53 protein-coding genes (2 of these 53 running past the window's edge) are annotated in these 56,709 nt (G+C 64.4%); 23 read left to right on the forward strand and 30 right to left on the reverse strand.

Annotated elements, in window-relative coordinates; translation table 11 throughout:
* Together F3H41_RS06790 and F3H41_RS06795 are read right to left on the reverse strand one after the other, a co-directional pair.
* Nucleotides 1-126 carry the start of a tetratricopeptide repeat protein gene (locus F3H41_RS06790; protein ID WP_149737808.1) on the reverse strand. The gene continues 546 nt to the left of window position 1, outside the view, so only the first 126 of its 672 coding nucleotides appear in the window; the start codon lies at nt 124-126; its stop codon lies off the left edge, out of view.
* 100 nt (nt 127-226) lie between these two features.
* Nucleotides 227-814, reverse strand: a complete 588-nt coding sequence (locus F3H41_RS06795; protein ID WP_149737809.1) for an NnrU family protein — start codon at nt 812-814, stop codon at nt 227-229.
* Between the two features lie 130 nt (nt 815-944).
* Between F3H41_RS06795 and F3H41_RS06800 the strand changes: the two genes are divergently transcribed.
* Nucleotides 945-1,949: a polysaccharide deacetylase gene (locus F3H41_RS06800; protein ID WP_149737810.1), complete on the forward strand. Its 1,005-nt coding sequence runs from the start codon at nt 945-947 to the stop codon at nt 1,947-1,949.
* A gap of 38 nt (nt 1,950-1,987) precedes the next feature.
* Here the strand turns inward: F3H41_RS06800 and sbmA are convergent, their stop codons facing one another.
* The 7 genes from sbmA to glpK form a co-directional block, all read right to left on the reverse strand.
* Nucleotides 1,988-3,238, reverse strand: coding sequence for a peptide antibiotic transporter SbmA (sbmA, locus tag F3H41_RS06805; RefSeq protein WP_149737811.1), 1,251 nt, complete (start codon nt 3,236-3,238; stop codon nt 1,988-1,990).
* 157 nt (nt 3,239-3,395) lie between these two features.
* A complete protein-coding gene (locus F3H41_RS06810; RefSeq protein WP_244616089.1) occupies nt 3,396-4,613 on the reverse strand; it encodes a YbfB/YjiJ family MFS transporter in 1,218 nt (405 codons plus the stop codon).
* Nucleotides 4,614-4,705: 92 nt separating this feature from the next.
* Nucleotides 4,706-5,458, reverse strand: a complete 753-nt coding sequence (gene map / locus F3H41_RS06815) for a type I methionyl aminopeptidase (RefSeq protein WP_149737812.1) — start codon at nt 5,456-5,458, stop codon at nt 4,706-4,708.
* Between the two features lie 88 nt (nt 5,459-5,546).
* Nucleotides 5,547-6,596, reverse strand: coding sequence for an LLM class flavin-dependent oxidoreductase (locus tag F3H41_RS06820; RefSeq protein ID WP_149737813.1), 1,050 nt, complete (start codon nt 6,594-6,596; stop codon nt 5,547-5,549).
* A gap of 77 nt (nt 6,597-6,673) precedes the next feature.
* Nucleotides 6,674-7,105 carry a type II toxin-antitoxin system VapC family toxin gene (locus F3H41_RS06825; RefSeq protein WP_149737814.1) on the reverse strand — a complete coding sequence of 144 codons (432 nt, stop codon included), beginning with the start codon at nt 7,103-7,105 and terminating at the stop codon, nt 6,674-6,676.
* Nucleotides 7,105-7,404, reverse strand: coding sequence for a type II toxin-antitoxin system prevent-host-death family antitoxin (locus F3H41_RS06830; protein WP_149737815.1), 300 nt, complete (start codon nt 7,402-7,404; stop codon nt 7,105-7,107). The genes F3H41_RS06825 and F3H41_RS06830 overlap by 1 nt, the downstream gene beginning before the upstream one ends.
* 73 nt (nt 7,405-7,477) lie before the next feature.
* A complete protein-coding gene (gene glpK, locus F3H41_RS06835) occupies nt 7,478-8,977 on the reverse strand; it encodes a glycerol kinase GlpK (RefSeq protein WP_149737816.1) in 1,500 nt (499 codons plus the stop codon).
* Nucleotides 8,978-9,208: 231 nt separating this feature from the next.
* On the opposite strand from glpK, the gene F3H41_RS06840 reads away from it, so the two are divergent.
* From F3H41_RS06840 to F3H41_RS06875, 8 genes are all read left to right on the forward strand, one after another.
* Nucleotides 9,209-9,985 (forward strand): 3-hydroxybutyrate dehydrogenase, encoded by a 777-nt coding sequence (locus tag F3H41_RS06840; RefSeq protein WP_149737817.1) that lies wholly within the window; start codon nt 9,209-9,211, stop codon nt 9,983-9,985.
* Between the two features lie 88 nt (nt 9,986-10,073).
* Nucleotides 10,074-11,549: a xanthine dehydrogenase small subunit gene (gene xdhA, locus F3H41_RS06845; protein ID WP_149737818.1), complete on the forward strand. Its 1,476-nt coding sequence runs from the start codon at nt 10,074-10,076 to the stop codon at nt 11,547-11,549.
* Nucleotides 11,549-13,888 carry a xanthine dehydrogenase molybdopterin binding subunit gene (xdhB, locus tag F3H41_RS06850; protein ID WP_149737819.1) on the forward strand — a complete coding sequence of 780 codons (2,340 nt, stop codon included), beginning with the start codon at nt 11,549-11,551 and terminating at the stop codon, nt 13,886-13,888. The genes xdhA and xdhB overlap by 1 nt, the downstream gene beginning before the upstream one ends.
* On the forward strand, nt 13,885-14,370 hold the full coding sequence (locus F3H41_RS06855; RefSeq protein WP_188129359.1) for a DUF559 domain-containing protein: 486 nt from the start codon (nt 13,885-13,887) through the stop codon (nt 14,368-14,370). Before xdhB ends, F3H41_RS06855 begins: the two co-directional genes overlap by 4 nt.
* A 286-nt stretch (nt 14,371-14,656) precedes the next feature.
* A complete protein-coding gene (xdhC, locus tag F3H41_RS06860) occupies nt 14,657-15,487 on the forward strand; it encodes a xanthine dehydrogenase accessory protein XdhC (protein ID WP_149737821.1) in 831 nt (276 codons plus the stop codon).
* Between the two features lie 107 nt (nt 15,488-15,594).
* Complete coding sequence (gene puuD / locus F3H41_RS06865) at nt 15,595-16,839, forward strand: urate hydroxylase PuuD (protein WP_149737822.1); 1,245 nt, start codon at nt 15,595-15,597, stop codon at nt 16,837-16,839.
* The gene (guaD, locus tag F3H41_RS06870) at nt 16,836-18,143 is read left to right on the forward strand and encodes a guanine deaminase (protein WP_149737823.1); all 1,308 of its coding nucleotides are present in this window, start codon (nt 16,836-16,838) and stop codon (nt 18,141-18,143) included. Before puuD ends, guaD begins: the two co-directional genes overlap by 4 nt.
* A gap of 108 nt (nt 18,144-18,251) precedes the next feature.
* Nucleotides 18,252-19,391: an alpha-hydroxy acid oxidase gene (locus F3H41_RS06875; protein WP_149737824.1), complete on the forward strand. Its 1,140-nt coding sequence runs from the start codon at nt 18,252-18,254 to the stop codon at nt 19,389-19,391.
* A gap of 93 nt (nt 19,392-19,484) precedes the next feature.
* On the opposite strand, the gene uraH is transcribed toward F3H41_RS06875, so the two are convergent.
* From uraH to F3H41_RS06905, 6 genes are all read right to left on the reverse strand, one after another.
* Nucleotides 19,485-19,862: a hydroxyisourate hydrolase gene (uraH, locus tag F3H41_RS06880; RefSeq protein WP_149737825.1), complete on the reverse strand. Its 378-nt coding sequence runs from the start codon at nt 19,860-19,862 to the stop codon at nt 19,485-19,487.
* A gap of 11 nt (nt 19,863-19,873) precedes the next feature.
* A complete protein-coding gene (locus F3H41_RS06885) occupies nt 19,874-20,461 on the reverse strand; it encodes an ureidoglycolate lyase (RefSeq protein WP_149737826.1) in 588 nt (195 codons plus the stop codon).
* On the reverse strand, nt 20,458-20,964 hold the full coding sequence (uraD, locus tag F3H41_RS06890) for a 2-oxo-4-hydroxy-4-carboxy-5-ureidoimidazoline decarboxylase (RefSeq protein WP_149737827.1): 507 nt from the start codon (nt 20,962-20,964) through the stop codon (nt 20,458-20,460). Before uraD ends, F3H41_RS06885 begins: the two co-directional genes overlap by 4 nt.
* Nucleotides 20,965-21,066: 102 nt before the next feature.
* A complete protein-coding gene (locus F3H41_RS06895; RefSeq protein WP_149737828.1) occupies nt 21,067-21,789 on the reverse strand; it encodes a L,D-transpeptidase in 723 nt (240 codons plus the stop codon).
* 294 nt (nt 21,790-22,083) lie between these two features.
* Nucleotides 22,084-23,004 (reverse strand): allantoinase PuuE, encoded by a 921-nt coding sequence (gene puuE / locus F3H41_RS06900; RefSeq protein WP_149737829.1) that lies wholly within the window; start codon nt 23,002-23,004, stop codon nt 22,084-22,086.
* Nucleotides 23,005-23,103: 99 nt separating this feature from the next.
* Complete coding sequence (locus F3H41_RS06905) at nt 23,104-23,820, reverse strand: DUF1045 domain-containing protein (RefSeq protein WP_149737830.1); 717 nt, start codon at nt 23,818-23,820, stop codon at nt 23,104-23,106.
* A 173-nt stretch (nt 23,821-23,993) separates the two neighbouring features.
* On the opposite strand from F3H41_RS06905, the gene F3H41_RS06910 reads away from it, so the two are divergent.
* Nucleotides 23,994-24,395 (forward strand): PRC-barrel domain-containing protein, encoded by a 402-nt coding sequence (locus F3H41_RS06910; RefSeq protein ID WP_149737831.1) that lies wholly within the window; start codon nt 23,994-23,996, stop codon nt 24,393-24,395.
* Between the two features lie 59 nt (nt 24,396-24,454).
* Here F3H41_RS06910 and F3H41_RS06915 read toward each other — a convergent pair whose 3' ends face one another.
* Nucleotides 24,455-25,597: an FAD-binding oxidoreductase gene (locus F3H41_RS06915; protein ID WP_149737832.1), complete on the reverse strand. Its 1,143-nt coding sequence runs from the start codon at nt 25,595-25,597 to the stop codon at nt 24,455-24,457.
* Between the two features lie 100 nt (nt 25,598-25,697).
* Between F3H41_RS06915 and mnmD the strand changes: the two genes are divergently transcribed.
* Together mnmD and F3H41_RS06925 are read left to right on the forward strand one after the other, a co-directional pair.
* Nucleotides 25,698-26,447, forward strand: coding sequence for a tRNA (5-methylaminomethyl-2-thiouridine)(34)-methyltransferase MnmD (gene mnmD, locus F3H41_RS06920; RefSeq protein ID WP_149737833.1), 750 nt, complete (start codon nt 25,698-25,700; stop codon nt 26,445-26,447).
* A 127-nt stretch (nt 26,448-26,574) separates the two neighbouring features.
* Nucleotides 26,575-28,155 (forward strand): trimethylamine methyltransferase family protein, encoded by a 1,581-nt coding sequence (locus tag F3H41_RS06925; protein ID WP_149737834.1) that lies wholly within the window; start codon nt 26,575-26,577, stop codon nt 28,153-28,155.
* A 262-nt stretch (nt 28,156-28,417) separates the two neighbouring features.
* Here the strand turns inward: F3H41_RS06925 and F3H41_RS06930 are convergent, their stop codons facing one another.
* Nucleotides 28,418-28,864 (reverse strand): host attachment protein, encoded by a 447-nt coding sequence (locus F3H41_RS06930; protein WP_149738250.1) that lies wholly within the window; start codon nt 28,862-28,864, stop codon nt 28,418-28,420.
* A 264-nt stretch (nt 28,865-29,128) separates the two neighbouring features.
* Between F3H41_RS06930 and F3H41_RS06935 the strand changes: the two genes are divergently transcribed.
* Complete coding sequence (locus F3H41_RS06935; RefSeq protein WP_149737835.1) at nt 29,129-30,232, forward strand: DNA alkylation repair protein; 1,104 nt, start codon at nt 29,129-29,131, stop codon at nt 30,230-30,232.
* 334 nt (nt 30,233-30,566) lie between these two features.
* Entirely contained in the window at nt 30,567-31,886 is a 1,320-nt protein-coding gene (locus F3H41_RS06940; RefSeq protein ID WP_244616129.1) for a DEAD/DEAH box helicase, read from the forward strand.
* A 99-nt stretch (nt 31,887-31,985) separates the two neighbouring features.
* Here the strand turns inward: F3H41_RS06940 and F3H41_RS06945 are convergent, their stop codons facing one another.
* Nucleotides 31,986-32,897: a DMT family transporter gene (locus F3H41_RS06945; protein ID WP_149737837.1), complete on the reverse strand. Its 912-nt coding sequence runs from the start codon at nt 32,895-32,897 to the stop codon at nt 31,986-31,988.
* Nucleotides 32,898-33,308: 411 nt separating this feature from the next.
* Between F3H41_RS06945 and F3H41_RS06950 the strand changes: the two genes are divergently transcribed.
* From F3H41_RS06950 to F3H41_RS06960, 3 genes are read left to right on the forward strand one after another with little or no spacing between them, the layout of a single operon-like run.
* Complete coding sequence (locus F3H41_RS06950) at nt 33,309-34,703, forward strand: circularly permuted type 2 ATP-grasp protein (protein WP_188129390.1); 1,395 nt, start codon at nt 33,309-33,311, stop codon at nt 34,701-34,703.
* Between the two features lie 3 nt (nt 34,704-34,706).
* Nucleotides 34,707-35,648, forward strand: coding sequence for an alpha-E domain-containing protein (locus F3H41_RS06955; protein ID WP_149737839.1), 942 nt, complete (start codon nt 34,707-34,709; stop codon nt 35,646-35,648).
* 12 nt (nt 35,649-35,660) lie between these two features.
* Nucleotides 35,661-36,485: a transglutaminase family protein gene (locus F3H41_RS06960; RefSeq protein WP_149737840.1), complete on the forward strand. Its 825-nt coding sequence runs from the start codon at nt 35,661-35,663 to the stop codon at nt 36,483-36,485.
* A 77-nt stretch (nt 36,486-36,562) separates the two neighbouring features.
* Here the strand turns inward: F3H41_RS06960 and F3H41_RS06965 are convergent, their stop codons facing one another.
* The 7 genes from F3H41_RS06965 to chvE all read right to left on the reverse strand — a co-directional run bounded on the left by F3H41_RS06965 (nt 36,563) and on the right by chvE (nt 44,189).
* Nucleotides 36,563-36,976: a type II toxin-antitoxin system VapC family toxin gene (locus F3H41_RS06965; RefSeq protein WP_149737841.1), complete on the reverse strand. Its 414-nt coding sequence runs from the start codon at nt 36,974-36,976 to the stop codon at nt 36,563-36,565.
* Nucleotides 36,973-37,215, reverse strand: a complete 243-nt coding sequence (locus F3H41_RS06970) for a type II toxin-antitoxin system Phd/YefM family antitoxin (RefSeq protein ID WP_149737842.1) — start codon at nt 37,213-37,215, stop codon at nt 36,973-36,975. The genes F3H41_RS06965 and F3H41_RS06970 overlap by 4 nt, the downstream gene beginning before the upstream one ends.
* Before the next feature lie 118 nt (nt 37,216-37,333).
* Nucleotides 37,334-39,073: an L-arabinonate dehydratase gene (gene araD / locus F3H41_RS06975; protein ID WP_149737843.1), complete on the reverse strand. Its 1,740-nt coding sequence runs from the start codon at nt 39,071-39,073 to the stop codon at nt 37,334-37,336.
* A gap of 72 nt (nt 39,074-39,145) precedes the next feature.
* Nucleotides 39,146-40,141, reverse strand: a complete 996-nt coding sequence (gene araD1, locus F3H41_RS06980) for an AraD1 family protein (protein ID WP_149737844.1) — start codon at nt 40,139-40,141, stop codon at nt 39,146-39,148.
* A 125-nt stretch (nt 40,142-40,266) separates the two neighbouring features.
* The gene (gene mmsB, locus F3H41_RS06985) at nt 40,267-41,472 is read right to left on the reverse strand and encodes a multiple monosaccharide ABC transporter permease (protein ID WP_149737845.1); all 1,206 of its coding nucleotides are present in this window, start codon (nt 41,470-41,472) and stop codon (nt 40,267-40,269) included.
* Nucleotides 41,472-43,007 carry a multiple monosaccharide ABC transporter ATP-binding protein gene (gene mmsA, locus F3H41_RS06990; protein ID WP_149737846.1) on the reverse strand — a complete coding sequence of 512 codons (1,536 nt, stop codon included), beginning with the start codon at nt 43,005-43,007 and terminating at the stop codon, nt 41,472-41,474. The genes mmsB and mmsA overlap by 1 nt, the downstream gene beginning before the upstream one ends.
* 111 nt (nt 43,008-43,118) lie before the next feature.
* Nucleotides 43,119-44,189, reverse strand: coding sequence for a multiple monosaccharide ABC transporter substrate-binding protein (gene chvE / locus F3H41_RS06995; protein ID WP_149737847.1), 1,071 nt, complete (start codon nt 44,187-44,189; stop codon nt 43,119-43,121).
* Nucleotides 44,190-44,490: 301 nt separating this feature from the next.
* Here chvE and F3H41_RS07000 point away from each other — a divergent pair, with 301 nt between their 5' ends.
* The gene (locus tag F3H41_RS07000) at nt 44,491-45,483 is read left to right on the forward strand and encodes a LysR family transcriptional regulator (RefSeq protein WP_149737848.1); all 993 of its coding nucleotides are present in this window, start codon (nt 44,491-44,493) and stop codon (nt 45,481-45,483) included.
* Nucleotides 45,484-45,522: 39 nt separating this feature from the next.
* Nucleotides 45,523-46,008, forward strand: coding sequence for a hypothetical protein (locus F3H41_RS07005; protein ID WP_149737849.1), 486 nt, complete (start codon nt 45,523-45,525; stop codon nt 46,006-46,008).
* A gap of 6 nt (nt 46,009-46,014) precedes the next feature.
* On the opposite strand, the gene F3H41_RS21485 is transcribed toward F3H41_RS07005, so the two are convergent.
* Nucleotides 46,015-46,308: a hypothetical protein gene (locus F3H41_RS21485; RefSeq protein ID WP_244616130.1), complete on the reverse strand. Its 294-nt coding sequence runs from the start codon at nt 46,306-46,308 to the stop codon at nt 46,015-46,017.
* 347 nt (nt 46,309-46,655) lie between these two features.
* On the opposite strand from F3H41_RS21485, the gene iolG reads away from it, so the two are divergent.
* Nucleotides 46,656-47,648, forward strand: coding sequence for an inositol 2-dehydrogenase (iolG, locus tag F3H41_RS07015; protein WP_149737850.1), 993 nt, complete (start codon nt 46,656-46,658; stop codon nt 47,646-47,648).
* Nucleotides 47,649-47,726: 78 nt separating this feature from the next.
* Here the strand turns inward: iolG and F3H41_RS07020 are convergent, their stop codons facing one another.
* Nucleotides 47,727-49,577 carry a HAMP domain-containing methyl-accepting chemotaxis protein gene (locus tag F3H41_RS07020; RefSeq protein WP_149737851.1) on the reverse strand — a complete coding sequence of 617 codons (1,851 nt, stop codon included), beginning with the start codon at nt 49,575-49,577 and terminating at the stop codon, nt 47,727-47,729.
* Between the two features lie 541 nt (nt 49,578-50,118).
* The gene (locus F3H41_RS07025; RefSeq protein ID WP_149737852.1) at nt 50,119-51,351 is read right to left on the reverse strand and encodes an ROK family protein; all 1,233 of its coding nucleotides are present in this window, start codon (nt 51,349-51,351) and stop codon (nt 50,119-50,121) included.
* A 246-nt stretch (nt 51,352-51,597) separates the two neighbouring features.
* Here F3H41_RS07025 and xylF point away from each other — a divergent pair, with 246 nt between their 5' ends.
* The 3 genes from xylF (at nt 51,598) to F3H41_RS07040 (ending at nt 54,979) form a co-directional block, all read left to right on the forward strand.
* Complete coding sequence (gene xylF / locus F3H41_RS07030; protein WP_149737853.1) at nt 51,598-52,638, forward strand: D-xylose ABC transporter substrate-binding protein; 1,041 nt, start codon at nt 51,598-51,600, stop codon at nt 52,636-52,638.
* Nucleotides 52,639-52,865: 227 nt separating this feature from the next.
* On the forward strand, nt 52,866-54,179 hold the full coding sequence (locus tag F3H41_RS07035; protein ID WP_149737854.1) for a sugar ABC transporter permease: 1,314 nt from the start codon (nt 52,866-52,868) through the stop codon (nt 54,177-54,179).
* A gap of 14 nt (nt 54,180-54,193) precedes the next feature.
* A complete protein-coding gene (locus tag F3H41_RS07040; RefSeq protein WP_149737855.1) occupies nt 54,194-54,979 on the forward strand; it encodes an ATP-binding cassette domain-containing protein in 786 nt (261 codons plus the stop codon).
* Between the two features lie 35 nt (nt 54,980-55,014).
* Here the strand turns inward: F3H41_RS07040 and F3H41_RS07045 are convergent, their stop codons facing one another.
* Together F3H41_RS07045 and F3H41_RS07050 are read right to left on the reverse strand one after the other, a co-directional pair.
* Nucleotides 55,015-56,568 (reverse strand): cryptochrome/photolyase family protein, encoded by a 1,554-nt coding sequence (locus tag F3H41_RS07045; RefSeq protein ID WP_149737856.1) that lies wholly within the window; start codon nt 56,566-56,568, stop codon nt 55,015-55,017.
* A protein-coding gene (locus F3H41_RS07050; RefSeq protein ID WP_149737857.1) for an SDR family NAD(P)-dependent oxidoreductase crosses the window boundary here: on the reverse strand, nt 56,565-56,709 show its final stretch. 551 nt of this gene lie beyond the right edge of the window; the window shows 145 of its 696 coding nt (coding positions 552-696); its start codon lies beyond the right edge, outside the window; its stop codon occupies nt 56,565-56,567. Before F3H41_RS07050 ends, F3H41_RS07045 begins: the two co-directional genes overlap by 4 nt.

Here is a 56,709-nt window from a genome sequence, read left to right on the forward strand (position 1 = left end):
GCCGAGCACGATGAGCACGGCAATGCCGATGATGACGCCGCGAAACCGCGACCAGACCAGTTTCGCCTGATCGGAGCGGAGCTCGTCATTGACCTCGCGGATGAAGCTGTCGTCCTGCTGTACCATTGCCTGCCCGGATGTCCGGCCCTTTTGCATATTGCCCGAAGTGGCGCCTTCTAGCCGATTTCTCGCCGATTGTAAGGAAAAAAGCGAAAGAGCCGCCCGCTCATCCCATCACAACGGGGGAAACGCCGATCAGCCACAGATGCAGCCGCCAGACGAAAAGCCCGTAAAGCGCCGCGCCGCCGATCAGCGCCAGAAGATCGAAGCGGTAGGAGACGAAGGGCGGATAGGTGATGAGGCCGGCCCGCGCCTGCCGCTTCCTGCGGATGCGCACGATGACCGCCCAGGCGAGGAAGGTGGCAAAGAGCAGCACCGAATTCGTCTCGCCATTCGCCAGAAGATGCGAGAAGGCCCAGATCTTGATGGCGACGAGACCCGGATGCTTGAGGACGGAGCGGATCTTGCCCGGCGGCAGGAAGGCCGCCACGAGACAGATGCAGGCGATCAGCATCAGCGTCAGCGTGATATGCGACAGGAACATCGGCGGCGTGTAGAGCATGCCTGTCGTTGCGCGCGACTGGTCGAAACCATAGGCGATCAGCAGCACGCCGAGTACCGAACCGGCGCCATGCAGCCCATACCAGACGCCCTTGCCCTGATTGGCGATCACGCGGTCGCGCAACCCCGGCCCAAAGGCTGGCACGAGATGCGTGAGGAGAAAGATGACGATGCCGAGAATGAGAAGGGCCATGGGTGCTTCGCTCCGAAAACTGTGCCTGACGCAATAGCCTTTGCCGCGTGCGAATGCCAGTCGCATCACATCCGCGCCGCATTCCTGCGGCAACCCGTCCCGCCCTGCGATCTTTCCGGAAGTCCTGCCAATGCTGCGTCCCCTGCTTGCCGCCACCCTGTGCACCCTGCCGCTTACGGCGGCGGCTGAAGAGACGGCAAAGCCGCGCCAGCTCGTCATCGTCTCCTTCGACGGCGCCCACGACAACCGGCTGTGGGTCAAAAGTCTCGACATGGCAAAGCGTACGGGCGCGCATTTCACCTACTTCCTCTCCTGCACCTTCCTGATGACCAAGGCCGGTGACGGCAGGCAGTACAAGGCCCCCGGCAAGGCGGCCGGCCGCTCCAATGTCGGCTTCGCGCAGAGCGAAGAGGAGATTGCCGAGCGTGCCGGCCACATCTGGCAGGCCCATCTGGATGGCCACGACATCGGCAGCCATGCCTGCGGCCATTTCGATGGCAGCGGCTGGTCGAAGGCGGACTGGCAGGGCGAGTTTTCCGTCTTCCGCACCGCGCTCGAAAATGCGTGGAAGACGGGCAAGGTCGCGGACAAGGAACCCGCCGGCTGGCAGGATTTCGTGAAGACCGACATTCTCGGCTTCCGCGCACCCTATCTCGCCACCAGTCCGGGCCTTGTGCCGGCGTTGAAGGCGGCGGGCTTCACCTATGATGCCAGCCTCGTCTCCAAGGGCCCGGCCGAGCCCGACGGGCGCGACGGCCTGCCGCGCTTTGCCCTGCCGCTGGTGCCGGAGGGGCCGACCGGGCGGCCGGTGATCGCCATGGACTACAACCTCTTCGTCCGCCACTCCATGGGCGTCGAAAACCGCCGCGACAGCGCCGCCTTCGAAGACCGTGCCCTCACCGCCTACCGGCAGGCCTTCGAGGCCCAATATGGCGGCCAGCGCATCCCCCTCGAACTCGGCTTCCACTTCGTGGAGATGAACGGCGGCGCCTACTGGCGCGCGCTCGATCGCTTCCTCACCGAGACCTGCAAACGCCCGGACGTCGCCTGCGTCAGCTATGCCGAAGCGCTGCAGATGCCGGAGTTGCAGCGGAAAGAGCTGAAACAGAAGAAGGCGGCCGGAGCCGCCCTCTGAAGTCTCGTCTTGAGACGAACGCGGCAGACGCCGCGCCCTCAGTCTTCCGTCTGCCGCGCCAGATAGCGCTGGTCGATTTCCGGCAGGGGCTCGTCCTCGATCGCCGCTTCGAAGGCCCGAAGACGCTTGTAGATCGACAGGAGTTCGACGATCGTCGGCCAGGACGAGACGAGGTACTGGAAGGACGACGTCACCTGCCCGAAGGCACCGGAGATCTGGTTGAGAGCACCCAGCGTGATCTTGCCGGCGATGATGGACGGCGCAAGGATCACCAGCGAAAAGATGTTGTTGATCTGCAAATAGAAAATGCGGGCAACGTTGAAATAGAGATAGTGGAAATAAAGGCGGAAGTAGTTGCTGCGCACGTCCGCGAAGAGATCGGCGACCGTCGGCGGCTGGGCGCGGGCGGCATCGTCTTCGCCATAGACCAGTTCCTTACGATAGGCAGCCTCCACACGCTGGTTGCGGAACTCCAGACCCGGCAGCTTGATCCCGACGAGCGCCAGAAACACCGTACCGAACAGCGACCACAGCACTGCAGCGACGACCAGCGGGTAGGGAATGGCACCGACGATCGGCAGTTCCGTGACATTGGCCGACAGGCGGATCAGCACGGGCGTAAAGGCGATCAGCGTCATGACGCTGTCGATCAGGCTGACGCCGAGGCCCTCTACCGTCGTCGAAAAGCGCATCGTGTCTTCCTGCACGCGCTGCGAGGCACCTTCGATGTGCCGGAGCTTCGGCCAGTGATGCATGTAATATTCGTTCATCGCCGTGCGCCAGCGGAAGATGTAGTGGCTGACGAAGAAGCGCGTCATGACCGCGACAGTCACCGCAACGAGTGCTATGCCGAGGAATACGGCGATCTGTCCGTAGAACTGTTCCGCCGTCACGACCTGCGACTTCGAGACGGCCGCCTGGATCAGATCCCAGAACGGGCCGTACCAATTGTTGATCGCCACGCTCACCTGCACCTGGAAATAGGTGACGAACAGGATGAGCGCGGAGCCGAGGATCGACCAGTTCTGCCAGCGGTGCGGCGAAAACCAGTACCAGAAACCGGCGAACAGAAAGACCGTGATGCCGAAATAGATGTAGAACCACAAAAATGCCGGCGACCAGAAAGTGGACACGCCGACAACCGGCGGGGCGTCGCTCGAAACGGGCGGCATGCCGAAATAGGCTCCGGCCTGTTCACCGAAAGCGTACCAGATCGCAATGGAGACGAGCGACCAGAGAACGACCGACGAGAAGAACAGTTTGGGATGTGGGAAGAAGGACTTGAACACGGGTGGGGCACTCGCTTTCTTCTGGGCGCGCAATCAATCTGTTCGACGGCCCGGCTGAAGCGGGAACCTAGGACAAATTGCGCGCCGCAACAATCGCGGTCCACTGACCTTACGGAGATTTAACGCTTTTCCGCTCCGGGCTGTTTTCGCCTGGCCCTCACACGCCCGCCGCCAGCCGGATGGCGCGGGCATTCAGCATCGTCACAACGGCAGCGATCACCAGCACGCCGGCAGCAATCAGCGTCGGAAGACCATAGCCCCCGGTTTCCGCGGCCAGCGTGCCGCCGACGGCCGGGCCGACGATCTGGCCGACGCCGAAGGCGGCCGTCAGGGAGGCGAGCGCCCGTCGCGGGCTTTCCGGCGCCAGCTTGCGGCCGATCTCCAGCCCGAAGGCGGTGATCATGATGAAGGTGGCTCCGAGCAACAGGCCGCCGATAATGGGAGCGATCCCGCCACTGAGCACCACGGCGAGCACGAGACCCACGGCCTCGACCAGCATGCCGGCCGCATAGGCGCCAACGAGACCGATCCGCGGCACGGCCGCGCGCCAGACATGCACGGAGAGCGCGGCGGCGATGCCCGTGACGAACCAGGTGAGGAATTCCACGCCCGGACCATTGCCGCCATCGCGCGCCATGGCGACGATAAAGGTGGCCGAAACGACATAGCCGAAGCCGAAGAGACCATAGGTGAGCGTCATGACCGTCAGGGGCCGGCTCCACAGGAGCCTCGGTTCCGGCGGCTTTGCCTGCCCCTGCCCGGCGGACGCCTTCGGCAAAAGACGGGCGACGAGGAGCGTCGCCAGCACGGCAAAGACACCGCCGGCAAACCAGTCCGCGCGCCAGCCCGCGCCCGTCAAGGCGAGGACATAGACTATCAGCGACGAGAGCGCGATGCCGAGACCGACCCCGCCGAAATGGAAGGACGCGACACGATGGCTTCCATGGCGAAGGCCGACGCCAAGCACGATGCCGGACATGAAGATCATCGCAAAGGCGCTGGAAAGCCCCGCCAGGAAGCGGATCACGGAGAAGACCAGCACGCCGGAAGCCCCGCCCGTCCCCAGCCCCATTGCGATGAGCAGGGCCGCCGTTGCGGCAAGGGCGAGAAGAGCAAGCCTGCGCTCGCGCCCTTCCGCCCAGCCGAGCGAGGCGAGAACGGCGCCGGCGAGGTAGCCCGCGAAATTCGCCGCCGCGATCACGCCCGCTTCCGCCGGGGTCAGGCCGAGGTCGGCCATCATGCCCGGCAGAATCGGCGTGAAGGAAAACCGGCCAAAGCCCATGGCCGTCGCCATGCCGATACCACCGGCAACGGAGGCCGCGATGACCGCGGCACGGCCGGAGGGGGCGGGCGTATGAGGTGGGGACTGTCGCATGGCGCACTCTCTTGACTGCGCGCGTTATCGCACCGCTTTTGCACCGCAACAAATGCATTGCTGTGATGCATCGATCACCCGCGGACCAGCGGTCAGTCCGGAAGCGTGACGATCAGCGGCCCGTTGCGCGTGACGACCAGCGTGTGCTCGAACTGTACGGTCGGCGCGCGGGGCTCGCTGTAGAGCGTCCAGTCATCCTCTTCCCCGCTTTCGGCCCAGTGGGCGCCGGTGGAGAGGAACGGCTCGATGGTGAAGACCATGCCGTCCCTCATGACGCGCCGCTCGGACGGATCCGGCCAGGTCGCGATCTCGCCGGGCTCCTCGTGCAGGGAGTAGCCGACGCCGTGGCTGGCGAGGTTGGTGATCAGCGTATAGCGGTTCTTGCGGGCGAATTCGCCGATCGCATTGCCGATGGCGGCCAGCGACTGGCCGGGCTTGACCGTCTTCACGCCGACGAAGAGTGCCCGGCGCCCGTCCCGCACCAGTCGCTCGATATCGGGCCGGACCGGCGGTACCGCAAAGGAGGCACCCGTATCGGCAAACAGCCCCGCCTTTTCGGCGGAGACGTCGATATTGACGAGATCGCCGGCCTTGATGACGCGCCCGCCCGGGATGCCGTGCGCCACTTCCTCGTTGACGCTGATGCAGGTGGCGCCCGGAAAGCGGTAGCAGAGCTCCGGCGCCGATTGCGCCCCATGCTCCTCCAGATACCGCCGCCCGATCGCATCGAGCTCGCCCGTGGTGATGCCCGGTTCCAGCGAGGCGCCCATCAGCCTGAGGGCACGCGCACAGATCCGGCCGATCTCTTTCAGCTTTTCGAGGTCGCCCTCGTCCTTGAGTGTCATATCCGTCTCGCTTTCGCCGGGTGATCTAGCGTGATCGGGGCCATGAATCGAGACAGGAAGGCACGAAATCTGTGCCCAATTACCTATGTCAGGCCTCGACGGGCGCATCCGCCGCCAGCATCTCGCGCACCATCGGCGCGACCTTGGTACCGTAAAGCTCGATGCCGCGCAGGATGGCATCGTGCGGCATCAGGCCGATCGCCATCTGCAGCAGGAAGCGGTCGTTCCTGAAGAGCTTCTGATGGCGCGCGATCTTTTCCGCCACCAGTTCCGGGCTGCCAACAAAGAGATTGCCGTCGGGCCCGCGCGCCTGATCGAAATGCGCCCGGCTCGTCGGCCCCCAGCCACGCTCGCGGCCGATGCGGTTCATCACCTCGGCCTGCGGGCCATAGAAGATGTCGGCGGCGCGCTCGGTCGTCGTGTCGATGAAGCCGTGCACATTGATGCTGGTCTTCAGCCGCGTCGCCAACTGCCCCGCCCGGCGCGCCGCCTCCCGGTAAAGATCGAAGAGCGGGGCAAACCGGCGCGGCTCGCCGCCGATGATGGCGAGTGCCATGGGAAGCCCGAGCGCACCGGCCCGCGCCACCGACTGCGGCGTGCCGCCAACGGCGATCCACAACGGCAGTTCCTGTTGCAGCGGCCGCGGATAGACGCCGCGCCCCTGGATCGGCGGGCGCATTGTGCCGGACCATGTCACCTTCTCCTGATGGCGCAGCGCCATCAGGAGATCCAGCTTCTCGGAGAAGAGATCGCCGTAATCGTCAAGCGACTGACCGAAGAGCGGGAAGGATTCGATGAAGGACCCCCGCCCCGCCATCACCTCGGCCCGCCCGCCGGAAATGAGGTCCAGCGTCGCATATTGCTGGAAGACCCGCACCGGATCTTCCGAGGAGAGCACGGTCACGGCGCTCGACAACTTGATGCGCGCTGTCCTTGCCGCCGCTGCCGCCAGGACGACGGCAGGCGCCGAAACGGCGTAGTCGGGGCGGTGATGCTCGCCAAGACCGAAGACATCGAGCCCGACCCTGTCCGCCAGTTCGATTTCCTCCAGCAGGTTCTTCAGCCGCCGCTCGCCTTCGCGGCCCTTGTCGGCAGCGTTCGGATCGACATCGGCAAAGGTATAGAGCCCGAATTCCATGGCAGCATCTCCCATATCTGCCCCACACATAAGCGCGACGGGCACGCCTGCCTACGCGAAAAGCGCGAACGCACTGTTCAATCGGAAGAGGGCGTCTCAAAGGGGTCGAGAAGCGAAACGCCGGTGCTGCGGAAATCGCGGGTATTGCGAGTGACGAGCGTCAGGCCGTGGACGAGGGCGGTTGCGGCGATGAGGGCGTCAAGCAGGGGACGCGGGTCCGGGACGTGAAGTTCCGCGGCCTTGAGGGCCGCTTCTTCATTGAGGCCGACGATACGGCCCTCGAAGGCCGGTCGAACCCAATCGATTAGCCAGATCTGGATCTGCCGCGCCTGTACGGCGTCCCGGCGAGCCTTCAACAGCATGCCTTTTTGAATTTCGAAGAGCGTCAGCACGGAGATGTGGAGATCGACTTCGGAGACCATCGAGAACCAGGAAACGACCCGTGGATCGGCTCGCCCGGATTCGATCTTTCGCGCCTCCGAGAGGACATTCGTATCGAGCAGATACATCAGTCCCCCGCGAACGGATTGGGGCGGCCCTCCTCATGGAGGCGCGGCGGGATATCGAGCTCGATGTCCTCGATTCCGGGCATGGCAAGACGACTTGCAAAGCTCTTCGGCGGTTCGGCCTCAGGCGCTTCACCCTCCTCCCCCTTCAGCCGCCGGTATTCCGCCATAGGCATCATCACATAGGCGGGCGCGCCTGCCTCGGTGATGATCACAGGGCCGCCATCGGCCGCTTTCAGCGCGCGGCCGCCCTCCGCATCGAAGCGGGTCGAGGGAATGGTAACGGGCTTGTTGAAGGTCATGATGGCGGCACCTCCGGTGTGCCGCCAGCCTACACCATGCGCAGCGCCGGCTCAAACACCGGCCACCGGCTGCTCATCCCAAGGTGCGCTCCACGGCCTTGTGCCAGCCCTTGAGTTTCGCCTTGCGGGTCTTCTCGTCCATGGAGGGTTCGAAACAGCGGTCGCGCTTCCAGGTGGCGGCAAAGCCCTTGCGGTCCGGCCAGACACCGGCACGGCTGCCGGCAAGCCAGGCGACGCCGAGCGCGGTCGTCTCCAGGATAACGGGCCGGTCGACCGGCGCATCGAGAAGGTCGGCAAGCCGCTGCATCGTCCAGTCGGAGGCCACCATCCCGCCATCGACGCGCAGCACCGTTTCCTTCTCGCCCTTCCCGCCCTTCTTCTTCCAGTCCTTGTGCATGGCGTCCAGGAGGTCCCGGGTCTGGTAACAGACGGCCTCGAGCGCCGCGCGGGCGAATTCCGCCGGCCCGGTATTGCGCGTCATGCCATAGACGGCGCCGCGCGCCTCGGGATCCCAGTGCGGTGCACCAAGGCCGGTAAAGGCGGGCACCAGATAGACCTCCTGCGTCGGATCGGCCTTTTCGGCGAGCGCACCCGTTTCGGAGGCGGACTTGATGATCCCCAGCCCGTCGCGCAGCCATTGAACGGCCGCGCCGGCGATGAAGATCGAGCCCTCCAGCGCATAGGTGGTCTTGCCGTCAAGACGGTAGGCGATGGTGGTCAGAAGCCGGTTCTTGGACGGCACCATGTCGGCACCCGTGTTCAGAATGGCGAAGCAGCCCGTGCCATAGGTCGATTTCATCATGCCCGGCTCGAAACAGGCCTGGCCGATGGTCGCCGCCTGCTGGTCGCCGGCAACGCCCAGGATCGGGATCTCGGCGCCGAACAGCGCAGGGTCGGTCACGCCGAAATCGGCGGCGCAATCCAGCACCTCCGGCAGGATCTCGGCGGGCACGTCGAGGATCATCATCAGATCCTCGTCCCATTTGTTCTTGGCGATATTGTAAAGCAGCGTGCGCGAAGCGTTGGTGGCGTCGGTCACGAAGGACTTGCCGCCGGTCAGCCGCCAGATCAGGAAGGTATCGATGGTGCCGAAGCAGAGTTCGCCCTTCTCCGCCCGCTTGCGCGCCCCCTTCACATTGTCGAGCAGCCAGGCGATCTTGGTGCCGGAAAAATAAGGGTCGAGCAAAAGACCGGTCTTCTTGGTGAAGGTCGCTTCGAGATCGGCCTTCTTCAGCTTGTCGCAATGGCCAGCAGTGCGGCGGTCCTGCCAGACGATGGCGCGGTGCACGGGCTCGCCGGTCGCGCGATCCCACAACACGACCGTTTCGCGCTGATTGGTGATGCCGATGGCGGAAATGTCCGAGGCCGAGAGCTTCGCCTTCTCCAGCGCCTGCTTCACGGTCGTCACCACCGTGTCCCAGATCTCTTCGGGATCATGCTCCACCCAGCCGGATTTCGGATAATGCTGGGTGAATTCCTTCTGCCCGACGCCCACCACCTTCTGATCCGCATCGAAGATGATGGCGCGGCTCGATGTGGTGCCCTGGTCGATGGCGAGAACGTAGCCTGCCATGGTCTTCTCCTCCCGTGGGCAGGCCCTCCCCGGCGCGCCCGATGATTTCGCTGGATTTCAATACAAGCCAAAAACGAATGTCAAACGAAAACAAACGCGCCCTTCGAACGCCTGCCATCGGTTGAAAACCGGCATGGACAGTCACCCCGGTTTGGGCATAGTCTGGTCTCTGTTGCGATGCAAAAACAAGATCAAATCCGCAATCCGCATCGCTTCCGGGAGAGAGACGAAATGACGAGAACAGCGGTTGTCACGGGGTCCACGAGCGGTATCGGCCTTGCGGTGGCGCTGGGCTTTGCCGCGGAAGGCGCAAATGTCGTGCTGAACGGCTTTGGCTCGACCGACGAGATCGCCGCCTGCATCGACAAGGTGAAGGCCGCCGGTGCGGCACAGGTTGTCCACAACCCCGCCGATATGACGAAGCCGGCCGAGATTGCCGCGATGATCGAGGAGGCTGCCAGCCGCTTCGGCAGCGTCGATGTGCTCGTCAACAATGCCGGCATTCAATATGTCGAGAAGATCGAGGATTTCCCGATCGAGAAGTGGGATGCGATCATCGCGATCAACCTCTCCTCGGCCTTCCACACGATTCGCGCCGCCGTGCCGCACATGAAGAAGGCCGGCACCGGCCGCATCATCAACATCGCCTCGGCCCACGGCCTCGTCGCCTCGCCCTTCAAGTCCGCTTACGTCGCTGCCAAGCACGGCATTCTCGGCCTGACGAAGACGGTCGCGCTGGAAGTTGCCGAGGCCGGCATCACCGTCAACGCCATCTGCCCCGGCTATGTGCTGACGCCGCTCGTTCAGCGCCAGATCCCCGATCAGGCCAAGACGCGCGGCATCACAGAAGAGCAGGTCATCAACGACGTGATGCTGAAGGCGCAGCCGACCAAGGCATTCGTGACGGTCGAGCAGGTGGCGGCGCTGGCGACCTTCCTCGCCTCCGATGCCGCCGCCCAGATCACCGGCACGCACCAGTCCATCGACGGCGGCTGGACAGCGCAGTAGACTCTGCCGAGCCGGCCGCGGGAGAACGGCCGGCGACGCGCTGAAGACGAGATGCCGGATCAACCGGCCAGTGTGACGAAGGGGTTCGATGAGCGAGACCGCCAACACCATCCGCTTTCTGCTGAACGACACCGAAGTGGCGCTGTCGGAGGTGCATCCGACCGAAACGTTGCTGGATTATCTGAGGCTGAACCGACGGCTGACCGGCACCAAGGAAGGCTGCGCTGAGGGCGATTGCGGCGCCTGCACGGTGCTCGTCGGCCGCATCGTGGATGGCGCGCTCGCCTACGAAGGCGTCAATGCCTGCATCCGCTTCGTCGGCTCGCTCAACGCCACCCATGTGGTCACGGTCGAGCATCTCGCCGGCAAGGATGGCGCGCTGCATCCGGTGCAGCAGGCGATGGTCGATTATCACGGCTCGCAATGCGGCTTCTGCACGCCGGGTTTCGTCATGTCACTCTACGGCCTGTGGCTTTCCAACGACAACCCGTCGCGCGCCGCGATCGAAAAAGCCCTGCAAGGCAATCTCTGTCGCTGCACGGGCTACGAGCCGATCGTCAAGGCGGCGGAAGCGGCGGCAAAAGCGCGGCCCGCCGACGTCTTCGACCCCATTGAAAAGACACGCGAAATGGTGCGCAAGCGTCTCGCCGAAATGAAGGGCGACCAGACCATCGTCACCGGCAAGGGCGACCAGCGCCTCATGGTGCCGCAGACCCCGGCAGCGCTCGCCGACATTCTCTCCGAGCACCACACCGCCACCATCGTTGCCGGCTCCACCGATGTCGGCCTCTGGGTGACGAAGCAGATGCGGGCGCTGAACCCCGTCGTCTTCATCACCGGCATCGATGCGCTTCAGACGATCACTGAAACGCCGGACGGCATCACCATCGGCGCGGGCGTCAGCTATTCACGCGCCTTCGCGGCCCTTTCCAGTCTGCACCCCGCGCTCGGCCGGCTCATTGACCGCATCGGCGGCGATCAGGTGCGCAACATGGGCACGATCGGCGGCAACATCGCAAACGGTTCCCCGATCGGCGATACGCCGCCTGCCCTCATCGCCCTCGGCGCATCCGTCAAACTGACGGCCCGTACCGGCAGCCGGGCACTGGCGCTCGAAGATTTCTTCATCGAATACGGCCGGCAGGATCGCCGCAAGGACGAGTTCGTGGAAAGTGTCTTCGTGCCCGCGCCGAAGCGGGGCGAACATTACGCCGTCTACAAAATCTCCAAGCGTCGCGACGAGGATATCTCGGCACTCTGCGGCGCCTTCCGCATTGCCCTTGCCGGCGACGGCACTGTCACATCCGCCACCATCGCTTTCGGGGGCATGGCCGGCACGCCGAAGCGGGCAAAGGCGGTCGAAGCCGCCCTGATCGGCAAGCGCTGGACGGAAGAGACGGTCAGTGCCGCCCGCGCCGGCTTCGAAGCCGATTACCAGCCGCTGACCGACTGGCGCGCGACAGCTGCCTACCGCCTGCTGACGGCGAAAAACCTGGTGACGCGCTTCTACCTGGAAACGACGGGCGAGCGCGCCGAACTCGTCCGCTATGAGGGAGTGGCCTGATGGACGGATCGACCTTCGAGGACCGCAAGGCCGTCAACGGCCGCATGCACACCAAGCTGCGCCACGACAGCGCCCACAAGCATGTGGCCGGCACCGCCGACTACATCGACGACATCCCGGAACCCGCAGGCACGCTGCATGGCGCGCTCGGCATGACCGACCGGGCCCATGCCGAAATCGTCGCCATGGATCTTTCCGCCGTCATCGCGACGCCGGGCGTCGTTGCCGTGCTCACGGCCCGCGACATGCCGCATTCCAACGACATCTCGCCGAGCCACCTGCATGACGAACCCGTGCTGGCCGATGGCCTCGTCCAGTTCCACGGCCAGCCTGCCTTTGCCGTCATCGCCGAGACGCGCGACATCGCGCGGCGCGCCGCCCGCAAGGCGAAGATCGAATACACCGATCTGCCGCACGCCACCGACATCCTCGACGCCCGCGCCGCTGGCGGCACGCTGGTCACCAAGCCGCTGACGCTGCGCCGCGGCGAGGCCGATGCGGAACTGGAAAACGCCGCGCTGCGCCTTCAGGGCAGCATGCGCATTGGTGGGCAGGAGCATTTCTACCTCGAAAGCCACATCGCCTTCGCCATTCCCGGCGAGGATGACGAGGTGACAGTCTGGTCCTCCACCCAGCACCCGAGCGAGGTGCAGCACATGGTGGCCCATGTGCTCGGCGTGCCCTCCAATGCCGTCACCGTGCAGGTGCGCCGCATGGGCGGCGGCTTCGGCGGCAAGGAAACGCAGGGCAACCAGTTTGCCGTGCTCGCCGCCGTCGCGGCCAAGAAGCTGAAGCGCCCGGTAAAATTCCGCCCCGACCGCGACGAGGACATGAGCGCCACCGGCAAGCGCCACGATTTCCTCGTCGAATACGATGTCGGCTTCGATACCGAGGGCCGCATTCAGGCCGTTAAGGCGAACTACGCGGCCCGCTGCGGCTATTCCTCGGACCTTTCCGGCCCGGTCACCGACCGCGCTCTCTTCCACGCCGACAATGCCTACTTCTATCCGCATGTCACGCTGACCTCGGAGCCCTTAAAGACGAACACCGTCTCCAACACCGCCTATCGCGGTTTCGGCGGCCCCCAGGGCATGGTCGGCGGCGAGCGCATCATAGAAGAGATCGCCTACAGGCTCGGCGTCGATCCGCTCGAGATCCGCAAGCGCAATTTCTACGGCGAGGTCGGATCCGGCCGGGACCTGACGCCCTACCACCAGACGGTGGAGGACAATATCGCCCCGCGCATCGTCGCGGAACTGGAAGAGACGAGCCACTACCAGGCCCGCCGCGCCGCGATCCTCGCCTTCAACAGGACAAGCCGCGTCATCCGCAAGGGCATCGCGCTGACGCCGGTGAAATTCGGCATCTCCTTCACCATGACCGCCTTCAACCAGGCGGGCGCGCTGGTGCATGTCTATCAGGATGGATCGATCCACCTGAACCATGGCGGCACGGAAATGGGCCAGGGCCTCTACACCAAGGTCGCGCAGGTGCTGGCCGATGCCTTCCAGGTCGATATCGACCGGGTCAAGATCACCGCCACGACCACCGGCAAGGTGCCGAACACCTCCGCCACCGCCGCCTCCTCCGGCTCCGACCTCAACGGCATGGCCGCCTTCGATGCGGCCCGGCAGATCAAGGAGCGGCTCGTGGCCTTCGCCGCCGAGCGCTTTGAGGTCGCGCCGGAGCAGATCCGCTTCGTGCCCAACCACCTGAAGGTCGGCGACGAGCTGATCCCCTTCCCGGATTTGATCAAGCTTGCCTATTTCGCCCGCGTGCAGCTTTCGGCCGCCGGCTTCTACAAGACGCCGAAGATCCACTGGGACCGCACCACGGGACGCGGCACGCCCTTCTATTACTACGCCTATGGCGCTTCCGTCTCCGAAGTCTCGATCGACACGCTGACCGGTGAATATATGGTGGACCGGGTGGACGTGCTGCATGATGTCGGCAAGTCGCTGAACCCGGCCATCGATATCGGCCAGATCGAAGGCGCCTTCGTGCAGGGCATGGGCTGGCTGACGACGGAGGAACTGTGGTGGGACGGCAAGGGCCGGCTGCGCACCCACGCGCCCTCCACCTACAAGATCCCGCTCGCCTCCGATCGCCCCAAGGTCTTCAACGTCAAGCTCGCCGACTGGTCGGAAAATGCCGAGCCGACCATCGGCCGCTCCAAGGCGGTCGGCGAGCCGCCCTTCATGCTGCCGATCTCGGTGCTGGAAGCGCTCTCCATGGCGGTGGCGAGTGTCGCCGATTACCGACAATGCCCGCGGCTCGACGCCCCAGCGACGCCCGAGCGCGTGCTGATGGCCGTCGAACGGCTGAAGGCCGGCGCATGATCGGTCGCGGCGGCCCCGGCGATCGCAGCGGCCGGCGCCCGGGCGCCGGCGGTCCATCCGGTGCTGGTTCGGGAACCGGTTCGGGCATGGGCATTGCCGGCTCCCGCGAAAGCCGCGAAACGGAGGAGAAGCTGCGCCTCTGGCATGACCTGCGCGACGGCCAGCTAGAGGGTCACCGCTTCGTGCGCCAGGCCCCTTTCGGCCCCTATGTGATCGACTATCTCTGCCGCGAGGCCAAGCTCGCGGTGCAGATCGACAGCCTGCGCCAGACCCGCGACCCGCGCGACCGCCAGCTCGACAACTGGCTCGCCATGCAGGGCTTTGGCGTGCTGCGCTTCTGGGCGCAGGACATCGGCGCCAACCGCCGGGATATCCTCGCCATCATCCTCGACGCCCTCGAAGGCCGCCTCGACCCCGTCGCCCATCCGGGCCTGCGCTACCAGCCGCCCCGCCCGCCCGTGGGTGACGGCGAAGGCTGCTGAGGTGCCGGTGTGACGGACATGGGGCGAATGATGATCGCGGGACCGAACGTCTGTCATGGAAAGGAGCCGCCCCCTCATCCGACCCTTCGGGCCACCTTCTCTCCGCCGGGGAGAAGGGCATGCGGCACCGTTACCGCTCCTCTCTCTGGCCGTGATCTTCTTTGGCCGCCCTTCCTCCAAGTCCTCGAACCAGGGGCAAGCGCTATCGCCCAGCGCCCTTCTCCCCACCGGGGAGAAGGTGCCGGCAGGCGGATGAGGGGGGCGAAGCCAAACAGCCCATGTCGTCATGCCTGACCCCGTGACCCCGCTCGCCACCTTCCTCGCCACCCACACCGCCCTCGTGCACGTGACCATCGCCGTCGCGAAAGGCTCCACGCCGCGCGAGGCCGGCGCCTTCATGCTCGTCTCCAAGACCGCCACTTTCGGCACGATCGGCGGCGGGCAGCTCGAATTCATGGCCATCGACCACGCCCGCCGGATGCTCTCCGGCGAGATCCTTGCCGATCGGCTTGACATTCCCCTTGGCCCCGAGATCGGCCAATGCTGCGGGGGGCGGACCGAGCTCGCCTTCACCGACTGCGACAGCGCCCTGCGCGAAACGCTCGTGATGCAAGAAAGCGAGGAGCGCGCCGTCTGCCCGCAAGCGTGGCTCTTCGGCGCAGGCCATGTCGGCAAGGCGCTCGCCGCAGCCCTTGCGCCCCTGCCCCTCTCCGTCATGGTCGTCGAAACCCGGCCGGAGGAACTGAAAGACCTTCCGCCGGGGACAACCGCCATCGCCACCCCGCTGCCGGAAGCTGAGATCGACCGCGCCGCACCGGGCGCGGCCATCGTCATCCTCACCCACGATCACGCGCTTGATTTCATGATCGCCACCCGCGCGCTGTCCCGCACCGACCTCGCCTATGTCGGCATGATCGGCTCCAAGTCGAAACGCGCCACCTTCGCCCACGCCTTCACCGCCGAGGGCGGCGATCCAGCGGCCTTTCAGCGCCTGACGCTGCCGATCGGCGGCACCGTCGTGCGCGACAAGCGCCCTGCCGTCATTGCCGCGCTCACGGCAGCGGAAATCCTGACGGCGTTTGCCGCTTACCCGCGCGGCACATTGTCCGGCCGATAGTCTTCCTCTGCCCCGCCCGCATCACCCGTGGATGCCGCCCGTGGCCCCTTCCCTCAGCCGCGAATTTTGCGCAATGTGCAGTGCGGAATAACAAGAAGGGGACCCGCATGTATGAATTCGCCATCGCCTGGGAATGGCTGCACTTTGCCGTCCGCTGGCTGCATGTGGTGACGGCCGTCGCGTGGATCGGCTCGTCCTTCTACTTCATCGCGCTGGATCTCGGACTGGTCAAACGCCCGCATCTTCCCGCCGGCGTCTATGGCGAGGAATGGCAGGTCCATGGCGGCGGCTTCTACCACATCCAGAAATACCTCGTGGCGCCGGCGGCCATGCCCGAGCACCTGACCTGGTTCAAGTGGGAAAGCTACATGACCTGGCTTTCCGGCTTCCTGCTGCTCTGTCTCGTTTATTACGGCGGCGCCGATCTCTTTCTCATCGACCGCCACGTGCTCGACGTCTCCGCCCCGGTCGCGATCCTCATCTCGCTCGCCTCGCTCTCGGTCGGCTGGATCTGCTACGACCTGCTCTGCAAGTCGCCGATCGGCAGGAATACCTGGGGGCTGATGGCGCTGCTCTATGTCGTGCTGGTCGCCATGGCCTGGGGCTATACGCAGCTCTTCACCGGCCGCGCCGCCTTCCTGCATCTGGGGGCGTTTACGGCGACCATCATGTCGGCCAACGTCTTCTTCATCATCATCCCCAACCAGAAGATCGTGGTGGCGGACCTGAAAGCCGGCAAGACGCCGGATCCGAAGCTCGGCGCGCAGGCCAAGCAGCGCTCGCTGCACAACAACTATCTGACGCTGCCGGTCATCTTCTTCATGCTGTCGAACCACTATCCGCTGGCCTTCGGCACCGCCTTCAACTGGGTAATCGCGGCGCTGGTCTTCCTGATGGGCGTCACCATCCGCCACTGGTTCAACACCACCCACGCCCGCAAGGGAAAGCCGACCTGGACCTGGATCGTCACGCTGATCCTCTTCATCCTCATCATGTGGCTGTCCACCGTGCCGAAGGTGCTGACCGGCGAGGACGAGACGGCGGCAGTGCCCGCGCCGATCTTCCAGCGCTTTGCCGACAATGCGCATTTCCCGGCAGTCAGGGACGCCGTCTCCACCCGGTGCTCCATGTGCCATGCGGCCGAGCCCGTCTATGAGGGCGTGGTGCGCCCGCCCAAGGCGGTAAAGCTGGAGACGGATGCCGAGATCGCCTCGCATGCGCGGGAGATCTACCTGCAGGCCGGCCGCAGCCACGCCATGCCGCCCGGCAATGTCTCGGACATGACGCCCGAGGAACGCCGGCTCGTGACCGCCTGGTATGAAAGCGCCGTCTCCGGCGAGGCCACCCGATGAGCGCCCGCCTGCTGCGGGGCCGCACCCTGACCTTCCACCGCGCGCCGCGCGCCATCGATGATACCGGCGCCTGGACCTATGAAGAGGACGGCGGCCTGCTGATGGTCGATGGCCTCATCGCCGCCGCCGGTCCCTACGCGACGGTCAAGGCGGCAGCGCCCGGCGATATCGAGGAGGTGGACCACCGCCCGCATCTTCTCCTGCCCGGCCTCATCGACACGCACCTGCATTTCCCGCAGATGCAGGTCATCGGCTCCTATGCCGCCAATCTTCTCGAATGGCTGAACACCTACACCTTCCCGGAGGAATGCCGTTTCGTGGAAAGCGCCCATGCGGCGCGCATCGCCACGCATTTCTTCGATGAGATGATCCGCCACGGCACGACGACGGCAGTGGCATACTGCTCCGTCCACAAGGCCTCCGCCGACGCCTTCTTTTCGGAAGCCATGCGCCGCAACATGCGCATGGTGGCCGGCAAGGTGATGATGGACCGCAACGCCCCGCAAGGCCTCCTCGATACGCCGCAGATGGGCTATGATGAGACCCGCGCCGTGATCGAGGAATGGCACGGCAAGGGCCGCAACCATGTGGCCATCACGCCGCGCTTCGCCATCACCTCCACGCCCGAGCAGATGTCGGCGGCGCAGGCACTGGCCGCCGAATTCCCGGACCTGCACATCCAGACGCACCTGTCGGAAAACCGCGACGAGATCGACTTCACCTGCTCGCTCTACCCGGATGCCGCCGACTACACCGACATCTACGCCCGCTATGGCCTGATGGGGCGCAAGACGCTGTTCGGCCACGCCATCCATCTCTCCGAGCGCGAGCGCGATGCCATGAGCGAGACGGGCTCGGTCGCCGTCCACTGCCCGACCTCCAACCTCTTCCTCGGCTCCGGCCTCTTTCCGCTGAAGGAACTGGCGCGGCGTGACAAGCCGGTGCGCATCGGCGTCGCCACCGATATCGGCGGCGGTTCCAGCTATTCCATGCTGCGCTCCATGGACGAGGCCTACAAAATCCAGCAATTGCTGGGCGAGCGGCTGAACCCGATGGAGAGCTTCTACCTGATGACATGCGGCAATGCCGAGGCCCTGTCGCTGGCTGACCGCATCGGCACGCTGGAGCCCGGCAGCGACGCCGACATTGTCGTCCTGTCGATGCGATCCACACCGGCCATGGCGCTGAAGGCCGAGGTGGTGACGACGCTCGCCGAGGAACTCTTCCTGATGCAGACCATGGGCGACGACCGCACCATCGTCGAAACCTACGTCGCCGGCGAACCGCTGAAGGCGGGGCTCTGAGATCGGCCCGACTGGTCAATCCTCTTGACCAGTCGCCACTTTCCCCCGCTGGTTGACGGTGCGAAGTGCTAAATCGCTCGTAGCCAAACAACGCATCCGGAAACCGCCATGTCCCTGCCCCTCGATATCCGCGACATGAAGGCCCTCGCCAAACGTCGCGTGCCAAAAATGTTCTTCGACTATGCCGATAGCGGCGCCTGGACGGAGAGCACCTACCGCGCCAACGAGGAGGATTTCGCAAGGCTCAAGTTGCGCCAGCGCGTTCTGGTCGACATGACCGACCGCAGCCTCGAAACCACCATGCTTGGCGAAAAGGTCTCCATGCCCGTCGCGCTGGCACCGACCGGCATGACCGGCATGCAGCACGCCGATGGCGAGATGCTGGCGGCGAAGGCAGCCGAGGAATTCGGCGTGCCCTTCACACTGTCCACCATGAGCATCTGCTCGATCGAGGACGTAGCGTCGGCGACGACGAAACCCTTCTGGTTCCAGCTCTATGTGATGCGCGATCGCAGCTTCGTCGAAAACCTGATCGCCCGCGCCAAGGCGGCCAACTGCTCGGCGCTGGTGCTGACACTCGACCTGCAGATCCTTGGCCAGCGCCACAAGGACCTGCGCAACGGCCTCTCCGCGCCGCCAAAATTCACGCCGAAGCACATCTGGCAGGTGGCGACCCGGCCGGGCTGGGCCCTGAAAATGCTGGGCACGAAGCGTCGCACCTTCGGCAACATCATCGGCCACGCCCAGAATGTCGAGAGCATCGCCTCGATGGCGGTATGGACGCATGAGCAGTTCGATCCGCGCCTGTCCTGGGACAATGTCGAGGAGATCAGGCGCCTGTGGGGCGGGCCGCTGATCCTCAAGGGCATTCTCGATGTCGAGGACGCGAAGATGGCAGCCCGCACCGGCGCCGACGCAATCATCGTCTCCAACCATGGCGGCCGGCAGCTTGATGGCGCCCGCTCTTCCATCTCGGCCCTGCCGCGCATCGTGGACGCCGTCGGCAAGCAGATCGAGGTGCACCTGGATGGCGGCATCCGCTCCGGCCAGGATGTCTTGAAGGCGATCGCGCTCGGCGCCAGGGGCACCTATATCGGCCGCCCCTTCCTGTATGGCCTCGGCGCCATGGGAAAACCGGGCGTCACCCGCGTCCTTGAGATCATCCGCCGCGAGCTCGACCTGACCATGGCGCTGTGCGGACGCCGCGACATCAACAGCGTCGATGCCTCGATCCTCGATACGGATTGACGGCATGGCTGAGCGCAGCCGTGCCGAGACCGGACGGCTTCGGTCATGCCATCAAGGGGCACAGGCAGGCCTTTTTGCGCCGTCAAAGACGAATCAGCTGCCCCGATAGGTGGAATAGCTGTAAGGCGAAAGAAGCAGCGGCACATGGTAGTGCGCACCGGCATCGGCAATGCCGAACCGCAGCGGAATCTCGTCGAGGAAGGCAGGTTCGGGCAGGCTGGTCCCGGCCCCGCGCAGATAGTCCCCGGCGTGGAACAGGAGCTCGTAGACCCCTGCCGTCAGTTCGTCACCGGCGAGCACCGGTCCATCGACCCGCCCATCGGCATTGGTCGTGACCGTCTTGACGAGCGTGCGGGCCGTGCCGTCGATCCGATAGAGATCGATGCAAAGCCCCTCGGCCGGCGTGCCCCGCGCCGCGTCGAGAACATGCGTGGTCAGGCGTCCCTGCCTGACGGTTGTATCCGCGCCCATGGCTTTCCCCGTCACTCCGGTGTTTCGATGAGGAAGGGCACGGCATAGACATGCTCTTCCAGATTGGCGCCAGGCCCGGCCCGGTCCACCACGATGAAATCCTGCAGCGCGCCGTAGGTCATCAGGGGATGGTGCCAGACATTGGCGCGGTAGTTGATGCCCTGCCGCCCGCTGGCACGGAAGACGCGCGGCACGCCCGGCCGCCCGCCCTCGTCCGCCGCGACGATCACCAGCCAGGGGCGATCATCGATGGGCGAGAAACTCTGCGATCCCTCCGGATGCCGCTCCATCATGCCGACATGATAGGGAAAGCTGCGCGGCCTGCCGCGAAACAGGCTGACGATGACCCTTGCGCCATCACCCAGCGCCTCGGCCTCGGCCAGCGCATGGTAGCGCTCCGTCGTCCCGCCATTGATGAGCCGCATCGATCCCGGATCGGCCTCGATGACCGTGCCGAAAGGCCGGAAGGCTTCGGCCGTCAGCGGCTCGATCGCCAGAAGTTCCGGCGCACGCCCGATGGCCGGTGCGGCGATGACTGGCGCGGACGCGTCGGGCGTCTGGCTGTCCGTCGACACGAAGCTGCCAACCGGTCCGTTCATCGCGCATCCTCCGCAAACATCGCCGCAAGCCGAAGCCCTGCGATCTTCTCGACCTGCCCGCAGGCCGTCTCGAACTCCGCCCCCGCTTCATTGTCGATGCGTCGCTCAAAGGCTTGGAGGATATCGTCCTTGCCAAGACCCTTGACGGCGATGATGAAGGGAAAGCCGAACTTCTCGACATAGGCGGCATTGAGCGCGGTGAAGCGCGCATGCTCCTCCGGCGAGAGACGATCAAGCCCGGCGCCGGCCTGCTCCTTGCGGCTGTCCTCGGTCAGCCCGCCGGCGATCGCCAGCTTGCCGGCGAGATCGGGATGGGCGTTGAGAACGCCGAGCCTTTCCGCCTCGGATGCAGTCCTGAAACGCGCAGTCAGCGCCGCATGCACCGTTTCCGCCGTCAGGCCGCCACCACCGTCCACGCCACCGGCGTCGAATGCCCGCTCGGCAATCCAGGGGGAATGTTCGAAAACGCCGCCAAAGCGGGCGACGAAATCCTCACGAGTCATCTGGCCGTCCTTGTTTGTCTCGGGAAGGACCATAGAAGCCGAACCGGCCGCAAGACAAGGGCTGCGACCTCTACATCCCTCAGCCGACGGCTGCAGACGGCATCAGGCCCGCGCCATGGCGCCCTGATAGACCACGATGCGGGCATGGTACGGTACGCGCTCATAGAGGTCGACGATGTCGTGATTGACGAGCCGCACGCATCCGGAGGAGACGGCCTTGCCGATCGAGTTCCATTCCGGCGTGCCATGCAGGCGGTAGAGCGTGTCCTGCCCATTTTTGAAGATGTAGAGCGCGCGGGCACCGAGCGGATTTTTCACACCCGGTTCCATGCCGCCGTTTTCGACGGAATACTGGGCGAGCTGCGGCTGGCGCGCGATCATTTCCGCCGGCGGCTTCCAGCGCGGCCACTTCTGCCGCCAATGGATAACGCCCTCGCCTTCCCAGGCAAAGCCTTCGCGGCCGAGGCCGACGCCATAGCGCATCGCCGTGCCGCCGGGCTCGACGAGATAGAGGAAGCGGTCGGGCGTGTCGACGACGACGGTGCCGGGTGCCTCGCCGGTCGGGTCCTGCACGCGCTGGCGGTAGTATTTCGGGTCCATCCGCTCGAAGGGCACGGCCGGCACCAGATGTCCCCCATCCTCGAAGGCGGCGTAACGGGCCTGCAACTCGCCTTCGGTGGCGCTGACGATGGGGCGGCGCGCAACCACGGGCGTGGCCACGGGACGGGCCGTCGGCGCCGTGCCGGCGGTGCTGGCACAGCCTGCAAGGATGGCCGGGGCGGACAGGGCCCCAAAAACGAAGATACGGCGGGAAATCGGTGACATCTGAAACTCTTCTTCCTGGGCCGGCCGGAAGGATGCGGGCCCCTTTTCGCCAGAGAGATACCGCCACGCGACGCCCTGTCCACCCCGCGACGAGCGGGCGACGCCACGCCACCTGATGGTGACGCAAGCGTGCAACAGCGCCTGATCGCCCAGAGGTGAATCGAAGCCGGAGGAAAACCGGTCAGGTCATTGAAAAAGCGAAACGAACCGAAAAACCCATGAGCGGCCCCCGCACGCAGGCCTCACAAAAACGTGCAAGGCCCGCCGCTGTGGACAAGCCGTCGGTTTGCGCGCTCAGACGGGCTTGTGGTGCTCGTACCAGTGGTCGGCAATATCGATGCGCCGCGTCACCCAGACCTTTTCCTTCGCCTGCACATAGTCGAGGAAACGGGCAAGCGCGGCGGCGCGGCCGGGTCGGCCGACGAGGCGGCAGTGCAGGCCGATATTCATCATCTTCGGGCTGCCCGCCTCGCCTTCCTGCCAGAGCACGTCGAACGTATCCTTGAGGTAGGTGAAGAACTGGTCGCCCGAATTGAAGCCTTGGTTGGTGGCAAAACGCATGTCGTTGGCATCGAGCGTATAGGGAATGATGAGATGCGGCGCGTCTGCCGTCAGCCCCGGCACCCAGAAGGGCAGCTCGTCCGCATAGCTGTCGGAGGAATAGCGGAAGCCGCCCTCTTCGAGCAGCAGGCGCAGCGTGTTGGCCGAAGGCTTGCCCTGATAGAGGCCGCGGGGATGCGAGCCCGTCAGCTCCGTGTGCAGCCGGACGGCCTCATGAATGTGCCAGCGCTCGACGTCCTCGGGGAAATCCTTGTATTCCAGCCAGCGATAGCCGTGGCTGGCGATCTCCCAACCGGCTTCCTTCATGGCGGCCACCGCTTCCGGATTGCGCGCCATGGCAAGCGTCACGCCATAGACCGTAACCGGCATGTTGCGCTGCGTGAACATGCGCCAGAGGCGCCAGAAACCGGCGCGGGAACCATATTCGTAGATCGACTCCATGTTGAGATTGCGCTGCCCGGCCCAGGGCTGCGCGCCGACGATCTCCGACAGCAGGCATTCCGAAGCCGGATCGCCATCCAGAACGCAGCTCTCGCCGCCCTCCTCGTAATTGACGACGAACTGCACCGCGATATTGGCCCCGCCCGGCCAGCGCACCTCGGGAAGATGGCGCCCGTAACCGATGAGATCGCGCGGATAGGTCGTGTCTGTCATGTGCTGTCACCCTCTCGTCTTTCGCCTGACGGTAGCACCGGCCTTGCGAAAGTCGAGATGGAAATGCTGCACATGCACAGCCCATGAAAGACCAAAAGCCTAGGCGGCCGAGGCCGGGCGCTTCACGCCGATGCGGCCGAGCGGGTGCTGGGAATGGACGCGAAACGGGGCGCCCGGCTCCGGCTCCACGAAGAGCGCAAGGCTCGTCACCCTCAAAGGTTCGGCCAGATGCGGCTCGAAGACCTGCCGCAGCACCGGCTCGAGCCGCGTGGCGAGGGTCCGGTCCACCGGGCCGGTGAGCGCCATGTGGAAACGGTACTCGTCCATCACGTAAGGATAGCCCCAGCGGTGCAGATTGGCGAACTGCGCCGCCGACAGGCGATAGGGATCGCGCCGCTCGATCTCCGCTTCCGTCAGCGGCGCGCGGTACTGGTCGAATTCCTGCACGGTGCGCGCCGCCAGATACGTGGCCGCCTCGCAGGGCACCTGCGGCAGCAGCCCCATGAACTCGCCGAGACGGGCCACTTCGAGCTGTTCGATGACGATGGGCTCGATCTTCCCGGCAAAACGCATCAGCGCCTTCAGAAGGTCGCCCTCGCTCACGTCAGGCGCAAGCCGGAACGGCGCCTTCATCGTCGCGTGGAAGCCATCGCGGCGCGGCAGGGCCGTGTGAAAGGCAATTTCCCGCTGCGTGAAGCCGGGCACCGGCGGATGGTCCACCGCATCGCCGGAATACACATTGCGACCGAGCCAGCCGGCCGCGGCGATCGCCAGCGGATGGTGGATCGGCGGTGTGAAGTGAATCGCATACCGCATCGGAAACTCCGTAAGGCGGCGCACGATCTCGGCGCTCACCGGCTCTTGTGGCCGCTAGCTAAGTGATTTGCGTGACAGCTTGACGAAATGACGGGTGGCAAACCGGAAGAAGAAAGGAACTATCGCAGTGACTTTCGCATTAGGGAGGTACAAACACGAAAGGGAGAAACACCATGACCTATCAAGATACTGTCACAAATCGTGATGTTCGCGACGCATCGGTGCGTGAAACCCATGATCTCATTGCCAGCGACAAGGTCGAAGGCACGAAGGTCTATGGCAGCGATGGAAAGCACATCGGTTCCATCGAGCGTGTGATCATCGAAAAGCGCTCGGGCCGCGTTGCCTACGCCGTCCTCGCCTTCGGCGGTTTCCTCGGCATCGGCCATGACCACTATCCGCTGCCCTGGTCGAAGCTGACCTATGATGAAAACCTCGGCGGCTACCGGACGGATGTGACGCGCGATCAGGTCGAAAACGCCCCGCGCTATGACAACGAAGACGACTATTCCTGGAACGCCGATAATGGTCGCAAGATCTACGATTACTACGGCGTACCGCCCTACTGGATGTAAAATCCAAGCAAAAACATATGCTTGTCGTCTTGACCTGACTCTGATTCAGAACGTCAAGATCAGGCTTGCCGCATGAGCCGGACATGCTCCCCGACATCGAAAGATGCGGGGAGCTTTCGTTTGGCCGGACGCCCGACAATGTCGTCCACCACCGCTTCGGCCAGCAGATGGGCGAGGCCGAAACTGACCTTGAAGCCTCCGGCCAGCACGTGGACGCCCGAATGCTCGGCAAGCCGCCCCACCATCGGCTCACGGCCGATCGCCCGCGGCCTGAGGCCCGCCCAGCGTTCGACAACGCGTCCGCCGGCCAAGGCCGGGGCAAGCGCGAGGGCACGGGCAAGGAGGTCATCCAGCTGACTGTCGGTCGTCGCCGGATCGACAAATTCGTCTTCGCTGGTACTCCCGATGGCGACGGTCCCATTGTCATGGGGCACGATGTACAGCCCGTCCTGAAACAGCACCAAACGCTCCTTCGCCTCAACGCCATCCAGAAGCGCCGCCTGCCCTTTCACCGGCCGGCCGCTGCCAGCGGAAGCGCCTTGCACAAGTCCGTCGATCAAGGGAAAGGCGCCTGGCCCGGCCGCGATCACCAGATCGCCGAAGCCGATCCGCTCCCCGCCTTCAAGCATCACCTGCCGCGCCGCGCCATCGACCGAGACGACACGCGCCCCGCGCCGGATCGCAGCATTCGGCGCGCGCTCGATGAATGCGCAGAGCATGGCGATCGTGGCCCGTGGCGAGAGCCGTCCCGCCAGCGTCTCGACCACCACGCCAGCCGCCGAGGCTTGCGACGAGGGCCAGCCCTCGACATCCGGGCGATCCGCCACCTTCCACGAAAAACTGCGCCCTCCGACCCGCCACCGCGTCTCGGCCTCCGTCGCCCGCGCCTCGGCCAGCGCGCGGTGATGCGGCTTGGCGAGCGGCAGGATACGTCCCGTCCGGGCATAGCCGGCAGAAAGCCCGGTGGCCGCTTCCAGGGCCGCGATCTCGTCTTCGAGACTCGCGAGCGCTTCCAGCTGGAGCTGCTTCTTCTCGTTCCAGCGCTCCGGCAGGTGCGGCATGAGGGCACCGAGCAGCCCGCCGCTGGCGCCGGCTCCCGGCCAGCTGGCATCGAGCACCAGCGTCTCCATGCCGGCGCGAACGGCGTGCACGCCCGCCCACAGGCCCATGATCCCGCCGCCGACGATCACCAGTTCCGCCATGCCTCATCCTTTAAGAAAACATCAACGCCCCGGCGCAAACTGCGGTTTCGACTCACGGATCGGCTTTCGCCGCCGGCCATTTTGCGCTATCGCCGCGCCCATGCAGGACACCGAAAGCCCCACAGCCGAGCCGACCGTCGAAACCCATGCGCCGCTCACCTGGCACGCGGGCGATATGCCCTATTCGCCTGCCTTTAGCGACCACTTTTATTGCCGCGAGGACGGCCGCGCCGAATGCGGCCATGTCTTCCTCGCCGGCAATGGTCTCCCGGAGCGCTGGCAGGCCCCGCGCCCCTTTGCCATCGGTGAACTCGGCTTCGGCACCGGGTTGAACTTCTGCGAAACGCTGCGCCAGTGGCGGCTGACGAAGGTGACCGGCGCCAGCCTCTCCTTCACCTCCTTCGAACGCTATCCGATGACCACGGAAGAAATCGGCCGGGCGCTTTCCCGTTGGCCGGAAATCGACCGGGAGCGACAAGAGCTCGTGGCCTGCTGGCCCGCCACGCCGTCCGGACATGTCACGCTGACGTTTGCAGACGACGTGACCCTGACCGTCGTCTGCGGTGACGTGCTGGAAACCCTGCCGGCCTGGCAGGCGCCGATGGACGCCTGGTATCTCGATGGCTTCGCGCCGTCGCGCAATCCGGCCATGTGGTCGATCGAAACGCTGACCCGCGTCCATGACCGCACCCGCCGCGGCGGTCGCTTCGGAACCTATGCCGCCGCCGGATTCGTGCGGCGCAATCTTCAGGCCGCCGGCTTCGCGGTCGAGCGTCGCAAAGGCTATGCCGGAAAACGCGAAATGCTGTGCGGCGAACGGCCCTCCAGCCCGCCACTTGTCGTGGACTGACACGCAAACGGCGCAAAGCGCACAGAAATCACCCCTGCTGTCGAACTGGCTTGTCGCATTTGGCAGAGCTTGTGTCGGAAAAATCTGCGAGCTTCCCGTCATCGGAATCGAGGACGGGGACATCACCATGGATGAGCACGACGGCGCAGCAATGGAAACGGGCGGAACGCCGGTCGAACGGCGCCGGCGAACGGGCGGACGCGGCGGCGATCGCGGTCGCAAGCTTGGCCCCGGCGCCAAATATCTCAACCTGATCAACACGATCGAGAAATCGACTGTGCTGTCACCCGAAGCGCTTGAATCGATCCATGAGGCGTCGCTGACCATCCTCGAGGAAATCGGCATGGACGTCATCCTGCCGGAAGCCCGCCAGCGCATGAAGGCGGCCGGCGCGGATGTGACGCCCGGCACCGATCGCGTCCGCTTCGACCGCGGCCTCATCATGGAGATGATGGCGAGCGTCCCCGAGCAATTTACCATGCATGCCCGCAATCCGCTGCGCAATGTGCGGATCGGCGGCAACAACCTCGTCTTCGCGCAAATCGCCTCGGCGCCCTTCGTGGCGGACCGAGATGGCGGCCGGCGAACCGGCAACCAGGCGGACTTCCGCAAGCTGGTAAAGCTCGCGCAGATGTATGACGTCATCCACACCACCGGCGGCTATCCCGTCGAGCCGGTCGACATCCACGCCTCCGTGCGCCATCTCGACTGCCTCTCGGATCTCGTCAAACTCACCGACAAGGTCTTCCACGTCTATTCGCTGGGCCAGCAGCGCAACACGGACGGCATCGAGATCGCCCGCATCGGCCGTGGCATTTCCATGGAGCAGATGGAGCGCGAACCCTCGCTCTTCACCATCATCAACACCTCCTCGCCACTGCGCCTTGATGGCCCCATGCTGCAGGGCATCATCGAAATGTCCTCGCGCGGCCAGGTCGTCGTCATCACGCCCTTCACGCTGGCTGGCGCCATGGCGCCCGTGACGATCGCCGGCGCGCTGGTGCAGCAGAACGCCGAGGCGCTCTGCGGCATCGCCTTCACGCAGATGGTCAGGAAGGGCGCGCCGGTCGTCTATGGTGGCTTCACCTCCAACGTCGACATGAAGACGGGCGCCCCCGCCTTCGGCACGCCGGAATACATGAAGGCGGTCGTCGCCGGCGGCCAGCTCGCCCGCAAATACAAGATCCCCTACCGCACCTCCAACACCAATGCCGCCAACACGCTGGACGCGCAGGCGGCGTATGAATCGGCCCTGTCGCTGTGGGCCGTCACGCAGGGCGGCGGCAATTTCGTCATGCATTCGGCCGGCTGGACGGAAGGCGGCCTGACGGCCTCCTTCGAGAAGTTCATCCTCGATGTCGATATGCTGCAGATGGTGGCGGAGTACCTCACGCCGCTCGATGTGAGCACCGATGCGCTCGGGCTCGACGCCGTGCGCGACGTCGGCCCCGGCGGCCACTATTTCGGCACGCCGCACACGCTCGCCCGCTACGAGACAGCCTTCTATTCGCCGATCCTCTCCGACTGGCGCAATTTCGAGACCTGGACCGAAGCCGGCCGCCCCACCACCTACGACCACGCCAACCGTGTCTTCAAGGACAAGCTCAACCAGTACGAACGCCCCCCGCTCGACCCGGCCATCGAGGAGGAACTCGATGCCTTCGTGGCCAAGCGGAAGGCGGAAGGCGGCGTGGCGACGGATTTTTGAGGGGATAAAAAGCCTGTGCTGCCGTGGCCTCCCACCCGCCCCTTGAGGGGGCGGGTCGCCGCAAAGCGGCGGGGTGGGGTGACCCTGGGGCACGCCCACGGAACCAGAGAAGACGACGAGCGTGCGTTCAATGGCACGGACCGGCATTCACGAAAGCCACCGTCGTTACGCTAGACCTGCGCATTCTCTTCAACGCCGCGGATCACCCACCCGCTGCTGCGCAGCGAACTCCCCCTCAAGGGGAGGTGGGAGCCCACACCCCTCAGTGAAACACCACCGACCGCACGGAGTTGATGATCTGCTCCGTCGGCAGGTTGGTGTAATTCTTGTCGATCTCGGCCACCGTCTTTTCGCGCACCTTCGCGCCCATCACGGTGCGCAGCGTGCCGAGCGTCTGCGGGGCGGCGCAAACCACCAGACCGTCAAACGCACCATCGGCGGCATAGGCATCCAGCTTGGCCGCAAGATCGGCAACGAAGCGCTCCTGCTCGACCTGAACCGGATCGGACGAATATTCCATCGCCGAGCGGCCGGGGCCGACGGAGGAGTGGCTGCGACCGGGCTTGTCGGCCATGATGTCCTTTGCCTGCTTCGTCTCGATCTCGAAGACCTCCTGCTCCGGCATGGAACCATTGTCCTTCACGAGATTGACGCCCTTGAGCAACCGGGCGCTGTTGCCATCGGCGGCGAGAATCCAGGTATTCGTCATGGTCATCAGGTGGTCCTTTCGTCGTTATATCGCGCCCTGCGCGCACACGCGCTCCAAGGCCCGAAGTCCCAACGCCGGTGCCCCCGCGCGTTTCCATCACGATCACGTGATCGTGGCGCAGTCGGGTGACCGGCGAAGACCACGGCATCAGAGTGTCCGTGCCATCATCGTCACACGGATCGGAACCTGCCAGACCATCGACAAGCTGCCAGCGATGCGGCATGTCACGTCAACCAACCCTTCCGCCTGCTCCCGGGACGATCCATGGCCGAACCGCTGAAGAACCTCATCGATCCCGCACTGGTCGCGACCATGACCACCGCCCTCACCGCCTCATCGCCCGACTTTGACGCCGCGCGCTTCACGTCCATCGCGCTTGCGGACCTCGACAGGCTCGAACTGATGCAGCGCGCTCAGCAGGTTCGGGCCGCTCTGGAAGCATCGCTGCCGGCCGACTTCGCCGCTGCTGCCGATAGTCTTGAGAGGGCGCTGCCATCGGGTGAGCGTCCGGGACTGAAGGGCTGGGCCTTGCTGCCGGTCAACCAGTTCGTGGCGCTGCACGGACTTGATCATTTCGACCGGTCGCTCGCCCTTTTGAAAGCGCTCACGCCGCATTTCACGGCCGAATTCGGCATTCGCGCATTCATCGCCGCCGACCAGAAGCGCGCGCTCGCCACCATAGCCGGCTGGGTCGACGATCCCGATCCGCATGTGCGCCGCCTCGCCAGCGAGGGCACCCGCCCGCGCCTGCCCTGGGCCTTGCAGTTGAAGGCGCTGATCGCGGAGCCACGCCCGATCCTGCCGATCCTCTCCGCGCTCATCGACGATCCCTCCGACTATGTCCGCCGCTCGGTTGCCAACAGCCTGAACGACATCGCCAAGGATCATCCGGATGTGGTGGCAGAGGTGGTCGCGACGCACCTGCCGGGTGCCTCGCGCGAAAGACGCCAGTTGCTGCGCCACGCCTGCCGCACGCTGCTGAAGCGGGGCGAGGCGGCGATCCTTGGCCATTTCGGCTTCGCGCAAACCGAGGCGATCACCGCCACCTTGACGCTCGGCGCCAACCGCGTGCGCTTCGGAGACAGCCTGCCGCTGACGCTCACCGTCGAAAACCGCGGACCGGTAGCCAGCGAGCTGATGATCGACTACGCCGTGCACCATGTGAAGGCCGATGGGAGCCTGTCTCCGAAGGTCTTCAAGTGGACCGCAGTCAGCCTTGCGCCCGGCGAGACGCGAAGACTGGAACGTCGCCACGCGCTGCGCCCCATCACCACGCGCCGCTATTACCCCGGCCGCCACGCGGTCGATATTCGCGTCAACGGGGCGATCCTTGCTGATGCGGAATTCGACCTGGACATGGACGGCTGAGGCAAAGCTCATTTTGCACTGCGGGAAAATCGCTTGACTTTCTCGGCGAAAACACCGACATGCAGGCCAGCGTACCTTCCGGCTGCCGCGTGAGCGCCGTGCAGAGAGACTGTTCTGCGAGGAAGGCGGGCGCGACATACCTGTTGCCGCACTCCGTGGCCAGCCGCCTGACGCCAACTCAATCAACCCACAAGTTCCCAATCACGCGGGGTTCTTGACGCCAGAGACACCGGATCGGCATGCGGCCGCCCCGGGGATTGTGCTTTGGCGCCCCCGAAAGGCAAAGATATTGACCACGTTCTCCGACCTCGGCCTGTCGCCGCAACTGCTTTCCATGCTCGCGACCGCCGGTTATGAGACCCCCACCCCCATCCAGGAAAAGGCGATCCCGATCGTGCTCGAAGGCCGTGACGTGATCGGCCTCGCCCAGACCGGCACCGGCAAGACGGCCGCCTTCGGCCTGCCGATGATCCAGAACCTGACGGCCGAAAACCGCCGCGCCGATCCGCGCAACGTGCGCGCCCTCGTGCTGGCCCCGACCCGCGAACTCGTCAACCAGATCGCCGCGAACCTGAAGACCTTCGTCGCCAAGTCGCCGATCCGCATCACCACGGTCGTCGGCGGCGTCTCCATCAACCGCCAGATCGAAACGCTGGCCCGCGGCACCGACATTCTCGTCGCCACGCCCGGCCGCCTGCTCGACCTCATCAACCGCAAGGCCGTGACGCTGACAACCGCGCGCTTCCTCGTGCTCGATGAAGCCGACCAGATGCTCGACCTTGGCTTCATCCACGACCTGCGCAAGATCTCCAAGCTCGTGCCGAAAAAGCGCCAGACGCTGCTCTTCTCCGCCACCATGCCGAAGGCGATCGCGGAACTGGCCGGCGACTACCTGACCGACCCGCTGCGCGTCGAAGTCACCCCGCCCGGCAAGGCTGCCGACAAGGTCGAGCAGTATGTGCACTTCGTGGCCGGCAAGGAGCAGAAGACCGACATCCTGCGCAAGACGCTGGCCGACAATCCGGATGGCCGCTCCATCGTCTTCTCGCGCACCAAGCATGGCGCCGAGAAGCTGTCGAAGCACCTCGAAACCATCGGCTTCAAGGTCGCCTCCATCCATGGCAACAAGAGCCAGGGCCAGCGCGAGCGTGCGCTTGCCGGCTTCAAGGACGGCACGATCAAGGTGCTGGTCGCCACCGACGTTGCCGCCCGTGGCATCGATATCCCGGCCGTCACCCACGTCTTCAACTACGACCTGCCGGAAGTGCCGGACGCCTATGTGCACCGCATCGGTCGCACGGCCCGCGCCGGCCGCGACGGCATCGCCATCGCCTTCTGCGCGCCGGATGAAGTGCGCCTGCTGCGCGACATCGAAAAGCTGATGAAGATCGAGATCGCCGTTGCCAGCGGCGAGCCGCCGGTCCGCACCCAGGGCGCCCCGGCCGGCCAGCAGCCGAAGCGCAAGCAGAGCCAGCACCGCAAGGGCCAGGGCCCGGCCGCCCAGGCCGCCCACGAAAACGCCCAGGCCAAGCGCAACCGCCGCAACAACCGCCCGGCCCGCCCGAGCGGCGGCCAGAACAATGGCGGCAATGCCGGCCAGAACGCCGGCGGCCAGAACCGCGGCAACGGCCAGCGCCGCCGCGAAACCGCGTAACGCGCCACAGGGCTCCGCTTGAGCCCCTGCAAAATGAAGAAGACCGGCGCAGCCCCCAAAGGCCGCGCCGGTCTTTTCACGTCAGGGCCACGATCGCCGTCATTCCGCCGGCGTCACCTCGACCGGCTGCGCCTTGGCCTTGCGGTTCGTCAGCCAGACACCGGTGACGGCGATCACCGTGCCCAGAATCATCGGGCCCGTCAGCGCCTCACCGAAGACGATGGCCGCCTGCACGGCGGCAAGCGGGGGGACCAGATAAATGAGGGAGGCTGCCCGCGAGACCTGGCCGCGCCGGATGAGATAGAGCAGCAACCCCACAGCCCCCATCGACAGAACCACGACCGACCAGAACAGGATGAAGACCAGCGGCCAGCCGAACACAAGCCGGTGTTCGGGCTCGAAGACCAGCGCCAGCGGCAGCGTCACCATCAGGGCTCCGACATATTGGAGGGTGGCGACGGCGCGCAGATCCCCATGCGGAAGAAACTTCTTCTGGTAGAGCGTTCCAAGCGTGACCGAGGCCATGCCGAGGACGTTCACTCCCACCGCAACGAGGCTGATCGGCGTCACGCCGGGGTCGATGGCGAGCACGCGGGGCAGCACGGCGATCGAAATGCCGACAAAACCGAGGAAAATACCGAGGACCTGCAACCGGCTGACCCGCTCGCCGATCATCAGCGGCGCGGCCGCCACCGTCATCAGCGGCTGCAGCCCGGCAATGATGCCGGACAGGGCCGCCGGCACGCCATGGCGCACCGCCCACCAGACGCCGGCAAGGTAAAGGCCGTGCAGGAAGACGCCGGTGACCAGCGCATGCACGATATCGCGCGGCCGCCGGAGCCAGGACGCGCCAGCGAAGCCAACAATGGCCGCAAAGGCTACGGCCGTCAGGAAATTGCGCAGGGCCAGCAGGGTGAAGGGATCGGCATAGGGTCCCACATATTTTGCCAGCACCCAGCCGCTCGACCACAACAGCACGAAAATGGCCGGCGCCAGCCTGTCGAGCGTCATGCAAGGCCCCTGTCGTCACGCGCGTTCGTCATGGTCTCACGCCTTTCCGTTGGCGTGTGGGTAGGCCGCACCGGCGCGGGGGTCAAAGCAATTTTCTTGATGGCAACGATCAAGCAGCCGGTTGCCGGCAATACGCACGAGCGATGCCCTAAAAAGCGGCCGACCGCCCAAGTTTAAAGCAGGTCCTGGCCTTTCAGGCCGGATAAAATCCGCAAGGCCCGGGCGACATCATAAGTTGCGAAGAGACCTTGCAAAATCAAACGGCAGAAGCACCTATTTAAGGCATAAAAAGACGGTCTTCGCTCCTGCAAAATTCCTGCGCGCGAATTGTGCATGCTTCTTGCATTGTGAATTTCGTTGTACTCAAATGCTTAAAAATGAATGGGGACCGCTGCTTTGGCATTCGATGAAATGATGAACGCGGACGACACGCCGCGACAACCGTACCAGACCTACTATGACTGGTATGCAAGCCAGGACCGGTCCCGGTTAATCTCCAAGTCCAAGGATGCCGAGAACATCTTTCGCAAGACCGGCATCACCTTCGCCGTTTACGGCCACGCCGATTCCTCTGAAAAGCTCATCCCCTTCGACCTCATCCCGCGCATCATTTCCGGCCGCGAATGGCGCAAGCTGGCGCAGGGCATCGAACAGCGCGTCATCGCCCTCAACGCCTTCCTCGACGACATCTACCACAAGCAGGAAATCATCCGCGCCGGTCGCATTCCCCGCGAACTCATCGAGAGAAACGTTGCCTTCCTGCCGCAGATGATCGGCTTCCGCCCGCCGGGCGGTGTCTACACCCACATCGTCGGTACCGATATCGTGCGCACCGGCGAGGACCAGTTCTACGTTCTCGAGGACAATGCCCGCACGCCCTCCGGCGTCTCCTACATGCTGGAGAACCGCGAGACGATGATGCAGATGTTCCCCGAGCTCTTCCACGAGAACCGTGTGCGCCCCGTGGAAAACTACCCCTACCTGCTGCGCCAGAGCCTTGCCTCGCTCGCCCCGCCCGGCTGCAAGGGCAAGCCCCGCGTTGCCGTCCTCACCCCCGGCATCTACAACTCCGCCTTCTACGAACACGCCTTCCTCGCCGACATGATGGGCGTGGAACTGGTGGAGGGTTCCGACCTCAAGGTCATGGACGGCAAGGTGAAGATGCGCACGACGCGCGGCTACGAGGCAATCGACGTGCTCTACCGCCGCGTCGACGACGACTACCTCGATCCGCTGACCTTCAAGCCGGAATCCTGTCTCGGCGTTCCCGGCATCATGGACGTCTACCGCGCCGGCAACATCACGATTGCCAATGCGCCCGGCACCGGCATTTCCGACGACAAGGCGATCTATTCCTACATGCCGGAGATCGTCGAGTTCTACACTGGCCGCAAGCCGCTGCTGGAAAATGTGCCCACCTGGCGCTGCTCCGAGCCGGACAGCCTGAAATACGTGCTTGAAAACCTCGCCGACCTCGTCGTCAAGGAAGTCCACGGGTCCGGCGGCTACGGCATGCTGGTCGGCCCGACGGCGACGAAGAAGGAGCGCCAGCTCTTCGCCGAAAAGCTTGCCGCCAAGCCCAACAACTACATTGCGCAGCCGACGCTGTCGCTCTCCACCGTCCCGATCCTCGTCAACAAGGGCATCGCGCCCCGCCACGTGGATCTGCGACCCTATGTGCTTGTCTCCGACAAGGTGCAGATCATTCCCGGCGGGCTCACCCGCGTGGCGTTGAAGGCGGGCTCGCTCGTCGTCAATTCCAGCCAGGGTGGCGGCACCAAGGACACATGGGTTCTGGAGGACTGATCGATGCTCGGAAGAACGGCCAACGGCCTTTACTGGATGTTCCGCTATATCGAGCGGGCCGAAAACACCGCCCGCCTCGTCGATGCCGGCCTGCGCATGTCGCTGACCCGCTCGCAAGGGGTGGAGGACGACTGGGACGGCGTGCTGCAGAGCGCCGACGTGCGCGCCCTCTATAACGAGACGCATGAGACGCTGACGAGCCAGGACGCGGTCGATTTCCTGCTGCGCGAACGCGCCAACCCCTCCAGCGTCATGTCCTCGATCGAGGCGGCCCGCAACAATGCCCGCATGGTGCGCACGGCCTTGACCCGCGAAACCTGGGAAGCCGTCAATGAATGCTGGATCGAGCTGAAGGCGCTGCTCGCCAAGCGCGTCAAGCCCACCGACCTTCCCGGCGTGATCGATACGATCAAGCGCCGCGCCGGTCTGATCCGCGGCGCCTTTCACGGTACCATGCTCCGCAACGAGCTCTACAACTTCTCCCGCATCGGCACCTTTATCGAACGCGCCGACAACACCGCTCGCATTCTCGACGTGAAATATTACGTCCTGCTGCCGGCGGTGACGCAGGTCGGCTCCTCCATGGACAATGTGCAGTGGGAATCGATCCTGCGCTCCGTCTCGGCCCATCGCTCCTACGGATGGGTCTATGACGCCGAACTGAAGCCCGCCAACATTGCTGACTTCCTGATCCTCAACGGCCGCCAGCCCCGCTCGCTGGCCTACAGCTACGAGAAGATCGTCAGCAATCTCAACTATCTCGGGCTGGAATACGGCGAAAAGCTCGCGGCACACCGCACGGCGGAAGATACGCTCGCTTCGCTCACCACCGGCTCCATTGCCGACATCATGAATGGCGGCCTTCACGAGTTCATCGAGGATTTCGTCTCCAGCAACAACCGGCTGGGGCAGGAAATCGCCGATGGCTATCGGTTCTACCAGTAAGACGGAGGCGGTATGCGACTGTCCATCCATCACCGCACCGAGTATCGCTATGACGAGCCGGTGCAGTTCGCCCTCCAGCGCCTGCGCCTGACGCCCGTCACCGGGCCCGGCCAGACCGTCGTGGAATGGACCGTCCAGGTGGACGGCGCCACGGTGGAGGTGAGCTACGCCGACCAGTTTCTCAACCAGGTGCATCTGGTGAGCGTGGCCGGCGGGCGCGACTCGATTATCGTCACCGCCGTCGGCGAGATCGAAACGGAAGACCGCGCCGGCGTTTTCGGTCCTCACACCGCCCATACCCCGCTCTGGCTCTTCCTGCGCGAGACGCCGCTGACCAAGCCCGGCAAGCTGGTGCGCGAGATTGCCCGCAGTTCCACCGGCGAAAGCGATCTGGCGCGCATGCATGCGCTGATGGAACTGATCAACACCACCGTGTCCTACACGCCCGGCGCCACCGACAGCTTGACGACCGCCGAACAGGCGCTGGAAGCCAAGGCGGGCGTGTGCCAGGACCACGCCCACATCTTCATCGCCGCCGCCCGCACCCTCTCGCTCCCGGCACGCTACATCTCCGGTTACCTGCTGATGGACGAGGTCGAGCAGCAGACGGCGACCCACGCCTGGGCCGAAGTCTTCCTCACCGGCCTCGGCTGGGTCGGCTTTGATGCTGCCAACAAGATCTGCCCGGACGCGCGCTACGTGCGCATTGCCACCGGCCTCGACTACACCGACGCCGCCCCCATCTCCGGCCTCGTCAACGGCGCGGTCAACGAGACGCTGGATGTCACGCTGACGGTCCAAGAGGGCGGTCAGAGCCAGAGCCAGTCGCAGGGTTGAGTGGATGAGGCCGGGTTGCGGCACCCCGCTCCCCGGTCTGACTGACCTTGGTTTTCCGAAGCAGAAGCAGTCGATCGTCAGCTCTCAGCGTCGATGGTTTCAACGTGTCCCAAATGCGAATAGGCAAGGATCGCCCTATCGGCGGTCATAAGCGGGCATCGGAGAGTGCGGGCCGTGGCGACGATCATGCGATCAGCCGGATCCGGGTGAAAGGAGCCTGGAAGGCGCACGCTCTCAATCGCAATGCGCGCATCCAGTGGCACAAGACGCAAACTTGGAAGTGCGATAACGCGCTCGAACCATCGATCAATCGCTTCATCAAGCAGCAGCCTGCCGTTTTCGACGAGCATGGCTATTTCCCATAGGCTGATCGCAGCGAGGAGCACGGATCCGGCATCCGTGCTGTCTTCCAGTCGGCGGAGAGCGGTCCGACCAAGGCGCGGATTTCCCTCGACCGCCCAAACAAGCACGTGCGTATCGACGATGATCACCGGGCGGCGTCCCAGTCACCGTCCGCGACCGGTGAAAAGGGATCATCAAAGCGCAGCACGGTCCCCCGCAGAGCACCGACGATCGAAGGGCTCGGCTGCGACGGCGGCAAGGGAGTGAGAGCCGCAACGGCCTTGCCACGTTTGGTGACAATCACCGGCTCGCGCGTCTCGGCGACCTCGTCAATCAGCGACAGGCACTTTGCCTTGAACTCTGCCGCACCAATGACCTTCCCTGACATGACCATATCTCCTGACCACATCGAATGTAGTCTGCCCCCTCTCCTCAAGCAACACTCCCAAACGCAAAAGGGCGACGCTCGCGCGCCGCCCCTTGTCGATCCCGTCGGATGCAACTGTTCAGTGGCTGTCCTTGCCGACCGCACTGCCGCGACATCCCTTGAGGAAGTCGAGGTCGGCGCCGGTGTCGGCGCCCTCAACGTGCTGCTGGTGCAGCCAGGCATAGCCGGAGGTCGGCAGGTCGTGCTGCGGCTTCCATTCGGCCAGACGCGCCGCCAGCTCTTCTTCGGAAATGTCGAGGTGCAGGCGCCGGTTCGGCACGTCGAGCTCGATCATGTCGCCGTTCTTGACGACCGCCAGCGGGCCGCCGACGGCGGCTTCGGGCGAGGTGTGGAGAACGACGGTGCCATAGGCCGTGCCGGACATGCGGGCGTCCGAGATGCGCACCATGTCGGTGATGCCCTTGCGCAGAACCTTGGGCGGAAGGCCCATATTGCCGACCTCGGCCATGCCCGGATAGCCCTTCGGGCCGCAGTTCTTCATGACCATGACACAGGTCTCGTCAATATCGAGCGCCTCGTCGTTGATCTTTGCCTTGTAGTCGTCGATGTCCTCGAAGACCACGGCGCGGCCGCGATGCACCATCAGATGCGGCGAGGCGGCGGACGGCTTCAGAACGGCACCCTTGGGGGCAAGATTGCCGCGCAGAACGACGATACCGCCCGACTGGGTCAGCGCCTTCTCGGCCGGCAGGATGACGTCCTCGTTCCAGTTGACGACGTCCTTGACCTCGTCCCAGATCGTATCGCCCGACACGGTGATGGCATCCTTGTGCAGGAGGCCGGCTTCGCCGAGGCGCTTCAGCACCACCGGCAGGCCGCCGGCATAGAAGAACTCTTCCATCAGATACTTGCCCGACGGCATGAGGTTGACGATCGTCGGCACGTCGCGGCCGCAACGGTCCCAATCGTCAAGCGTCAGGTCGATGCCGGCACGGCCGGCCATGGCCAGCAGGTGGATGACGGCATTGGTCGAGCCGCCGATAGCCGCATTGGTGCGGATGGCGTTTTCGAAGGCCTGCTTGGTCATGATGTCGGAGGGCTTGAGGTCGTCCTTGACCATCTGCACGATGCGGCGGCCGGAAAGCTGCGCCATCACCTTGCGGCGGCTGTCGACGGCCGGGATGGCGGCATTGCCGGAGAGCGCCATACCCAGAGCCTCGGCCATGGAGGCCATGGTGGAGGCGGTACCCATCGTGTTGCAGGTGCCGGAGGAGCGGCTCATCGAGGCCTCGGCCTCGAGGAATTCGGCCTGCGTCATCTCGCCGGCCTTCACCATTTCCGAGAACTTCCACAGATGCGTGCCGGAGCCGACCCGCTCGCCGCGGAAATAGCCGTTCAGCATCGGCCCGCCGGTGACGACGATCGACGGCAGGTCGCAGGAGGCCGCACCCATGATCAGCGAAGGCGTGGTCTTGTCACAGCCCACCAGCAGCACGCAGCCGTCGATCGGCTGGCCGCGGATCGCTTCCTCGACGGCGAGCGCCGCAAGGTTGCGATACATCATCGCTGTCGGGCGGAAGGTGTTTTCCGACGCCGAGAAGACGGGAACCTCGACCGGGAAGCCACCGGCCTCCCAGATGCCGGCCTTCACCTTTTCGGCCAGTTCGCGCAGATGCCCGTTACAGGGCGTCAGGTCCGACCAGGTGTTCATGATGCCGATCACGGGACGCCCGTCGAAGAGATCGTGCGGGTGTCCCTGGTTCTTCAGCCAGCCGCGGTGATAGATCACGTCGCGGCTGGTTCCGCCATACCATTCCTGCGAGCGCAGCTTGCGCGGCCATTGGGCTTTCTTAGTCATCTTTCAATCCTCAATTCCGTCCTCGGTCCCGGCCGGGAGCAGCCGGTCCGTGCGGCGCGGGATCCTGGAGCCTCAAAGGCCATGGATCTCGACGGTTTCAGTCTCAGCAATGGCGAGCCGGTTGCGCAGCGGCGCCCCGAAGCCCTCGGCCTCGATCTCGAAGAGATCGCCGGCCCTGGTCTCGATACCGTCGCCGAAGGAGAGCGTGGCCGTGCCGAACATATGCACATGCACGTCGCCGGGCTGGCGGAAGAGACCGTACTTGAAGTGGTGGTATTCGAGGTTGGCGAAGCTGTGGGACATGTTCGTCTCGCCCGACAGGAAAGGCTTTTCCCAAAGGACCGCGCCGTCACGCCAGATGCGCGAGGTGCCGCGAATGTCGGCCGGCGGTTCGCCGACCCGGATTTCCGGGCCGAAGCTCGCCGGTCGCAGCTTGGAATGGGCGAGGTAGAGATAGTTGACCCGCTCCGTCACGTGGTCGGAGAACTCGTTGGCGACGGCAAAACCGAGGCGGAACACATCACCCTTGGAAGAGATGACATAGATGCCGGCCATTTCCGGCTCCTCGCCGCCATCCTTCGCAAAGGAAGGGGAGACGAGATCGGCGCCGGGCGCGACAGACTGGGTGCCGTTGCCCTTGTAGAACCACTCCGGCTGCACACCGGTCTCGCCAGCCGCCGGCTTGCCGCCTTCAAGGCCCATCTTGAACATCTTCATGGTGTCGGTGGCGCCCTCCTCCACCTTGGAGGCGGCGGCATGCATGGCATCGCGCGTGGCGGCAGAGCCGAGATGTGTCAGGCCCGTGCCGGTCAGGTGCAGATGCGCCGGATCCGGATGGGTGATCGGCGGCAGGAAACGACCGGCCTCGGCAATGGCCGCAAGATCGACGCTCTCGCCATAGCCCTTGGCTTCGATGGTAGCGGCAAGGCTCTTGCCGCTGTCGGCTGCCTCGAGCGCCAGCGCATAGACGCTGGCCGCGCCGGCAACCACGCGGGCCGGTTCGCCCGCTGCGGTACGTACCGCAACCGAGATCGAACCATCAGGATTGGAAAACTGCGAAATCAGCACGGGGCATTCCCTTTCATCGTTCCGTCGAAGAGGGCGGAGGGGGCCGCCGGTCTTCTGATAAGTCGCGCCTTGATCGGGCCGCCATCAGCGGCGACCCGGGGACCAGCGCGGCGGGCTGATTGCGATCAGCCCTTGTTCTTGTTGTAGACGTCGAAGAACACGGCCGCGAGCAGCACCAGGCCCTTGACGAGCTGCTGGTAGTCGATGCCGAGGCCGACGATCGACATGCCGTTGTTCATCACGCCCATGATGAAGGCGCCGATGACGGCACCCGTGATCTTGCCGACACCGCCGGACGCCGAGGCGCCGCCGATGAAGCAGGCCGCGATCACGTCCAGCTCGAAGCCCACGCCGGCCTTCGGCGTTGCCGAGTTGAGGCGCGCTGCGATGATCATGCCGGCCAGCGAGGCCAGAACGCCCATGTTGACGAAGGTGTAGAAGGTCAACCGTTCGGTATTGATACCGGAAAGCTTGGCGGCCTTCTCGTTACCGCCCATGGCGTAGATCCGGCGGCCGATGGTGGAGCGGTTGGTGAGGAAGGTGTAGAGCGCAATCAAAAGCGCCATCACCACCAGCACGTTGGGGAAACCCTTGTAGGTCGCCAGCTGGTAGCCGAGGAAGATCGCGACGATCGCGGTGACGGCCATCTGCAGGACGAAGAAGACGAAGGGCTCGTTCTCAGTGCCGTGCTTCTCGTTGATCGCCCGGTTCTTCAGGCCGAAGTAAACGGCGAGCGCGACGAGAACGAGGACGACCACGAGTGAAAAGAAGTTGGCAATCGTCTCCGGCGCGGGATTGACGAAGTAGAGCAGGTCCGGAACGAAGCCCGTCGACAAGGACTGGAAGTCCTTGGGGAAGGGTCCGATCGGGCGGTTCTGCAGCACGAGGTAGGTCAGCCCGCGGAAGACGAGCATGCCGGCGAGCGTGACGATGAAGGATGGAATTTTCTGGTAGGCGACCCAGTATCCCTGCGCGGCGCCGACGATACCGCCGAGCACCAGGCAGATCGGCACGACGATCGAATAATGGATGCCCCATTTCACCAGCATGATCGCGGAAAGGCCGCCGGTGAAGGCGACGATCGAGCCGACCGACAGGTCAATATGACCCGCCACGATGATGAGCAGCATCCCGAGCGCCATGATGACGATGAAGGAGTTCTGCAGGATCAGGTTGGTGATGTTGACCGGACGGAAGAGAACGCCCTGCGTGATGATCTGGAAGAACACCATGATGACCACGAGCGCGACCAGAAGGCCGTATTCGCGGATGTTGTTCTTCAGGTATGCCCCGATCGAGGTCTGGTTGCTTGCGCTGGTTTGACCGGCCATTAGTGTTTCTCCCCGGAGCGCATGATGGCGCGCATGATGGTTTCCTGGCTTGCCTCCGCCTTCGAGAGCTCGGCGACGATGCGCCCTTCGTTCATGACGTAGATGCGGTCGCAGGTGCCGAGCAGTTCCGGCATCTCCGAAGAGATCATCAGGATGCCCTTACCTTCGGCTGCAAGCTGGTTGATGATGGAATAGATCTCGAACTTGGCCCCGACGTCGATGCCGCGCGTCGGCTCGTCGAGAATGAGCACTTCCGGATTGGTGAAGAGCCACTTCGACAGCACAACCTTCTGCTGGTTGCCGCCGGAGAGGTTCACCGTCTCCTGATAGATCGAATGCGAGCGGATGCGCAGCAGCGAACGGTAATCGGTCGCAACCTTGGTTTCCTTCCGGTCGTCGATGACGCCGGAGCGCGACACGCCCTCGAGATTGGCAAGCGTGGTGTTTTCCTTGATGTTGTTGATCAGCACGAGGCCCAGATGCTTGCGGTCTTCCGTGACATAGGCAAGGCCCGCATCGATCGCCTTCGGGATCGTCGAGACGTCCACGGGCTTGCCGCGCATCGTCACCTCACCGGTGATCTTGTGGCCCCAGGACCGGCCGAAGATGCTCATCGCCGTCTCGGTGCGCCCGGCGCCCATCAGGCCGGCGATACCGACGACTTCCCCGGCCCGCACGGTGAAGTTCACGTCATGCAGGAATTGCCGGTCGCGGTGATGCTGGTGGAAGACGTTCCAGTTCTTCACCTCCAGCAGCGTCTCGCCGACCTTCGGTTCGCGCGACGGATAGCGGTCTTCCATGTCGCGGCCGACCATGCCCTTGATGATGCGGTCTTCGCTGATGTCTTCCTTGTGACAGTCGAGCGTTTCCACCGTGCCGCCATCGCGCAGGATCGTGATGTTGTCGGCGACCTTCTTGATCTCGTTCAGCTTGTGCGAAATGATGATCGAGGTCATGCCCTGCGCGCGGAACTCCATGAGGAGGCGCAGCAGAGCATCCGAATCGGTCTCGTTCAGCGAGGCGGTCGGCTCGTCGAGGATCAGTAGGCGCACCTTCTTCGACAGCGCCTTGGCGATTTCCACCAGCTGCTGCTTGCCGACGCCGATGTCGGTGATGAGCGTGGCCGGCGCTTCCTTCAGGCCCACTTTGGCCAGAAGCTCGCGCGTGCGCGAAAAGGTCTCGCGCCAGTCGATGACGCCGCCGGAGGCGATTTCATTGCCGAGGAAGATGTTTTCCGCAATCGACAGGAGCGGCACGAGCGCCAGTTCCTGGTGAATGATGATGATGCCGAGATGTTCGCTGTCGGCAATGGTGGAGAAGCGGCGCACCTCGCCGTCATAGACGATGTCGCCCTCGTAGGTCCCGGCCGGATAGACGCCCGAAAGCACCTTCATCAGCGTCGACTTGCCGGCGCCGTTTTCGCCGACGAGGGCATGGATTTCGCCTTCGCGCACCTTGATATTGACGTTGTTCAGGGCCTTGACGCCAGGAAACGTCTTGGTGATGCCCCTCATTTCAAGAATGATCTTGTCCATCTTGCGCATTCCAGATCCGGATGCCGGGCAACGTCGGGCCTGGCGTCCAACCGTGAAGTGGAAAGGGCCCGCTTGTGAAGCGGGCCCCGGATGACTGATCCGGTTAGGGGATCAATTGTCGATCTGCTGTTCGGTGTAGTAGCCCGAGCCGACCAGGACTTCCTTGGCATTGGCCTTCGTCACGGCAACCGGCTTCAGCAGGTAGGACGGGATGACCTTGACGCCGTTGTCGTAGGTCTTCGTGTCGTTCACCTCCGGCTCCTTGCCTTCCATGATCGCGTTGACCATGGAAACGGTGACCTTGGCGAGTTCGCGGGTGTCCTTGAAGATCGTCGAGTACTGCTCGTCGGCGAGCATCGACTTGACCGACGGAAGTTCTGCGTCCTGGCCGGTGACGACCGGGATCTTCAGGTCGCCAGAGCCGTAGCCGACGCCCTTGAGGGCCGAGAGGATGCCGATGGAGAGGCCGTCATAGGGCGACAGAACGCCGTTGACCTGGGCATCGGTGTAGGTCGAGGACAGCAGGTTTTCCATGCGGGCCTGGGCAACGGCACCGTCCCAGCGCAGCGTGCCGACGGTTTCCATGCCGGTCTGGCCGGACTTGATCACGATCTCGCCGCTGTCGATCATCGGCTGCAGGACGGACATTGCGCCATCGTAGAAGAAGAAGGCGTTGTTGTCGTCCGGGGAGCCGCCGAACAGTTCGACGTTCCACGGCTTGACGTCCGGGAACTTGGCCTTCAGGCCCTCGACCAGCGTGTTGGCCTGGAGAACGCCGACCTGGAAGTTGTCGAAGGTGGCGTAGTAGTTGACGTTGCCCGAGTCGCGGATCAGGCGGTCATAGGCGATGACCTTCACGCCAGCGTCGGCAGCCTTCTGCAGGATGTCGGAGAGCGTCGTGCCGTCGATGGCGCCGATGACGAGAACCTTGGCACCCTTGGTGACCATGTTTTCGATCTGGGCGAGCTGGTTCGGAATGTCGTCGTCGGCAAACTGCAGGTCCGGCGTATAACCGGCTTCCTTGAACAGCTTTTCCATCGTCTCGCCGTCCGAGATCCAGCGCGTGGACGTCTTGGTCGGCATGGAGATGCCAACGACGCCCTTGTCCTGCGCAACGGCCGGGGCAATGAACGAGGCTACGCTCATCGCGGCTGCTGCAAGAAGCGAAGTGATAAATTTCATACGTCTCTCCCTGAGTGTTGGTGCCCTGCCTGATGAGCAGGGCGACATGCGCAAGGCGTCGTGCGTCCGGAAGTTTCCGGCGGAGGTCCAAGGTGAAAAGAAGTCCTCCCGGCCTGACACGCTCCCACGTGCACTGGCGCAATGGGCGCAAACTGGAATCAATCAGCATAACTGTCAAATTCATTATTTGGCTATTCACATACCAGATTTGTTATGTTGAATATAAACAGTGTGATTTTTCGCAAATCTGAACGATTGGCGAGCCACCATCGGTAAAAAGAACCTTAACGGGAAACCTGCCATGCCCCCGCGTCCGCCGACTGCCAGCACCGATATGTCCGAAGTCGCCATTCTGCGCGCCGGCCTGAAGATCAGCCATCTCCGGCTGATTCTGGCACTGGAGGAACACCGCCAGATCAGTGCTGCCGGCGAAGCGCTCAACATGTCCCAGCCCGCGGCCTCCCGCATGCTGGGCGAAATCGAGGCGATCCTCAAGGCACCCTTGTGTGAACGGGTCGCGCGCGGCATCGAACTGACCGAATTCGGGCGGGCGCTGGCGCGCCGGGCCCGCGCCGTTCTGCTGGAACTTCGGGAGGCGGCCCGCGAGATTTCCGAGCTGAAGAGCGGCAGCGGCGGCTCGGTCTCCCTCGGCTCGGTCACCGGCCCGGCGCTCAGCCTTGCCGTGCCTGCCATACGGCAGATCTCGGCCGCCTATCCCGGCATCTACATCAACGTGCAGATCGAAAACAGCAACGTCCTGACCCGTGAATTGCTCGCGGCCCGCCACGATTTCGTGGTCGGCCGCGTGCCCGACGATGTCGATCCGCGGCTTTTCGATCTGGTGGAGATCGGCGAGGAGGATGTCTGCCTCATCGTGCGCGAAGGTCATCCCCTGCTTGAGCATCCTGGCGCACGGCTGGCCGACATGACGGAGTTCGACTGGGTGTTCCAGCCGCGCGGCACGCTGCTGCGCAGGGCCGTCGAGGACAGTTTTGCCGCCTCTGGCGTGCGCCTGCCCTCCACCGTCATCAACACCTCCTCGATCATCATGACCCTGTCGATCGTGCGCCACTCCAATGCTATCGCCCCCGTTGCCCGCGATGTCGCGACCATGATTGCCGGCAACGGCACCGCGATCGGGGAAATCCGGGTTCTGCCGGTCGATGTCCTCATCCGCATCCGCCCCTACAGCCTCATCACCGCCCACGGCCGCGCGCTCCCGCCAAGCGCGAAGCTCCTCTACGACCTCATCCTCAAACAGGCCCGCGCCCTGCCCGACATCAGCCTCGCGTAACCGCGCCATGCTGTTCTTCCCGCCCGGAGAAACCCTTGCATGTTCGCACGATCGGTATTCCAGTCGGTTCTGGAACGGCTGAAGGAAGAGGCTGAAACCACGGAGGACCGGGTGTCACCCGCCTTCGGTGCGCAGCCGCGCGGCCTCGGCGCAGGCTTCGTGGTCGGCGGCGCCGATGGGGCGGGATCGGCCGGCGCCGACATGGTCCGCCGCGCCTATGATGCCTTCGCCCTGGACGAGGCGGCGACGCCACCTCTCTGCGAGACGGCGGTGGGAAAGGCAGACCCACCTGTCATGCCCGCACATCTCCTTCGCCAGTCCCCGGAAGAGATCGCCGCCGATCTCGGCATTGCCGAACAGGAAACGCCGGACAGCCTTGCCGCCCGGCGCAGGGCCTTCGCGGCCCTCAACCATCCCGACCGTCACCCTGTGGACTTCCACGCCGAAGCGACACGGCGGATGATGATCGCCAACATGCTGATCGATGAAGCGCTTCGTCGCCTGAAACGCCGCGCGGCAGGCTGAGACGGATCAGGCGTCCTTCTTCTCGACCGCAACCGGCTCGGCGGCGCCTGTCGTGGACGACGCCTCGTCCGCCGTCATGGCGCCCGCCTCCGATTCGGCTGCCGGCTCCGGATCCTTCGGCTTGTAGAACAAGAGCAGCGAAGCGCCCGTATAGGCCGCCATGGCGAGGAACAGGTAGCCCCACATCTCGTTGCCGTTCATGAACTCGACCGCCGTCCAGCCGGAGGTGAAACCGACGATCAAGAGGCGCACCCACAACGGACGATAAAAGGGGTGGTCCGGGTCGATGAATTTCAGCATCATGGCAGCGGGCCTTTCTGGGCAAGGGGATACCGCCCGGAAGCGGCGACGCTCCCCTCGACGGCTCGGACGGCCGCACTTTGCAAGGCCGCCATCATCAGGACATGTGGGCGGTCTTTTAGGGTGTCGCCAGTGCGCAGGCAAGCTTGACGCCGCCATCGGTTATGGAATAAAAATTCCGCAACGGAGGAAATGTTTCATTCATTCCATTGCGAACGGTTGAGACGCGATCTCGACCGCCCCTCCCCCCAATTCTGCGACGGTCCCCGTCGTGCGCCTTTGCGATCGTGGGCGGTGAGCACGAACGCGTCCCGCCGGGCAGGCCCGGCCTTTGAAAAGAGACGATCATGACTGTGAGATTCGGCCTTCTCGGCGCAGGGCGCATCGGCAAGGTTCACGCCAAAGCCGTCACGGGCGATCCCGATGCCATCCTCGTTGCCGTTGCCGACGCCATGCCGGCGGCGGCCGAGGCGATTGCCAAGCAGTATGGCTGCGCGGTCCGCACCATCGAGGCGATCGAGGCGGCCGACGATATCGACGCCGTCGTCATCTGCACCCCGACCGACACCCATGCCGACCTGATCGAGCGTTTCGCGCGCGCCGGCAAGGCGATCTTCTGCGAAAAGCCCGTCGATCTCGATGCCCAGCGCGTGCGCGATTGCCTCAGGGTCGTCAAGGACACCGGCGCCAAGCTGATGGTCGGCTTCAACCGCCGCTTCGACCCGCATTTCATGGCCGTCCGCCAGGCGATCACCGACGGCGCCATCGGCGATGTCGAGATGGTGACGATCACCTCGCGCGATCCCGGCGCTCCGCCGGCCGAATATGTCAAGCGCTCCGGCGGCATCTTCCGCGACATGACCATCCATGATTTCGACATGGCCCGCTTTCTGCTCGGCGAAGAGCCGGTCAGCGTCACGGCCCATGCGTCTGTGCTGGTGGACCCGGAGATCGGCAAGGCCGGCGATTTCGACAGCGTTTCCGTCATTCTGGAAACAGCCTCCGGCCGTCAGGCGATCATCTCCAACTCGCGCCGCGCCACCTATGGCTACGACCAGCGTATCGAGGTTCACGGCTCGAAGGGCCTCGTCTCGGCGGAAAACCAGCGCCCCGTGTCGATCGAAATCGCCAATGGCAGCGGCTACACCCGCCCGCCGCTCTATGATTTCTTCATGACGCGCTACACCGAGGCCTATGCCAACGAGATCGCCGCCTTCATCTCCGCCATCGAAAAGGGCACGCCCATTTCCCCGACCGGTGACGATGGCCTTGCGGCCCTGATCCTGGCCGATGCCGCTGTCCAGTCCGTCGCCGAAAAGCGCCGCATCACGGTCGGTTGATCCGCCAAGGGCACCATCAAGAACGAAAACGCCGGCCTTCGCGCCGGCGTTTGCATGTCATGGGTCGATCATCCGGTCTCAGGCAGCGGACCGGAATGACGAAGCGGCACGGCCACCCGACTGACCAGTGCCCGACACGGCCAGCTGGCGATTGAGCTTGAAGCGGGCGACGAGCGCGGCGAGCGTCATCGAGCCGTCAGCAAGCGACTGACTGATGGCGCTCGTTTCCTCCACCATCGCCGCATTCTGCTGCGTCATCTGGTCGATGTGATTGACCGCCGTGCTGATTTCCTGAAGGCCAGCGGATTGTTCGGCCGTGGCCGTCGCGATTGCATCGACATTTTCGTCGATGGCGGCAACGAAGCGTTCGATCCGCTGAAGGGCCTCACCCGCCTCTGCGACCAGTTTCGCGCCGGCCGACACCTCGGTGCCGGAATGGCCGATCAGCGCCTTGATCTCCCGCGCCGCGCTCGCGGAACGCTGGGCAAGCTCGCGCACCTCCTGCGCCACAACAGCAAACCCCTTGCCGCTCTCGCCCGCGCGTGCGGCCTCGACACCGGCATTGAGCGCCAGAAGGTTGGTCTGGAAAGCGATCTCGTCGATGACGCCGATGATCTGGGTGATCTCCGACGACGCCTTCTGGATGCGCTCCATGGCACCCACTGCGCCTTGAACGACGCTGCCGGACTGGCGGGTACAGTCGCGGGCTTCGCGCGCCAGCGTGCGGGTCGTCTGGGTGCGCTCCGCCGACGACCGGATCGTCGACGTCACCTCTTCGAGCGCCGCGGCGGTTTCTTCAAGCGCCGAAGCCTGCTGCTCGGTGCGCTTGGCAAGGTTGCCGGAGGCGTCGCGCATCTCCTGGCTTTTTCCCTGCATCGCGCTGGTTTCCTGCAGAACCTGCTCCAGCGCCGTCTGGAACGTGGCGATCGACGTATTGAAGTCCGAGCGCAACTGCTCGAACGGACCCACAAACCCCTCGTCCAGGCTCCGGGAAATATCGCACTGCGCCAAGCGCCCGAGGCCTGCTCCAAGCTGGGCGATCACGAAGCGGACATTCTCCGCCTCTTGCAGCGCGGTGGCCTGGCGGGCCTTGCGCTCGTCCTCATCCTTCAGGCGTGCCGCTTCGGCCTCGGCCTCAAGGCGGATCTTTTCAAGCGCCGACTGACGGAACACGCCGAGCGCAGCCGCCATGCTGCCGATCTCGTCGGTGCGCGTGGCGTAGGGAACGTCGCTGGCAAGGTCGCCGGCCGCAAGGCTGCTCATGCGGTCCGTCATGCCGACGACGGGGCGGATGGCGCGGCGGTGCAGATAGACGACCCCGGCGAGGAAAAGCAGAAGCGACGCGATGCCGGCCGCAAGCGCCAGCGCGCTGCCCCACCAGATCTCCGCCTTCGCCTCCGCCTCGCGGGCCACCATGTAACGATCCGTCATGCCGACGAGCTTCAAAACTGCCGCTTCGTGCTCCTTGAAGCGGGTGCGCAGGGTCGCAAGGGCAGCGTGCCGCGCCTCGGCGTCGCCGCCCCTGAGCGCCGGCAGAAAGACCTGCTGCAGTTGCGTCCAGAAGGCATCGCCCTCTTTCAGCACACGGCCGTAAAGTTCCGCAGTCAAATCGGCCGGAAGCGTGGAGGATCGCCAGTAGGCCGTCCGCGCGTCGTACTGTGCCTTCAGATTCTGGATACGCTCCGCATTTTCGCCACCGAGCTCCGGGCGGATATCCGCCTCGTTGGCAAGCATATAGGCTTCGACGAGGTAGAGCGGCGGCGGCAGGATGTCGGCCACCAGATCCTTCCCGTCAACGATCTGCTGGTAGACGGGACCGCTGACTTTCAGCTGCTCCAGCGTCTGCCGTTGCAGGCCGATGGCCAGGGCAAGACCGAGAGTGACAAAGGCGGCAAAGGCAATCAAGGTCTTCGAAATGGTGAGCTTCACCGGTCACTCCATGCACCGCAAATCGACTGCATGGTGGCGGCCCCGGCTCTGGCCATGACGTGAGCGAACCACCCGCATGCTTCTGCGAGACAGTGAAGACGCATGATTGATTAATCGTTAAATTACGAATGTTTGCCAGTTCTGAAATCGGAAATAGGTCAACAGGCTGCGTATCTCTACGACGTCAAGCAACCGCCGGCAGGCGCTCGAGGAATGCACGCCAAGCGTGGGTGGCAACGCGTACCGAGGGCGAAAGAGACGGCGACCGCACTTATACCAAAGATCATTGATGATGAGCCATTCGACCGGATCGATTTTGACGTCCGGCCAGGAGAAAGCCGCAGTCGGACCACAAGGTCCGGCGAGGATTTTCGACACCGTCGGACGCCAAAAGCGACCGGCCCCGAAGGGGTGGCCTCGAAAACGGCCACCGGTGGGCGTCGAAATGCTCGACCGATGCCAAAGCATCGCTCTGCGGTTTCTCCGACCCGGATGTCCGTTTCCAGGCCATCGAATGGGTCATCATCCTTGATCTTTGGTATTAAAGCCGGGCCGACAGGATGCTGGCATCCACCACCTGCAAGGCAAGCTCCAGATGGCCGGAAAACACCAGCCCGGGCTCATCCTGCACCACATGGATCGCCGGCATACCGCCAATGCGGACCGCGTGCGAAAGCGCCAGCGCCTCTTCCATGGATTGGTGCATCAAATCGAAGTAGCGCAGGCCAAGCCCCGTGACATGGATCGGCATGGCGCCATAGAGGCTGATCAGGCGCGCCAGCCCGTGTCCGAGCGCCGCGCCGGCCTCGCGAAACGCGTAGCCCGCCATGCGGTTTTGCTGGCGCGCCGAAACCGCGATCTTGTCCATTTCCGCCAACGGCACGAATTTGGCGGGAATGGTGTCGGAAGGCACCTGAAAGGCCTTGCGCAGGATGCCGTAGAAGCCGGCCGCCGCCTCCACGCAGCCGCGCGCGCCGCAACGGCAGAGCCCGGCATCCGGTGTGTGCAGCATGTGGCCGAAATTCGGGGCGCTCGCCTCCGTTTCCCCGCCTCGTCCCTGCCGTGCGATGCCAAGGCCGATGCTGTGCCCGAGCGAGAGAGCGGCAAGCGCAGGCGGCGTCTCGGCCCCGCGTCCCGCCGCGGCCATCAGCGCCTGCGCCACCAGCAGCGTTTCGTTGCTCAGAACAACCGTCGCATCCCAGCCGGCCCCCGCCAGCAGCGCCGCGAAATCAATCTCCGCCGTGCCGAAGATCGGGGACCAGATGAGGCGCGCCGCATCGCGGTCCACAAGGCCCTTGCTGCTGATCGAAACCGCCACCACCTGCCGGCGCTCCAGGCGCGAGCGCTGCGCCAGCCGGTCGAGCGCCGCCACGACGGCCGCGCAAAACGCTTTCGGATCACTCGCGGCTGCGCTTCCCGCTCCGGAGGATGTACCGCGCGCTTCCTCGAAACGGTCCATCAGCGTGCCGCTATAATCGGCCAGCGAATATTGCACCGTATCGGAGGAAATGCGCACCACGATGATGTAGCCGCTGTCGCGCCGCTGCGAGAACAGGACTCGCGGCCGCCCCCGCCCCGTCGGCGGCTTCTGTTCGAGGCGCTCGAGAATACCCACCCGCTCCAGATCCGCCGTGATCGCAGACACGGTCGCGGACGACAGCCCCGTCAAGACGGAGAGATCCGTATGGGCAAGCGGCCCACCGCGCCTGAGGGCAGACAGAACCAGGCTGCTGTTCTGTTGCCGCACGAGTTCTGTGCTGGATTTCGTGAGCATGGCAACAACGCGCGGGAGGACATCTTAGCGAAAGCGTATGCTCCTCCCAAAGCATCGTTTCCGCCGCCGTGCAAGCACTCGATGAGCGTGTTGACAGGCTTAAAAATCTCTGACATCTATTTTCTCGACTGTCGAGAAAAAAGTCCTGAACCTTTGATCCTGGGGCTTTTGACGGCGGTATCCGGGCTGATCGGTTTGTCATGCGGGAGGTCGCATGCGGTCAGCCAACTCTTTGGGAGGAACATCATGAATTCCGTTATGAAGCTGATGGCAGGCGCTGCCATCATCGTTTCCATGCATTCTGCCGCCATCGCCAAGGACCTGGTGGTGGGCGTCTCCTGGTCCAACTTCCAGGAAGAACGCTGGAAGACCGACGAAGCCGCGATCAAGGCTGCGCTGGAAGCCTCCGGCGACAAGTACATTTCCGCCGACGCCCAGTCTTCCGCCGCAAAGCAGCTGACCGACGTCGAAAGCCTGATCGCCCAGGGCGCCAATGCGCTGATCGTTCTCGCACAGGATAGCGAAGCCATCGGCCCCGCCATTGAAAAGGCTGCGGCAGAAGGCATTCCGGTCGTCGGCTATGACCGCCTGATCGAAAACCCGGCCGCTTTCTACATCACCTTCGACAACAAGGAAGTCGGCCGCATGCAGGCCCGCGAAGTGTTCAAGGTGAAGCCGGAAGGCAACTATGTCTTCATCAAGGGCTCCTCGTCCGACCCGAATGCCGACTTCCTTTTCTCCGGTCAGATGGAAGTGCTGAAGGAGGCCATCGACGCCGGCAAGATCAAGAATGTCGGCGAAGCCTATACCGATGGCTGGAAGCCGGAAAATGCCCAGAAGAACATGGAGCAGTTCCTGACCGCCAATGACAACAAGGTTGACGCCGTCGTCGCCTCCAACGACGGCACCGCCGGCGGTGTTGTCGCGGCGCTGACCGCCCAGGGCCTTGCCGGCTCCGTTCCGGTTTCCGGCCAGGACGGCGACCAGGCGGCGCTGAACCGCGTGGCGCTCGGCACCCAGACGGTTTCGGTTTGGAAGGACGCCCGCGAACTCGGCAAGCGCGCCGCTGAAATCGCCGCCGAACTGGCCGCCGGCAAGAAGATGGAAGAGATCAAGGACGTACAGACCTTCTCCGGCGGCCCGAAGGGCGTTGCCATGCAGTCGGTCTTCCTCGCTCCGCTGCCGATCACCAAGGACAACCTCAACCTCGTCATCGACGCCGGCTGGGTCACCAAGGACACGGTCTGCCAGGGCGTAGCCGCCGGCTCCGTCGAGGCCTGCAAGTAAGGCTCGCCGTCACCCGTCCCGAAGCGCCGCAGCGATCGCGTTGCGGCGCTTCTTCGGATGAGGAGAACGGACCAGCAAAGGACCGGCGCTGACGCGACGCCGGCCTGGCGCGCAACTGTGCGCACCGATTTTGCCGCGATGGCCGCGTGCGAAAACCGCCTCCACGGAAGAGGCCCCGCGCATCGCAGGTGACAACGATTTTTGACCAGTGGGGGACCGGCAGAATCATGGCCGATACGACGAATACCACGCATGCAAACCGCGCGCGCGCCGCGACGGAAAACCCGGTGAAGCGCTTCTTCCGCGCCACCGAGATCGATACGCGCCTGCTCGGCATGATCGGCGCCATGCTCATCATCTGGATCGGCTTCGACCTTCTGTCGAACGGCCTCTTCCTCACCCCGCGCAACCTGTGGAACCTGTCGGTCCAGACGGCCTCCGTCGCCGTCATGGCGACCGGCATGGTGCTCGTCATCGTTACCCGCAACATCGATCTCTCCGTCGGCTCCATTCTCGGCTTCGTCGGCATGATCATGGGCGTTCTGCAGGCCGAGGTGCTGCCGCAGTTCCTCGGCTTCGAGCATCCGGCCATCTGGATCGTCACGCTCCTGTGCGGCATCGCGCTTGGCGGCGCCATCGGCGCGCTGCATGGCTCGATCATCGCCTTCCTGAACGTGCCCTCCTTCATCGTCACGCTCGGCGGCCTGCTCGTCTGGCGCGGCGCGACCTGGTTCGTGACCTCGGGCCGCACCGTGGCGCCGATGGACTCCACCTTCCGCCTGATGGGCGGCGGCACGGAGGGCTCGATCGGCGCGACGGCAAGCTGGATCGTCGGGGCCATCGCCTGCATCGCCATCGTCTTCGCCATCATCAATTCCCGCAAGCAGCGCCAGCGCTTCGGCTTTCCGCAGCGGCCCATGTGGGCGGAATATTTCCTCGTCGGCGTCAGCTGCCTCATCGTTCTCGGCGCCATCGCCATCGTCAATTCCTACGCCTGGCCGGTCGCCATCGCCCGCAAATATGCGGATGCGAACGGCATCGCCTGGCCGGATGGCGGGCTCTTCATCGCCCATGGCATCGCCATTCCCGTGCTGATCGCCATCGGCGTCGGCATCCTCATGACCTTCATCTCGACGCGCCTGCGCTTCGGCCGCTACGTCTTCGCCATCGGCGGCAACCCGGAAGCGGCAGAACTCGCCGGCATCAAGACCCGCTGGGTTACGGTGCGCATCTTCGCGCTGATGGGCATGCTCTGCGCCGTCGCAGCCGCCATCTCCACCGCTCGCCTCAACGCCGCCACCAATGCGCAGGGCGAGCTCGACGAACTCTACACGATCGCCGCGGCCGTCATCGGCGGCACCTCGCTCGCCGGCGGCATGGGCACGATTGCCGGCGCCATGCTCGGAGCGCTGGTCATGCAGTCGCTGCAATCGGGCATGGTGCTGCTCGGCATCGACAGCCCGCTGCAGCGTATCGTGGTCGGCATGGTCCTCGTTGTCGCCGTCTGGCTCGACACCGTCTACCGCGCCCGCGCCAAGTAAGAAGGAAGACGACAATGACAGAACAACGCACGCCGCTCGTCGAAATGCGCAACATCTCGATTTCCTTCGGCGGTATCCACGCGGTCGACAATGCCTCGATCGACCTTTACCCCGGCGAGGTCGTGGCGCTTCTCGGCCATAACGGCGCCGGCAAGTCGACGCTGATCAAGATCCTCTCCGGCGCCTACAAGCGCGATGCCGGCGACATCCTCATCAACGGCGAGGCGGCCGATATCGGCAACCCGCGCGACGCCAAGAAATACGGCATCGAGACCATCTACCAGACGCTTGCCGTCGCCGATAACGTCGATGCCGCCGCCAACCTCTATCTCGGCCGCGAACTGCGCACCCCCTGGGGCACGCTGGACGACGTCGCGATGGAAGCGAAAGCCCGCGAGGTCATGGGCCGCCTCAACCCCAACTTCCAGCGCTTCAAGGAGCCGGTAAAGGCGCTCTCCGGCGGCCAGCGTCAGTCGGTGGCGATCGCGAGAGCCATCCTCTTCAACGCCCGCATCCTCATCATGGACGAACCGACGGCGGCGCTGGGACCGCAGGAGACCGCCCAGGTCGGCGAACTCATCAAGCAGCTGAAGCGCGAAGGCATCGGCATCTTCCTGATCAGCCACGACATCCACGACGTCTTCGACCTTGCCGACCGCGTCTCGGTGATGAAGAACGGCCAGGTGGTGGGCCACGCCCGCACCGAAGACGTCACCAAGGACGAAGTGCTGGGCATGATCATCCTCGGCAAGGTGCCGCCAAAAGCCATCCCCGGCCCGGGGGCGATGCAGACGGCGTAAGGAAACACTGGAAGGGGCCGGCGACGGCCCCTTCTTCATTCCCCATACCGCGGAAGTGCATCCAGCCCTTTCAAAAACACCGCCGCACTCTCCCGATACGCCGCCTTCTGCGTCTCCTTCATCCGCCCCCAGGAGGCATAGACCGTCGCGAGCCGCTGGTTGCCCTTGAGCCTCGCCGCATTGCGATCCAGAAAATCCCAGTAGAGCGCGTTGAACGGGCAGGCGCCCTCGCCCGTCTTTTTCTTCACATCGTAGCGGCAGTCGCCGCAGTAGTCCGACATGCGGTCGATATAGGCGCCGCCGGCCGCGTAAGGCTTCGAGCCCAGCTTGCCGCCATCGGCAAACTGGCTCATGCCGAGCGTATTGGGCAGCTCCACCCATTCGAAGGCATCGGCATAGACTTCCAGATACCAGCGATGCACCTGCTTGGGGTCCGCGCCGATCAGCAGCGCGAAATTCCCCGTGATCATCAGGCGCTGGATATGGTGGGCATAGGCATTGTCGCGCGTATCGGTGATGACATGCTTCAGGCACGCCATCTCCGTCTCGCCGCTCCAGTAGAAGGCCGGCAGGTCGCGGGTCGCCTCCAGCTCGTTCATTTCGAGATAGTCGGGCATGAAGAGCCAATAGACGCCGCGCACATATTCCCGCCAGCCGATGATCTGGCGGATGAAGCCCTCCGCCGAATTCAGCGGCACATCGCCTTCGTGATAGGCCCGCTCCACGCGCCGGCAGAGGTCGATCGGATCGATCAGCCCGACATTGATATAGAAGGAGAGCAGCGAATGATGGCCGTAGGGATCGCCCGCCACCATCTGGTCCTGCGTGCGGCCGAAATCCTTCAAGCGATGCGCGAGGAAATCCGCCACATGCTTTTCGGCCTGATCGGCTGTCACGGCGAAATGGAACCCCTCCAGAGACCCGAAATGATCGGCAAAGCGTTTGCCGACGAGTTCGAGCACCTCTTTCGTGATCGCATCGATGCGCGTCCTGGGGGGCTTTGGCGTGAAAAGCCCGCCGGATGGCGGCTCGCGGTTCTCGGCGTCGTAATTCCACTTCCCGCCTTCGGGCTCGTCGCCGCGCATCAAAAGCCCGGTCTTGCGCCGCATCTCGCGGTAGAAGAACTCCATGCGCAGCTGCTTGCGCCCCTTGGCCCAGTCGGCAAATTCGTCCCGTGAACAGAGAAAGCGACTGTCCGGCAGCACCGTCACCGGCACGCCAAGCGCCTTCTCCCAACCCTTGATCATCTCAAGGACGCGCCATTCGCCAGGCTCTGTGATCCTGACGGCCTCCGGCTTCAGCCGCTTCGCGGCCCGCTTCAGCTCATCGGTGAAGGACCCGCTGTTGCCGCGCGCGTCCAGTTCAACATAGTCGACGCAAAAGCCTTTCGTTTCGAGTGCCTTGGCAAAATGGCGCATGGCGGAGAAGATGAAGGCGATCTTCTTCGGGTGGTGGCGCACATAGGTCGCCTCCTCCATTACCTCGACCATGAGAACGCGGTCCTTGCCGGCATCGAAGCCTTCAAGGCTCGAGAGGCCCTCGGAGAGCTGGTCGCCGAGAATGAAAACCAGATTGCGACAGCCGCTCAATAGCCGATCCTCTCGCCGTCATAGGCGACAAAGGCCCCGCTTTCCGCCGCGCTGACCCCGTCCAGCGCCAAAAGCAGATGTCTCGCCGCCTCGGCCGGGGACAGCTTTGCGTGATTGACCGTGTAGCCGGAGGAGAGCGCC

It is taken from the genome of Rhizobium sp. RU20A (assembly GCF_900155885.1).
Taxonomy (GTDB): Bacteria; Pseudomonadota; Alphaproteobacteria; order Rhizobiales; family Rhizobiaceae; genus RU20A.

Coding starts and splice junctions, on each gene's coding strand:
- F3H41_RS06795 (WP_149737809.1), bottom strand. CDS start 814: ATGGCCCTTCTCATTCTCGGCATCGTCATCTTTCTCCTCACGCATCTC.
- F3H41_RS06800 (WP_149737810.1), top strand. CDS start 945: ATGCTGCGTCCCCTGCTTGCCGCCACCCTGTGCACCCTGCCGCTTACG.
- F3H41_RS06810 (WP_244616089.1), bottom strand. CDS start 4,613: ATGCGACAGTCCCCACCTCATACGCCCGCCCCCTCCGGCCGTGCCGCG.
- map (WP_149737812.1), bottom strand. CDS start 5,458: ATGACACTCAAGGACGAGGGCGACCTCGAAAAGCTGAAAGAGATCGGC.
- F3H41_RS06820 (WP_149737813.1), bottom strand. CDS start 6,596: ATGGAATTCGGGCTCTATACCTTTGCCGATGTCGATCCGAACGCTGCC.
- F3H41_RS06825 (WP_149737814.1), bottom strand. CDS start 7,105: ATGTATCTGCTCGATACGAATGTCCTCTCGGAGGCGCGAAAGATCGAA.
- F3H41_RS06830 (WP_149737815.1), bottom strand. CDS start 7,404: ATGACCTTCAACAAGCCCGTTACCATTCCCTCGACCCGCTTCGATGCG.
- glpK (WP_149737816.1), bottom strand. CDS start 8,977: ATGGCAGGCTACGTTCTCGCCATCGACCAGGGCACCACATCGAGCCGC.
- F3H41_RS06840 (WP_149737817.1), top strand. CDS start 9,209: ATGACGAGAACAGCGGTTGTCACGGGGTCCACGAGCGGTATCGGCCTT.
- xdhA (WP_149737818.1), top strand. CDS start 10,074: ATGAGCGAGACCGCCAACACCATCCGCTTTCTGCTGAACGACACCGAA.
- xdhB (WP_149737819.1), top strand. CDS start 11,549: ATGGACGGATCGACCTTCGAGGACCGCAAGGCCGTCAACGGCCGCATG.
- F3H41_RS06855 (WP_188129359.1), top strand. CDS start 13,885: ATGATCGGTCGCGGCGGCCCCGGCGATCGCAGCGGCCGGCGCCCGGGC.
- xdhC (WP_149737821.1), top strand. CDS start 14,657: ATGCCTGACCCCGTGACCCCGCTCGCCACCTTCCTCGCCACCCACACC.
- puuD (WP_149737822.1), top strand. CDS start 15,595: ATGTATGAATTCGCCATCGCCTGGGAATGGCTGCACTTTGCCGTCCGC.
- guaD (WP_149737823.1), top strand. CDS start 16,836: ATGAGCGCCCGCCTGCTGCGGGGCCGCACCCTGACCTTCCACCGCGCG.
- F3H41_RS06875 (WP_149737824.1), top strand. CDS start 18,252: ATGTCCCTGCCCCTCGATATCCGCGACATGAAGGCCCTCGCCAAACGT.
- uraH (WP_149737825.1), bottom strand. CDS start 19,862: ATGGGCGCGGATACAACCGTCAGGCAGGGACGCCTGACCACGCATGTT.
- F3H41_RS06885 (WP_149737826.1), bottom strand. CDS start 20,461: ATGAACGGACCGGTTGGCAGCTTCGTGTCGACGGACAGCCAGACGCCC.
- uraD (WP_149737827.1), bottom strand. CDS start 20,964: ATGACTCGTGAGGATTTCGTCGCCCGCTTTGGCGGCGTTTTCGAACAT.
- F3H41_RS06895 (WP_149737828.1), bottom strand. CDS start 21,789: ATGTCACCGATTTCCCGCCGTATCTTCGTTTTTGGGGCCCTGTCCGCC.
- puuE (WP_149737829.1), bottom strand. CDS start 23,004: ATGACAGACACGACCTATCCGCGCGATCTCATCGGTTACGGGCGCCAT.
- F3H41_RS06905 (WP_149737830.1), bottom strand. CDS start 23,820: ATGCGGTATGCGATTCACTTCACACCGCCGATCCACCATCCGCTGGCG.
- F3H41_RS06910 (WP_149737831.1), top strand. CDS start 23,994: ATGACCTATCAAGATACTGTCACAAATCGTGATGTTCGCGACGCATCG.
- F3H41_RS06915 (WP_149737832.1), bottom strand. CDS start 25,597: ATGGCGGAACTGGTGATCGTCGGCGGCGGGATCATGGGCCTGTGGGCG.
- mnmD (WP_149737833.1), top strand. CDS start 25,698: ATGCAGGACACCGAAAGCCCCACAGCCGAGCCGACCGTCGAAACCCAT.
- F3H41_RS06925 (WP_149737834.1), top strand. CDS start 26,575: ATGGATGAGCACGACGGCGCAGCAATGGAAACGGGCGGAACGCCGGTC.
- F3H41_RS06930 (WP_149738250.1), bottom strand. CDS start 28,864: ATGACGAATACCTGGATTCTCGCCGCCGATGGCAACAGCGCCCGGTTG.
- F3H41_RS06935 (WP_149737835.1), top strand. CDS start 29,129: ATGGCCGAACCGCTGAAGAACCTCATCGATCCCGCACTGGTCGCGACC.
- F3H41_RS06940 (WP_244616129.1), top strand. CDS start 30,567: ATGCTCGCGACCGCCGGTTATGAGACCCCCACCCCCATCCAGGAAAAG.
- F3H41_RS06945 (WP_149737837.1), bottom strand. CDS start 32,897: ATGACGCTCGACAGGCTGGCGCCGGCCATTTTCGTGCTGTTGTGGTCG.
- F3H41_RS06950 (WP_188129390.1), top strand. CDS start 33,309: ATGATGAACGCGGACGACACGCCGCGACAACCGTACCAGACCTACTAT.
- F3H41_RS06955 (WP_149737839.1), top strand. CDS start 34,707: ATGCTCGGAAGAACGGCCAACGGCCTTTACTGGATGTTCCGCTATATC.
- F3H41_RS06960 (WP_149737840.1), top strand. CDS start 35,661: ATGCGACTGTCCATCCATCACCGCACCGAGTATCGCTATGACGAGCCG.
- F3H41_RS06970 (WP_149737842.1), bottom strand. CDS start 37,215: ATGTCAGGGAAGGTCATTGGTGCGGCAGAGTTCAAGGCAAAGTGCCTG.
- araD (WP_149737843.1), bottom strand. CDS start 39,073: ATGACTAAGAAAGCCCAATGGCCGCGCAAGCTGCGCTCGCAGGAATGG.
- mmsB (WP_149737845.1), bottom strand. CDS start 41,472: ATGGCCGGTCAAACCAGCGCAAGCAACCAGACCTCGATCGGGGCATAC.
- mmsA (WP_149737846.1), bottom strand. CDS start 43,007: ATGGACAAGATCATTCTTGAAATGAGGGGCATCACCAAGACGTTTCCT.
- chvE (WP_149737847.1), bottom strand. CDS start 44,189: ATGAAATTTATCACTTCGCTTCTTGCAGCAGCCGCGATGAGCGTAGCC.
- F3H41_RS07000 (WP_149737848.1), top strand. CDS start 44,491: ATGCCCCCGCGTCCGCCGACTGCCAGCACCGATATGTCCGAAGTCGCC.
- F3H41_RS07005 (WP_149737849.1), top strand. CDS start 45,523: ATGTTCGCACGATCGGTATTCCAGTCGGTTCTGGAACGGCTGAAGGAA.
- F3H41_RS21485 (WP_244616130.1), bottom strand. CDS start 46,308: ATGCTGAAATTCATCGACCCGGACCACCCCTTTTATCGTCCGTTGTGG.
- iolG (WP_149737850.1), top strand. CDS start 46,656: ATGACTGTGAGATTCGGCCTTCTCGGCGCAGGGCGCATCGGCAAGGTT.
- F3H41_RS07025 (WP_149737852.1), bottom strand. CDS start 51,351: ATGCTCACGAAATCCAGCACAGAACTCGTGCGGCAACAGAACAGCAGC.
- xylF (WP_149737853.1), top strand. CDS start 51,598: ATGAATTCCGTTATGAAGCTGATGGCAGGCGCTGCCATCATCGTTTCC.
- F3H41_RS07035 (WP_149737854.1), top strand. CDS start 52,866: ATGGCCGATACGACGAATACCACGCATGCAAACCGCGCGCGCGCCGCG.
- F3H41_RS07040 (WP_149737855.1), top strand. CDS start 54,194: ATGACAGAACAACGCACGCCGCTCGTCGAAATGCGCAACATCTCGATT.